The organism is Agrobacterium sp. CCNWLW155 (assembly GCF_036888815.1).
In the GTDB taxonomy this organism is placed as follows: Bacteria; Pseudomonadota; Alphaproteobacteria; order Rhizobiales; family Rhizobiaceae; genus Agrobacterium; species Agrobacterium radiobacter.
This window is the reverse complement of record NZ_JBAKFW010000008.1, coordinates 112,324-169,994: the sequence shown is the minus strand read 5'-3', so window position 1 is coordinate 169,994 and position 57,671 is coordinate 112,324. Positions and strand designations below refer to the sequence as shown.

Annotated in this window: 47 protein-coding genes and 5 pseudogenes (2 of these 52 only partly in view); 24 read left to right on the top strand and 28 right to left on the bottom strand. The window is 57.9% G+C overall.

Annotated elements, in window-relative coordinates; translation table 11 throughout:
* A protein-coding gene (locus tag V6S97_RS21665) for a hypothetical protein (protein WP_209948029.1) crosses the window boundary here: on the top strand, nucleotides 1-29 show its 3' portion. The gene continues 115 nt to the left of window position 1, outside the view; 29 of the gene's 144 nt are visible here — the last part of the coding sequence; its start codon lies beyond the left edge, outside the window; the stop codon is at nucleotides 27-29.
* A 13-nt stretch (nucleotides 30-42) separates the two neighbouring features.
* On the opposite strand, the gene V6S97_RS21660 is transcribed toward V6S97_RS21665, so the two are convergent.
* The gene (locus tag V6S97_RS21660; protein ID WP_334427712.1) at nucleotides 43-1,197 is read right to left on the bottom strand and encodes a PIN domain-containing protein; all 1,155 of its coding nucleotides are present in this window, start codon (nucleotides 1,195-1,197) and stop codon (nucleotides 43-45) included.
* A 301-nt stretch (nucleotides 1,198-1,498) separates the two neighbouring features.
* On the bottom strand, nucleotides 1,499-2,653 hold the full coding sequence (locus V6S97_RS21655) for an RHE_PE00001 family protein (protein ID WP_334427711.1): 1,155 nt from the start codon (nucleotides 2,651-2,653) through the stop codon (nucleotides 1,499-1,501).
* 190 nt (nucleotides 2,654-2,843) lie between these two features.
* On the opposite strand from V6S97_RS21655, the gene V6S97_RS21650 reads away from it, so the two are divergent.
* From V6S97_RS21650 to V6S97_RS21620, 6 genes and pseudogenes are all read left to right on the top strand, one after another.
* On the top strand, nucleotides 2,844-3,992 hold the full coding sequence (locus V6S97_RS21650; RefSeq protein ID WP_334427710.1) for a site-specific integrase: 1,149 nt from the start codon (nucleotides 2,844-2,846) through the stop codon (nucleotides 3,990-3,992).
* A gap of 334 nt (nucleotides 3,993-4,326) precedes the next feature.
* Nucleotides 4,327-4,593 (top strand): type II toxin-antitoxin system prevent-host-death family antitoxin, encoded by a 267-nt coding sequence (locus V6S97_RS21640; RefSeq protein ID WP_334427709.1) that lies wholly within the window; start codon nucleotides 4,327-4,329, stop codon nucleotides 4,591-4,593.
* Nucleotides 4,590-5,013, top strand: a pseudogene (locus V6S97_RS21635) (type II toxin-antitoxin system VapC family toxin). Before V6S97_RS21640 ends, V6S97_RS21635 begins: the two are co-directional and overlap by 4 nt.
* Nucleotides 5,014-5,049: 36 nt before the next feature.
* On the top strand, nucleotides 5,050-5,694 hold the full coding sequence (locus V6S97_RS21630) for a DUF6904 family protein (protein WP_334427708.1): 645 nt from the start codon (nucleotides 5,050-5,052) through the stop codon (nucleotides 5,692-5,694).
* Between the two features lie 430 nt (nucleotides 5,695-6,124).
* Nucleotides 6,125-6,397: pseudogene (locus V6S97_RS21625) on the top strand (recombinase family protein); the annotation flags it as partial.
* 560 nt (nucleotides 6,398-6,957) lie between these two features.
* Nucleotides 6,958-7,203 (top strand): DUF72 domain-containing protein, encoded by a 246-nt coding sequence (locus tag V6S97_RS21620; protein ID WP_334427707.1) that lies wholly within the window; start codon nucleotides 6,958-6,960, stop codon nucleotides 7,201-7,203.
* A gap of 382 nt (nucleotides 7,204-7,585) precedes the next feature.
* Here the strand turns inward: V6S97_RS21620 and V6S97_RS21615 are convergent.
* Both V6S97_RS21615 and V6S97_RS21610 read right to left on the bottom strand, forming a co-directional pair.
* Nucleotides 7,586-7,865 (bottom strand): annotated as a pseudogene (locus V6S97_RS21615) (hypothetical protein).
* A gap of 227 nt (nucleotides 7,866-8,092) precedes the next feature.
* Complete coding sequence (locus V6S97_RS21610; RefSeq protein ID WP_111785298.1) at nucleotides 8,093-9,157, bottom strand: LacI family DNA-binding transcriptional regulator; 1,065 nt, start codon at nucleotides 9,155-9,157, stop codon at nucleotides 8,093-8,095.
* A 228-nt stretch (nucleotides 9,158-9,385) separates the two neighbouring features.
* Here V6S97_RS21610 and V6S97_RS21605 point away from each other — a divergent pair, with 228 nt between their 5' ends.
* Genes V6S97_RS21605 through V6S97_RS21590 form a run of 4 tightly spaced genes read left to right on the top strand, consistent with a single transcriptional unit; the run spans nucleotide 9,386 to nucleotide 13,987 of the window.
* Complete coding sequence (locus V6S97_RS21605; protein ID WP_334427706.1) at nucleotides 9,386-10,219, top strand: ABC transporter substrate-binding protein; 834 nt, start codon at nucleotides 9,386-9,388, stop codon at nucleotides 10,217-10,219.
* A 60-nt stretch (nucleotides 10,220-10,279) separates the two neighbouring features.
* The gene (locus V6S97_RS21600) at nucleotides 10,280-11,788 is read left to right on the top strand and encodes an amino acid ABC transporter permease/ATP-binding protein (protein ID WP_099086661.1); all 1,509 of its coding nucleotides are present in this window, start codon (nucleotides 10,280-10,282) and stop codon (nucleotides 11,786-11,788) included.
* A gap of 19 nt (nucleotides 11,789-11,807) precedes the next feature.
* Nucleotides 11,808-12,815 carry a Gfo/Idh/MocA family protein gene (locus tag V6S97_RS21595; RefSeq protein WP_334427705.1) on the top strand — a complete coding sequence of 336 codons (1,008 nt, stop codon included), beginning with the start codon at nucleotides 11,808-11,810 and terminating at the stop codon, nucleotides 12,813-12,815.
* A 44-nt stretch (nucleotides 12,816-12,859) separates the two neighbouring features.
* Nucleotides 12,860-13,987 (top strand): NAD(P)/FAD-dependent oxidoreductase, encoded by a 1,128-nt coding sequence (locus V6S97_RS21590; protein ID WP_111817886.1) that lies wholly within the window; start codon nucleotides 12,860-12,862, stop codon nucleotides 13,985-13,987.
* Between the two features lie 967 nt (nucleotides 13,988-14,954).
* On the opposite strand, the gene repC is transcribed toward V6S97_RS21590, so the two are convergent.
* From repC to repA, 3 genes are all read right to left on the bottom strand, one after another.
* Nucleotides 14,955-16,169 (bottom strand): plasmid replication protein RepC, encoded by a 1,215-nt coding sequence (gene repC, locus V6S97_RS21585; RefSeq protein WP_111792150.1) that lies wholly within the window; start codon nucleotides 16,167-16,169, stop codon nucleotides 14,955-14,957.
* 197 nt (nucleotides 16,170-16,366) lie between these two features.
* Nucleotides 16,367-17,395, bottom strand: coding sequence for a plasmid partitioning protein RepB (gene repB, locus V6S97_RS21580; protein ID WP_111785294.1), 1,029 nt, complete (start codon nucleotides 17,393-17,395; stop codon nucleotides 16,367-16,369).
* The gene (gene repA, locus V6S97_RS21575) at nucleotides 17,392-18,615 is read right to left on the bottom strand and encodes a plasmid partitioning protein RepA (protein ID WP_162686299.1); all 1,224 of its coding nucleotides are present in this window, start codon (nucleotides 18,613-18,615) and stop codon (nucleotides 17,392-17,394) included. The genes repB and repA overlap by 4 nt, the downstream gene beginning before the upstream one ends.
* Before the next feature lie 373 nt (nucleotides 18,616-18,988).
* On the opposite strand from repA, the gene traI reads away from it, so the two are divergent.
* Complete coding sequence (gene traI, locus V6S97_RS21570; RefSeq protein WP_111785292.1) at nucleotides 18,989-19,687, top strand: acyl-homoserine-lactone synthase TraI; 699 nt, start codon at nucleotides 18,989-18,991, stop codon at nucleotides 19,685-19,687.
* Nucleotides 19,623-20,069, top strand: a pseudogene (locus V6S97_RS21565) (P-type conjugative transfer ATPase TrbB); the annotation flags it as partial. The gene traI and the pseudogene V6S97_RS21565, both read left to right, overlap by 65 nt.
* Nucleotides 20,070-20,198: 129 nt before the next feature.
* Here the strand turns inward: V6S97_RS21565 and V6S97_RS21560 are convergent.
* A complete protein-coding gene (locus V6S97_RS21560; protein ID WP_020808206.1) occupies nucleotides 20,199-20,606 on the bottom strand; it encodes a lysozyme inhibitor LprI family protein in 408 nt (135 codons plus the stop codon).
* A gap of 614 nt (nucleotides 20,607-21,220) precedes the next feature.
* Between V6S97_RS21560 and V6S97_RS21555 the strand changes: the two genes are divergently transcribed.
* A complete protein-coding gene (locus tag V6S97_RS21555) occupies nucleotides 21,221-21,715 on the top strand; it encodes a hypothetical protein (protein ID WP_162686298.1) in 495 nt (164 codons plus the stop codon).
* Here the strand turns inward: V6S97_RS21555 and V6S97_RS21550 are convergent.
* Together V6S97_RS21550 and V6S97_RS21545 are read right to left on the bottom strand one after the other, a co-directional pair.
* On the bottom strand, nucleotides 21,712-22,356 hold the full coding sequence (locus V6S97_RS21550; protein ID WP_080865335.1) for a response regulator: 645 nt from the start codon (nucleotides 22,354-22,356) through the stop codon (nucleotides 21,712-21,714). The genes V6S97_RS21555 and V6S97_RS21550 overlap by 4 nt on opposite strands.
* Nucleotides 22,353-23,786 (bottom strand): sensor histidine kinase, encoded by a 1,434-nt coding sequence (locus V6S97_RS21545; RefSeq protein ID WP_111785289.1) that lies wholly within the window; start codon nucleotides 23,784-23,786, stop codon nucleotides 22,353-22,355. Before V6S97_RS21545 ends, V6S97_RS21550 begins: the two co-directional genes overlap by 4 nt.
* Before the next feature lie 262 nt (nucleotides 23,787-24,048).
* Here V6S97_RS21545 and V6S97_RS21540 point away from each other — a divergent pair, with 262 nt between their 5' ends.
* Nucleotides 24,049-24,705, top strand: a complete 657-nt coding sequence (locus V6S97_RS21540; RefSeq protein WP_162686297.1) for a hypothetical protein — start codon at nucleotides 24,049-24,051, stop codon at nucleotides 24,703-24,705.
* 629 nt (nucleotides 24,706-25,334) lie between these two features.
* On the opposite strand, the gene V6S97_RS21535 is transcribed toward V6S97_RS21540, so the two are convergent.
* From V6S97_RS21535 to V6S97_RS21500, 8 genes are all read right to left on the bottom strand, one after another.
* Nucleotides 25,335-26,759: an amidase gene (locus tag V6S97_RS21535; RefSeq protein ID WP_111785287.1), complete on the bottom strand. Its 1,425-nt coding sequence runs from the start codon at nucleotides 26,757-26,759 to the stop codon at nucleotides 25,335-25,337.
* 10 nt (nucleotides 26,760-26,769) lie between these two features.
* A complete protein-coding gene (locus tag V6S97_RS21530) occupies nucleotides 26,770-27,900 on the bottom strand; it encodes a M20/M25/M40 family metallo-hydrolase (RefSeq protein ID WP_111785286.1) in 1,131 nt (376 codons plus the stop codon).
* 85 nt (nucleotides 27,901-27,985) lie between these two features.
* Nucleotides 27,986-29,146: a M20 aminoacylase family protein gene (locus V6S97_RS21525; RefSeq protein WP_080865340.1), complete on the bottom strand. Its 1,161-nt coding sequence runs from the start codon at nucleotides 29,144-29,146 to the stop codon at nucleotides 27,986-27,988.
* 33 nt (nucleotides 29,147-29,179) lie between these two features.
* Nucleotides 29,180-30,682: a M81 family metallopeptidase gene (locus tag V6S97_RS21520; RefSeq protein WP_080865341.1), complete on the bottom strand. Its 1,503-nt coding sequence runs from the start codon at nucleotides 30,680-30,682 to the stop codon at nucleotides 29,180-29,182.
* Nucleotides 30,683-30,700: 18 nt separating this feature from the next.
* Nucleotides 30,701-32,371 carry an ABC transporter ATP-binding protein gene (locus tag V6S97_RS21515; RefSeq protein WP_111785284.1) on the bottom strand — a complete coding sequence of 557 codons (1,671 nt, stop codon included), beginning with the start codon at nucleotides 32,369-32,371 and terminating at the stop codon, nucleotides 30,701-30,703.
* Nucleotides 32,368-33,225 carry an ABC transporter permease gene (locus V6S97_RS21510; protein WP_162686301.1) on the bottom strand — a complete coding sequence of 286 codons (858 nt, stop codon included), beginning with the start codon at nucleotides 33,223-33,225 and terminating at the stop codon, nucleotides 32,368-32,370. Before V6S97_RS21510 ends, V6S97_RS21515 begins: the two co-directional genes overlap by 4 nt.
* A 29-nt stretch (nucleotides 33,226-33,254) precedes the next feature.
* A complete protein-coding gene (locus tag V6S97_RS21505; protein ID WP_111785282.1) occupies nucleotides 33,255-34,196 on the bottom strand; it encodes an ABC transporter permease in 942 nt (313 codons plus the stop codon).
* 72 nt (nucleotides 34,197-34,268) lie between these two features.
* Nucleotides 34,269-35,879 (bottom strand): ABC transporter substrate-binding protein, encoded by a 1,611-nt coding sequence (locus V6S97_RS21500; RefSeq protein WP_111785281.1) that lies wholly within the window; start codon nucleotides 35,877-35,879, stop codon nucleotides 34,269-34,271.
* Nucleotides 35,880-36,163: 284 nt separating this feature from the next.
* Between V6S97_RS21500 and V6S97_RS21495 the strand changes: the two genes are divergently transcribed.
* A complete protein-coding gene (locus tag V6S97_RS21495; protein WP_111785280.1) occupies nucleotides 36,164-37,858 on the top strand; it encodes an IclR family transcriptional regulator in 1,695 nt (564 codons plus the stop codon).
* A 724-nt stretch (nucleotides 37,859-38,582) separates the two neighbouring features.
* Nucleotides 38,583-39,149 (top strand): ATP-binding protein, encoded by a 567-nt coding sequence (locus tag V6S97_RS21490; RefSeq protein ID WP_111785279.1) that lies wholly within the window; start codon nucleotides 38,583-38,585, stop codon nucleotides 39,147-39,149.
* A 178-nt stretch (nucleotides 39,150-39,327) separates the two neighbouring features.
* On the opposite strand, the gene V6S97_RS21485 is transcribed toward V6S97_RS21490, so the two are convergent.
* From V6S97_RS21485 to V6S97_RS21475, 3 genes are all read right to left on the bottom strand, one after another.
* Complete coding sequence (locus tag V6S97_RS21485) at nucleotides 39,328-40,149, bottom strand: alpha/beta hydrolase family protein (RefSeq protein ID WP_209687815.1); 822 nt, start codon at nucleotides 40,147-40,149, stop codon at nucleotides 39,328-39,330.
* Between the two features lie 667 nt (nucleotides 40,150-40,816).
* Nucleotides 40,817-42,112, bottom strand: a complete 1,296-nt coding sequence (locus tag V6S97_RS21480) for an FAD-dependent oxidoreductase (RefSeq protein ID WP_334427701.1) — start codon at nucleotides 42,110-42,112, stop codon at nucleotides 40,817-40,819.
* 56 nt (nucleotides 42,113-42,168) lie between these two features.
* Entirely contained in the window at nucleotides 42,169-42,498 is a 330-nt protein-coding gene (locus V6S97_RS21475; protein WP_111785278.1) for an ArsR/SmtB family transcription factor, read from the bottom strand.
* Nucleotides 42,499-42,944: 446 nt separating this feature from the next.
* Between V6S97_RS21475 and V6S97_RS21470 the strand changes: the two genes are divergently transcribed.
* A complete protein-coding gene (locus V6S97_RS21470; RefSeq protein ID WP_020808200.1) occupies nucleotides 42,945-43,301 on the top strand; it encodes a cupin domain-containing protein in 357 nt (118 codons plus the stop codon).
* A gap of 420 nt (nucleotides 43,302-43,721) precedes the next feature.
* Nucleotides 43,722-45,101, top strand: a complete 1,380-nt coding sequence (locus V6S97_RS21465) for an enoyl ACP reductase FabMG family protein (RefSeq protein WP_111792141.1) — start codon at nucleotides 43,722-43,724, stop codon at nucleotides 45,099-45,101.
* A gap of 180 nt (nucleotides 45,102-45,281) precedes the next feature.
* Here V6S97_RS21465 and V6S97_RS21460 read toward each other — a convergent pair whose 3' ends face one another.
* Complete coding sequence (locus V6S97_RS21460) at nucleotides 45,282-46,178, bottom strand: LysR family transcriptional regulator (RefSeq protein WP_111785276.1); 897 nt, start codon at nucleotides 46,176-46,178, stop codon at nucleotides 45,282-45,284.
* 131 nt (nucleotides 46,179-46,309) lie between these two features.
* Here V6S97_RS21460 and V6S97_RS21455 point away from each other — a divergent pair, with 131 nt between their 5' ends.
* Nucleotides 46,310-47,857, top strand: coding sequence for an MFS transporter (locus V6S97_RS21455; protein WP_423754490.1), 1,548 nt, complete (start codon nucleotides 46,310-46,312; stop codon nucleotides 47,855-47,857).
* Between the two features lie 160 nt (nucleotides 47,858-48,017).
* Here V6S97_RS21455 and V6S97_RS21450 read toward each other — a convergent pair whose 3' ends face one another.
* The 3 genes and pseudogenes from V6S97_RS21450 to V6S97_RS21440 form a co-directional block, all read right to left on the bottom strand.
* Nucleotides 48,018-48,410, bottom strand: a complete 393-nt coding sequence (locus V6S97_RS21450; RefSeq protein WP_111785275.1) for a response regulator — start codon at nucleotides 48,408-48,410, stop codon at nucleotides 48,018-48,020.
* A gap of 66 nt (nucleotides 48,411-48,476) precedes the next feature.
* A pseudogene (locus V6S97_RS21445) lies at nucleotides 48,477-49,528 on the bottom strand (sensor histidine kinase).
* Nucleotides 49,529-50,170: 642 nt separating this feature from the next.
* Nucleotides 50,171-50,815, bottom strand: coding sequence for a TetR/AcrR family transcriptional regulator (locus tag V6S97_RS21440; RefSeq protein ID WP_111785274.1), 645 nt, complete (start codon nucleotides 50,813-50,815; stop codon nucleotides 50,171-50,173).
* Nucleotides 50,816-50,904: 89 nt separating this feature from the next.
* Between V6S97_RS21440 and V6S97_RS21435 the strand changes: the two genes are divergently transcribed.
* Nucleotides 50,905-51,588 (top strand): DAPG hydrolase family protein, encoded by a 684-nt coding sequence (locus V6S97_RS21435; RefSeq protein ID WP_111785273.1) that lies wholly within the window; start codon nucleotides 50,905-50,907, stop codon nucleotides 51,586-51,588.
* Between the two features lie 176 nt (nucleotides 51,589-51,764).
* On the opposite strand, the gene V6S97_RS21430 is transcribed toward V6S97_RS21435, so the two are convergent.
* The 3 genes from V6S97_RS21430 to V6S97_RS21420 all read right to left on the bottom strand — a co-directional run bounded on the left by V6S97_RS21430 (nucleotide 51,765) and on the right by V6S97_RS21420 (nucleotide 54,671).
* Nucleotides 51,765-52,160, bottom strand: coding sequence for a YybH family protein (locus V6S97_RS21430; RefSeq protein ID WP_111785272.1), 396 nt, complete (start codon nucleotides 52,158-52,160; stop codon nucleotides 51,765-51,767).
* Between the two features lie 239 nt (nucleotides 52,161-52,399).
* Nucleotides 52,400-53,937, bottom strand: a protein-coding gene (locus tag V6S97_RS21425) for an IS3 family transposase (protein ID WP_111817888.1) whose coding sequence is annotated in 2 segments (ribosomal slippage) — nucleotides 52,400-53,301 and nucleotides 53,301-53,937 — 1,539 coding nt in all. Because the reading frame shifts where the segments join, the coding sequence is not laid out codon by codon here.
* 152 nt (nucleotides 53,938-54,089) lie between these two features.
* Nucleotides 54,090-54,671 (bottom strand): TetR/AcrR family transcriptional regulator, encoded by a 582-nt coding sequence (locus V6S97_RS21420; protein ID WP_111785270.1) that lies wholly within the window; start codon nucleotides 54,669-54,671, stop codon nucleotides 54,090-54,092.
* 63 nt (nucleotides 54,672-54,734) lie between these two features.
* On the opposite strand from V6S97_RS21420, the gene V6S97_RS21415 reads away from it, so the two are divergent.
* The 3 genes from V6S97_RS21415 to V6S97_RS21405 all read left to right on the top strand — a co-directional run.
* Complete coding sequence (locus tag V6S97_RS21415; protein ID WP_209687816.1) at nucleotides 54,735-55,661, top strand: DMT family transporter; 927 nt, start codon at nucleotides 54,735-54,737, stop codon at nucleotides 55,659-55,661.
* A 219-nt stretch (nucleotides 55,662-55,880) separates the two neighbouring features.
* Entirely contained in the window at nucleotides 55,881-56,300 is a 420-nt protein-coding gene (locus tag V6S97_RS21410; protein ID WP_334427700.1) for a DUF736 domain-containing protein, read from the top strand.
* A gap of 487 nt (nucleotides 56,301-56,787) precedes the next feature.
* On the top strand, nucleotides 56,788-57,671 hold the 5' portion of the coding sequence (locus V6S97_RS21405; protein ID WP_236760611.1) for an ABC transporter substrate-binding protein. 679 nt of this gene lie beyond the right edge of the window; only the first 884 of its 1,563 coding nucleotides appear in the window; the start codon lies at nucleotides 56,788-56,790; the stop codon falls past the right edge of the window.

Sequence of the window (57,671 nt, the reverse complement as noted above, 5' to 3'; positions counted from 1 at the left end):
TTCCAGGGCGTGAAGCCCGATCTTTGTGAGCTGAAAACGCGTTTAGTACTTCTCGTGAGTAGGATCATCGTCCGGAAACGGGTCGACATAGCCGAAGTCCGCAGAAACTTTTGTCGACGTGACCGTTGTCTCCAGAACCTCGATCACGCCGCCGTCGATTTCCCTCGATACTGTCAGGGTCACATCGAACGTGAGGTCGTCTTCGGTATATGGCGTTCGTGATCCCAGAGAGACGTTATCCCCATCGATCGAGTCGTGCGCGTAGAAGCTAAATTCGGCCTCGAACCCCACCTTAGCAACCACCTTGACGGAAAAAGTCACCTGGTCGTCGTCCTCGGCGATAACTGCGGGCGACCCAATCTTATCCTTGTAGATGTGCTGCAGCACCGCGCTCATTGGCTCGACATCATAGTCGAGCGGCGCATCAGCGTTGACGCCGAAGTCGATGCCATCGAGGTAATATTCGAAACCCCGGTCGATTTCGACTTCAATGTCTTTCGCCTCGCCCTTTGTCCAGATCGCAACGATCTTTTCCGCAAAGTGCCTGCCAGGATCGTTGAACCACGACAAAAGCAGGTCGAGCTCTGGAACAACGACCAAATGGTCCGACTGTGCGGCAAACGCGGCCCAGCCCTTGTCGGGGCTCACGCATACGATCAGTGTCTTGCGCGCGGAAGCCACCTGTTCGAGAGCGAGCAGAGCGAACGCATCCGGAAATTCGTGCTTCTTGGCTTCCCTCGCCTCAAAGGGAGTTAAGACCTCAAAGTAACGGCGCAACACTTCCGCCGCGAGGTTTCCGTCGCCCTCTCCCGGAATAACTTCTGCGCCAACGGAGTCGAGATATTCGGTCACTTGTTCAGTAGCGGCGACATCAGGATCAACGTTGAGCTGGAATTCGGCCTTTAGGGTCGCGAGATCCTTACTCAGGCCCCACCTGCGATCGTGCCGCTTCAGAGCAGCGTTCAGTTCGCGTTGGGTCTCGGCCGCGGCGCGAGCAATGTGGTTGATGACCTCTTTGACGACAATCTCGGACAGCATGACATTCACCCCGCCTTTCTTGAACTGATCAAGGCGCGCGAGCACCGCGTGGGTGAGATTGCATCCATATTTGTCGAAGATGGCGGTATCTATCGAGATCGATGAGATCGTCCCATCCGCTATGTAGGCCTTGACGTCGCTTTGCTGCAATTTTGGCATCCCCGCCCTCCTTATTACTTACCGATATCCAAAACGTCTTGCTCGCGGACAGCGGGCAAGATCCGGTCCTGAGCGCGAAATGTTTACTTCCACTCTCCCTTACAATCCTCGCGGCCTGGCCGAAGCGAAGTCTCTGGGCGCGCGCCGGCAATCGGAAACTCAACGAACTGAATCGTGCCCATTATGACGACCCCCGGCGTTATCATGACAAATCGTAAGCGATGCCGACGACGGATAAGCGCATTGTTGCACGCTTAGATACGGGAACAAGCAATGCGTAGGGGTCCAAACCTTTGGCTCGCTATACAACTCCCCACGCACGAAACCTCCCCCTCCCCGTCATCTCCCGCAAGCCCAGTTCCAAAACGATCCGCCGTGCCGCCTGCGGCGTCACGTTGAGGGCCTTCGCCACCATGCCCGCCGACGCCAACGGCTTTGCCATCACCAGCTCAACCAGTTCCGGTAGTTTTGACGACGCCCGTCGCCCCATCAATTTGCGTTCCATCATCTGGCGAGCAAGCACTAGTCGGTCATGTTCTTTCATCCCGATCTCAGCGGCCGCCAAAAAACCGTGGGCGATGGCGAGTAACCGAGTCTCCCGATCGCGATTCCGCCGGCGATCCACGGGAATGGTTTTGAGGCCGAGATTGATGGCCGCGAGATGGGCGCCGGTGGTAACGCCGGCCTGGCGCAGGATCGACGCGGCCAACAACCGGCCAAGCCATGGCGCGTGCTGCAGGACGGATAGTTCGTTCCAGGCATCGAGGGCAATGATCGCCTGCAGCACCGCCGGCAACTCGTTGGCCCGGTGCAGCACGCCACGCCATTCGTCGAGCCGCGCATCCTCGTCCCAGTCGAGATCATAGACGAGAGTATCTCGCTCGCGGGTGTCGATCGCAGGCCGGTCGGGGCGTTTTGCGTGTTCGATCGCGGCGTCAGATCGGGCTAGCAGGGCATCGATGGCCACGAGGTCCACGCCCGGGAGATCTTTGTCGTCGCCATCATCATCATCCCCCTCCCCTTCCCGCTCTACCACTTGTGCAGGCTGAATACTGCGGTCGTTCGCAGCGTTGTCAGGACCGTCTGATGGTCCAGCCCACGCCTGGGTTTGTCGCAACGTTCGGATACCCTCTGCGGACAACGCCCAATCCGGCGACTGCCCAGAAATGCGCCGACGGGTGCGGAGCACGTCACGAGCGATGGTGAGTTCGTGGGTTGGCGTGCGGGTATCGCGAAACGCGTCGTGGAGGACGAGGTCTTCGAGATGGACAAGTTCGCCATCGATCCACAGCGAGGCACAGGCATCGCCGAAATTCTGACGCTCGAGGAAGCCAGCGCCGACCGGGGATCGGGCAATGCGCTCGTCGAGACGGGTCAGCGCGACACCGGCGTCAAAAGCCGGCCGCACCAGGGCTGTCGTGCTGATTTTCGCGAGATCGTAAGCCATTGAAATCATGGTAAATGATTTATCAAAGAAACTCTATCTGAATATTGGAGTTCCTCACATGGTATGATCGTCGGTTGGTGCTCTAACCATCGATAAGTAGCTCTTATCGATGGTAGTTGATTTCGCGGCGCAAATCGAGGAAAATCGGGGCAAATCACGGTGCCAGCGGCCGCCGAAACCCGCGATTCCGGAGCCTATCGTGACGAAAGCGAAGACATCACAGACCTCCGTCGAGCGGCGCGCCGAAGAGCTCGATACCATCGCGTCCGTTTTGCCGCTCGAACGCCGCGACGAGCTTGCCGAGCTGTTGACCGATGATGACATCGAGACGCTGCGGCATCTCGTCAATCAGGGCATGGGCGACAATACGCTCCGGGCCCTGACGTCTGATCTTGCCTATCTCGAGGCCTGGGGTCTCGCTGCCACCGGACAGTCCCTGCCCTGGCCGGCGCCCGAGGCGTTGCTGCTCAAATTCGTCGCCCATCATCTGTGGGATCCGGAAAAGCGCGCCAGCGACCCCAACCACGGCATGCCTGATGATGTCGACGAGAATCTAAGGCGTCAGGGTTTCCTGAAATCCGTCGGCCCGCACGCGCCTGACACGGTGCGACGCCGGCTGGCCAGCTGGTCAACATTGACTAAGTGGCGCGGCCTTTCGGGTGCCTTCGCCTCCCCTGCCCTTAAATCAGCCATTCGTCTGGCCGTGCGCGCCGTTCCGCGAACCCGTGCGCGCAAGAGCGCAAAGGCCGTCACTGGCGACGTTCTGGCAAAGCTGCTGGCGACGTGCGAGGCAGACAGCCTGCGCGATCTACGCGACAAGGCAATCCTGATGGTCGCCTTTGCTTCCGGCGGCCGTCGACGCAGCGAGATCGCCGGGCTACGCGTCGAGCAGCTGACAGTCGAGCCACCGATCGAGGTGACCGACGGTCCTCCCCTCCCCTCACTTGCCATCCATCTTGGTCGAACCAAAACGACGACCGGCGAGCAGGACGACGTCGTTTATCTCACCGGGCGGCCGGTCGAGGCGTTGAATGCCTGGCTGGCGGCGGCCAGGATCGACAAGGGTAGCGTCTTCAGGGGAATCGGGCGCTGGGGTACTGTGTCCCGGCGGGCGCTCGATCCGCAATCGGTCAATGCGATCCTCAAGCAGCGGGCGGAGATGGCGGGGTTGGACAGTGGGGAGTTTTCGGCGCACGGATTGCGCTCTGGATATTTGACAGAGGCCGCCAACCGCGGCATCCCTCTGCCCGAAGCGATGGAACAATCCTGCCACCGGTCGATGCAGCAGGCTTCGAGCTACTATAATAACGCTACACGGCGAAGCGGGCGTGCGGCACGCATTCTGTAGCGGCGCTCATGAGCAGCATCAGACGCGCCGGCTTGTGCGATCTGGTCGCAAATTCAGCCGGTCTCCTTGGCGACCTCGGCGAGGTCGGAAAGCCCGATTCTCTGACCGTTCTCCGCAGACTGGCCTAACCTCCTCTGCCGAAGTCGATGATCGATACGTGCAGAAGCAGGGCAGGCTTCAGCCGAGACGACCGAAGATATCAGCGACGGCGCGATCGCTTGCGCGTAAATCTGACCAAAGCTTACGGGCATTACCGTGCAACCGTTGCTGACCAAGTACTTTCACGAAGGCCGTTGACGCATTATAGTCATTTCTTCCGGTTATAGGTGAGACGATGCGAGCATCAACGCTCGATGATATGAACTGGACGGTCGCTGGCGCGAAGGCAAACCTTTCGGAAGTCGTTGAGCGCGCCCAGTTGATGCCTCAGACAATACCCCGCAATGAAAAACCGAGCGTGGTTGTTGTTTCTGCAGAAGAGTGGCAGAAGAAAATTGCCCGAAGGGGATCGCTTGCAGAATTTCTGTTGGCATCGCCTCTACGCGGCGCCGACGTGGATACTGAGAGACAACACGACGAGCCCCGTGACCTGTCCTTATGAGACTACTTCTCGATACGAATGTTCTGTCGGAAGTTACAAAGCCTCGACTCGATGAAGGGGGTCTAACGTGGCTTCACGGGCTGGACGAGGATCAAACCTTCATCAGCATCGTCTCCAGTGCTGAAATTCGTCGCGGTGTCGCGCTGATGGATAGCGGGCGAAAGCGCGACGCCTTGGACGAATGGCTCACGCATGATCTCCCTCAACGCTCCGAATACAGGACTATTCCGGTGGCAGGTCCAGTCGCCTTCGCCTGGGGCAATCTCATGGCGCTTGCCAAGTGAAGTGGTCGCGGGCTAGCCTTGATGGATGGCTTGATTTGCTGCTACAGCCGTCGCTCACCAATTGACCCTTGCGACGCGTGGCACCAAGGATTTCGAAGGCTTTGGAATAGACATCATTGACCCATGGGTGGACTGATCTGGCGGTTGTTGTCGATTGAAAGGATCGTTCTGAATGCTCTCCCACAACTTGCTCAAGAATCACGCCGGAATCCTTCTCATCGGGGACTACACGTCCCTGACCTGGCTGCATGAAGTCGTCCATCACGTGAATGAGCGCTCCCCGATTGTGAAAGACAAGGAAGGCTCGTTCCTTGGCTTGGCCTACGATGTACGCAAAGCATATGAGCGACAGCGTGAAATTATTCAACCGCCAAAACATTTTGAAGAAATCGGCATCCGATATGGTGTCCAGATCCTCTGGCCTGTCCTTATGCTGCAGCATAGGCTGTTGAGGCAATCTCTCGCGTTTCTCGACCATACAGCTAAGACCCAAGCTATCACTTATGCGCTGGAGGCCGTCATTGATGATGCGTTGCGCGAGGACTTTGGCACACAGGCGGGGCATATTATCGATCTCTGGCAGCGTCTTAATCCAGCACAGCCTGCAGTGTTTGAGATGATCGACAGCCGAGGGGGGATATTTTGTTCATGGACGAAAGCGCAACGGAAGGCCGGCTTTGCGCAGCTCCTTTCGAGTTTCGATCCGATGTATGACCACTTCTACCCTATGCGATTGAAGAACGGCGAAAAGAACCTGATATCTCCAAGAGAATTCGCTGCGTGGGAAAACGCGGAATGGCCGGATCCTCGATGGTAAATCACGGGCCGTATCAATGGTGGTATCAACCGGATAGGCGCCCCCTCTCCTGCTCTTTTGTGGAAACCGCAGGCTGAAAAATCAAGGGCAGAACTTTCCATGTAGCGCTTCAATCGAAATCGGGAGCGGAAATCCACAAACGGCCTCTGCTTTCGTGACCGCCCTCCTCTGCCGACAGGTACAGATTTCTCTGTTGTCATTCCGGATAAGTAGGCTTTCCTCGGCCCTCGCCCCTCCGATTTCGTGAGGCATTTCCGCCATGGATCCCGCCAGAGCGGGTTTCGCGACGGTTATGGTATGTTGGCCTATCTGAAACCGCTTTTCGAGCTTGGCGGCACTCTGTTTTGGCCATGAAACACGCTTGCAAGGGGGCATTTTCTCACGCGTTCCTTTTTTGTACAAAAGCACCTGACAAACGCGTGAAAAAATCATGGCAAAACGGCAAGCCGCCAATCCATCGCCAGCCCTAAAACGTCTTATTGGCTATGCCCGCGTCTCGACCGACGATCAAGTCCATGACGCGCAGATAGACGAGTTGCGTGCCGCCGGCTGTGAGCGGATTTTTCAGGAGCACGGCTCCGCTGCATCACGGACCAGACCGGTTCTGACGAGACCTCTCGGCGAGCTCGCCGCTGGCGACGTGCTCGTCGTTGTCCGGCTGGATCGCCTCGCCCCTTCGGTCCGTCATCTGTTGCGGGTGATCGGGCGGCGCGCCGGTCTGCCCTGACGCCGTGCCATAGACGGTTGCAGTCACGGATCACATGCGCCAGAAGGCGCAGCACCCAAACCTTGTCAGCTGACAAGGTTTTCCCCGGATCGAAGCATCCGCCGATTCGTAGTGACGCGATATTTTGATAATCCACCTGACCTAGGGACCAGATTACCGCGGTGGAACCTTGTCAGCTGACAAGGTTTCCAGGCGAAAATAGCTGAAACTGATTTTCGAACTGAGCCTAGGCTCCTCCCCAGTTGAACTGCACCCGGCAACGCAAGGCAAAGAAGACGCGATTTGCCGACAATTGCCACGGCAGCCTGGTTCATACCCAGGAAGGCGACGGAAAAGTTCCCGGGGGGAGGGGGGTAGCTCTTCAACGGTCCGCGTCCAACCTTGACGGAGTCGAAATCAGCTCCACTTTCTACCGTCCGTACAAAGCGTCGACTTTAGCCCGACGGGCTGACGCCGTGCCCGGACCTTTCGATCCTCCGCAAAGGTGCCCAGAGAGATTTCGCATCTGCCCGTAATGAAGGACATCTCAGAACCGTTTGAGACTCTCACAGACGACCCTCGGCTACCAGGCCAAAAGCGCGGACCCGCTCTTGTATCAACTTCCGCCATCGTTGACTTTCCATGTCCGAACGTTGGATCACGCACTCAGGACAATGCTTGTGGCCGATAAAGGCAAGATTATCATTGAAGCTCAACACCGAAGCTGGTCGTCGCAAGAGGCAGTTGATCTGCTGGAGACACACAAGATTGACCACGTTTTCGCCGATCCCGCGCCCGTGTAGCCTGCTGAAACCTTCAGCGAGCCCCCACGATGTGTTCGTCTACACGGAAATCCTGAAAGCTACTATTACGCCTATGGTGACGATGAGATCAGATTCTTTTCCAAACTCGTGGCGCCTGAGGGCTGGTGCGTCTCCGACAACACTGCCTCGAGTGCGGCGATCGAAAATGCTCTAACGATGAAATGCATGCCCGCAGGCCATCCTGTGCGAAAGACACCGGGATGAGGCAGACACACTTGCGATGCCGTTTCCGCGGAAGAGGGGAGGGGAGGGGAGGGGCGACCTCACGTGCTTGATCATTAAGTACAGAGTTTCCGCAAATCCGTTGCAATGCGAAGCATCACTTCCCGGCACCAAAAAGCTCGCGGTCATCCTCCCGCTCTCACGGGGAGCCAGCCGAGGGCCCAAGCGCGGCAGCCGCCGGTAATGGCAACCTTCAACTCCGGTTTCGCGTATTCGATTATCTGGCCTGGTGAAGAGATCGAAGCTCACCAGCCGTCTGTTCCAAGCGGTTCGCCATCGGTCCAATATATGAGCTCCGACTGTGCTGGACCCTCCTCCAAGGGGCGGCTCGTCACCAGGACCCGGGTATTGTCTTCCGGGGCACTTGCCGTATGACGCCACGGCTGGCCCGTTCTCTTTTTCCCTTTCGACTGCCTCAAGTTTGGCCTCGCCTTGAAAAGCGGTCTTTTTCAAACTTTTGAGATTCCCAACACGGAGCGCTTCGCTTCCAATCCCCGCTGTGATGCGGCGCTCAAGTCTCTCCAGGAAACGAAACAGGACGCAGTTTAAGCTGCCGATCCCGGATGGACCCGACACGACGAACTTGATGGAGCTCCCAAGGGGGAGGGGCACGGCGGATAGCAAAAAACGGTCCAGGCAGCGAATATTAAACGGCCTGTATTGAGGCGCGCTCAACGACTTCGGTTTTCAGGACAACTTTGCGGGCAGCTTGATCTCCGCCATTCAACCGATCCACAAGAAGTTTGGCCGCACTCGCTCCCAGTTCATACACGGGCTGCCTAACAACGGTTATCGGAGGCGTGGTTACGGATGTCCAGTCTGCATCGTGGAACGACACCAATGACACATCGCCCGGAATATTTACTCCCAAATCGCGATGAGCCTTGAATACCTCGATACCGATGATGCTGTCTGATGCGATAATCGCGGTCGGACGGTTTGGCGATTGGAGCATTTCGGTGACTATCCCGTGTGTGCGTTCCGGCGTCACAGCGCCAACCTTCACCCATTTCTCCATGCCCGGGAGGCCCGCCTTACGGCAGGCATCAAGATATCCCTCGATACGACGCCGGACTGAGCCGGTGTTGATGTCCTTTGACGTGTGAAAGCAATGATCCGGCGTGTCGCAGGCGGTGATATAGGCAATGCGCCGGTGGCCAAGCCCGATCAGTCGGCGAGTGACGTTCTCTGCAGCATGACGGTCATCTGCAAGGACCGTGTCCACTTCGAGGGTGTCACTCCCACGATCAAGCAGGGCTAGCGGCAATCCTGAACGAATAACCTCGTGCAGGTGCTCGACATCATTTTCCTTAGCTGGAGAAACGATGAAGCCGTCTACACGCCTGGCAAGCAAGTTACGGATGGCCGCTTTTTCGACCAAAACATCTTCACCCGAATTGATGAGGATGACAGTAAATCCCGCTTGTCGGGCGACATCCGTGATACCGCGAACGCCAAGGCTGAAGAACGGGTTTTCGATATCGCCCACCACGACACCAATTGTGCCGGAGCGGCCCGTCGTCATGCTGCGGGCAAGCTCATTGGGACGATAATCCAGGAAAGCTGCGGCGGCTGTGACGGCCTCACGCACCCGGTCGCTAACGGTTCCGTAGCCGCCGAGCACACGTGCTGCGGTGGCCTTTGAGACGCCCGCGCTGCGCGCAACGTCAGCCACGGTCACGGAAGGAGTTTTTGATAGGCTCTTGTCCATAAACGATAGGCTTACAAGAGAACTTGACGACTGGCAAACGCGAAGATAACAATTGTCAAAATCAAAAGAGACCGGTCTCATATCCAATTGAGACCGGTCTCATTTAAAGAAAAAGACTTCCGACATGCGAACTGCATGGGCCGGGCGGGTGAGGTCATGCCGCCGTCCGGATGGGACCCGTGCGCCTTGAATACATCGCAGACAACGACACCAGAGGAGACGAAACCAATGCGATTTACCGAAGCCTTCACTTCCCCCTTTGCCAAAATCCGCGCTACCGCCATCGCGGCCACGCTCGGTGTCCTCGCAGGCGCGGCGACGCCGGCGCTTGCCGACAATCCGCTTGGCCTCATCGATCCCGCCACCATAAGTGTCGGTACGATGGGCGATGCCAAGCCCTATGCCTTCACCACCGCCGACGGTAACTTTACCGGTTTCGACATCGAACTTTTCCTCAATGTCGCCGGACGCCTTGGCTTCAAGAAGGAGCAGGTCGTCTTCACCGGCCAGGAATTCTCGGCGCTGATGCCCTCGGTCGCCAACGGCCGCTTCGATGTTGCAGCCGCCGCAATCGGCACGACGGCCAAGCGCAAGGAGACCGTTGATTTCTCCGACGGTTATCTAGCAGGTTTCCTGAGCGTCCTTACTTCGGAGGCCGGCATCACCGATGCAGCGGGCCTCAAGGGCAAGCGTCTCGGTGTCGTGCAGGGCACGCTGCAGGAAATCTATGCCGAAAAGAACTTTGCCGGCACCGATCTCGTGAAGTTCCCGGACAACAACTCTGCCGTTTCCGCACTTAACAACGGCACGGTCGATGCCCATTTCCTCGATTTCGAGGCGGCAAAGGACTATTCCGCCCGTTACCCGGCGCTGAAGGTCGCGGTCAATATTCCGAGCTTCGATGCACCGGCCGGTTTTGTCATCCGCAAGGGTAACGATGCATTGCGCGAGGCGCTCAACAAGGGCCTGAAAGAGGCCATGCAGGACGGCACCTGGAAAAAGCTGCACGAAAAATGGTTCCCCGGCACGCCGATGCCGCAGGCATATCTTCCCAAGCAGTGATGCCGCCTTCCGGTCCGGCCTTGACCGGTCGGACCGGCCTTTCTTTCAAGGGATATCCTGATGAACTGGCTTGAAAACCTGCGCCGCAGCTTCCTCGACTGGAATGCCATGGCCGAAGTGCTGCCGACCATGATCACGGTCGGTCTGAAGAATACGCTGATCCTGGCTGCGACCTCGACGGTGCTTGGCGTCGCCATCGGCATGATGCTCGCCATCATGGGCATTTCCCGCTCGCCCTGGCTGCGCATCCCCGCCCGCCTTTATACCGATATTTTTCGCGGCCTGCCGGCCATCGTTACAATCCTCCTGATCGGTCAGGGCTTTGCCCGCATCGGCCGCGAACTCTTCGGCCCGTCGCCTTATCCTCTCGGCATTCTGGCGCTCAGCCTGATTGCCGGCGCCTATATTGGCGAAATTTTCCGCTCTGGTATCCAGAGCGTCGACCGTGGCCAGATGGAGGCCTGCCGGGCGCTGTCGATGAGCTACGGCCAGGGCATGCGCCTTATCGTCGTGCCGCAGGGCGTGCGCCGCGTGCTGCCGGCCCTCGTCAACCAGTTCATCGGCAACGTCAAGGATTCGAGCCTTGTTTATTTCCTTGGGCTTCTGGCCTCCGAGCGTGAGATCTTTCGCGTAGGGCAGGACCAGGCGGTGGTGACGGGCAATCTTTCACCGCTGCTGCTGGCGGGCGTATTTTATCTCATCGTCACCGTACCGCTCACCCATGTCGTCAATGCGATCGACAATCGCCTGCGGATTGGCAAGCAGCGCCCCTCGACCATCACCAGTGGGTTGGAGGAGGTTAGTGAACTCGATAGTGCAGCCCGCGCCACCGGTGTCTCTTTCAAGGGCGGCAGCCTCGATGTGCGCCGTCTCGGCATGGCCTATGGCGATCTCGACGTGCTGAAGGGTGTCGACCTCTCGGTAAAACCGGGCAGCGTCACCTGCATCATCGGCCCGTCCGGTTCCGGCAAGTCGACCCTGTTGCGTGGGCTCAACCGTCTGGTCGAGCCGAAGAGCGGCGATATTCTCATCGATGGTGAAAGCATTCTCGCCATGAAGCCGGAAACGCTGCGCCGCCGCGTCGGCATGGTCTTCCAGCATTTCAACCTCTTTCCGGATCACACGGCGCTGGAAAACGTCATGCTGTCGCTGACGAAGATCAAGGGCCTGCCGGCAGCCGAGGCCGAGCGCATTGCCAAGGCAAGGCTTGCCGACGTTGGTCTTGCGAGCCGCCAGCATCACCGTCCGGGCGGTCTTTCCGGCGGGCAGCAGCAGCGCGTCGCCATTGCCCGTGCGCTTGCGATGGAACCGGAAGTCATCCTTTTCGATGAGGTAACGAGTGCGCTCGATCCGGAATTGGTCAAGGGCGTGCTCAACCTCATGGCCGAACTCGGCACGCGCGGCATGACCATGGTCGTCGTCACGCATGAAATGGGCTTCGCCCGCCGGGTCGCCGATCAGGTTGTCTTCATGGACGAGGGGCGCGTGGTGGAAGCCGGCACGCCAGAGGCGATATTCGACAATCCGCAGAGCCCGCGTCTTCAGCGCTTCCTTGCGGAAGTGCTCTGAGCGTCGAGAGGAGAAAAAGATGACACGAACGATACGATGGGGCGTGCTCGGTTGCGCGGGCATCGCCGCCAAGGCGGTCATTCCCGCCATCCAGTCCAGCCGCCTGGGACACGTTGCGGCGATCGCCTCGCGCGATGCCGCCAAGGCGAAGGAAATGGCGGCCCGCTTCGGCATCGCCAAATCCTATGGCAGCTACGAGGATCTGCTTGCCGATCCGGAAATAGACGCAATCTACAACCCTTTGCCCAATCACCTGCATGTGCCCCTGACGATCAAGGCGCTGGCACAGGGCAAACCCGTCCTCTGCGAGAAGCCGATCGCTCTTGATGCTGCGCAGGCGATGGAACTGGCGGCCGCACAAAAAGTGGCGGGCCTGCCGGTCGCGGAAGCCTTTATGGTGCGCCACCATCCGCAATGGAAGAAGGTGCGCGCGATGATCGCCGAGGGGCGCCTCGGCGAGGTCAGAGCCATCCAGACGATCTTTTCCTATTATCTCGATGACCCCGGAAATGTGCGCAATCAGGTGGATATTGGCGGCGGCGGTCTGTTCGATGTCGGTTGTTATGCCATCAATACGGCCCGTTTCCTGTTCGACGCGGAACCGGTGCGGGCGATCGCGCTCATGGAGCGCGATCCCGTCTTCGGCACCGACCGGCTGACGAGCGGGCTGCTGGCGTTTCCGGAGGGAAGGCAGCTTGCCTTCACCTGTTCCACGCAACTCTCCCTCACGCAGAAGGTTACGGTGCTTGGAACGCGCGGGCGTCTGGAAATCTCCATTCCCTTCAATGCACCGGCCGATGAGCCGACCATCCTCATCTTCGACGATGGCCGCGATCTGGCCGGCGGTGGGCGCGAGGAAATTACGATAGGGCCGGTCGATCAGTATCGCGAACAGGTCGATGCATTTGCCGAGGCCGTTCTCTCCGGCAAGCCACTCGAGACAGGGCTTGGCGATGCGATCGCGAACATGAAGGCGATCGACGCACTTTTCCGCTCCACCACCAGCGGCCACTGGGAAGAACCCTGATCGCTTCACCCAATCCGTATGACAATTGATTGAAAGCCAACCCCATGACCGACAACACCATCTCTTCGGCCGTCATCATCGGTGCCGGTATCTTCGGCGTTTCCACCGGCGTGCAGCTTGCGCGGCGCGGCATCCAGGTCACGATCCTCAATGATGGCCCGCCCGCCAACGGTGCTTCCGGCCGCTCGCTCTCCTGGCTGAACTCGGCGCGCATGCGCTCTGAACCCTATCATCGGCTGCGTATGGCCGGCATCGACCGTTATCGCACGCTCGCGGCACAGAACCCGGATGCGGAATGGCTGCGCTTCGATGGCGGCCTGACCTGGGATGCGGATGACGAGCGCAACGAGATCGACGCGGCCTATCGCCACGAGGTTTCACTCGCCTATGACGCGCAGCGGCTTTCCGCAGCCGAAGTCGCCCGTGTCGCGCCGGGTCTCGACGCAGGCGCAATCACCCCGCAGGGTGCGATCTTCAATGCCGGGGAGGGCTGGGTCGATCTGCCGACACTGATCGGTGTGCTTCTCAAGGAATTTTCCGAGCTCGGGGGCGTTCTGGTGACGGACCAGGGGGCTGCGCGGGTCGTGATCGAGGGTGGTCGTGCCGTTGGCGCCGAAACCGCAAAAGGTTACCTCCATCGGGCGGACGCTGTCGTGCTCGCCACCGGGCCGGCCGTGCCAAAGATGGCTGCAGAAAGCGGACAGACCATCGGGGACGGGACCCCGATCGCCCTTCTCGTGCAGACCAAGCCGATCGCCCATCCCCTGCGTGCTGTCCTCAACACGCCACGTGTCGCTATCCGACCAGCGCCGGGCGGTACTTTTTCGCTGGATGCTGACTGGGCAGCAGAGGAGGGCGTGACAGTGCGCGCCGACGGCACTTGTGAGATCGATGACGAAATTGTTGCCGAACTTCTGACGGAGGCTGCCAAGGTGTTGGAGGGCAATCCGCGACTCGAAGTCGCTTCGATCAGCGTCGGTGGAAAACCGATTCCGGGAGACGGCGAGCCAGTAATTGGAGCCATCGGAGCCATCCCCGGTTATTATGTCGCGTTCAGCCACAGCGGTGCAACGCTTGGCCTGATCGTGGGCGAGTTGCTTGCTTTCGAGATTGCCACTGGAACCGAACATCCCATGCTCGCGACCTTCCGACCGGAGCGTTTCTCGAAATAACCAGCATCGGGAAAACCTATGGAAGGTAAGCCCGTCCGATCGTGGCGGGCATACTTTGCCGCAAGGCGCTGCAGAATTGTGTTTCGGAAGGTAAGGGAGCAAGCCACTTACCAGTTATCGGCCGGACGAGGACTGGTTATGACGTCGAAATAAAAGGATGAAAGTAACTTGGCAAGATAACTGAACTCAGAGTGGCAGTACATCATGAGTCCAAGCCCGATCTCGTCTGGCATCTGTGTCCCTTCTCGGTGGTATACAGACCGAGTGCGAACCTGCTGCGCAAAACCAGCCCGTCAAGCGTATCTCTGCCACATGCATCGTTCGGCCCGAGACCAGCACACCATCGGAATCCTGAACCACGTTGTCGCCTCGGGGATTCTCCGAGCGCTCCGATGTAGCTGTTGCCCATTTTCCCGTTTCGTTCCAGCCGGGATGGCGTTTGCGATCGTTTGGATGCCACCAGAGCAAATGCTCCCCGGTTTCCAAATACTTGAAAGCACCAGTCAAGCATGACGCCATTGTAGCCCGGCGTGACGGTTCGGCAAGTGACGACGAAGATAACCGGCACAGCCCGAGCAGTCCTTGCCTCGCTGATTGGGTGAGTCTCTGCGGCGCTGCTCTGGGCCTCGAAGTCCCTTACGAATTCCCAGACAAGGAAGTGTATCGACGAGTCGACGACTGTATCAGGCTTTTCGCGCCGATCTTGAATGGCGCAACGTCGACCGGATGACGACCCAGATGCAACCAGCCGATCTTCAATCTTCGCGCTGGGTTCAGAAGAGGTTCAGTGTTGACGGACCATGGTGGCCATATCTCATCATTCGCAAGGTCGGGCAAACGGACGTAGCGGCAATCCACGGCAGGGTAGGGCGGCGGCTTTTACCGTGTAAACGCCTCGCCACTTTGGTCAACGTTACCAACCACTAGCTAAGAGCGCCCTGGAGGTATCACCTGTGCGAGCCCAATATCACCCAGCGGCTTTGACGTTGTGGCCGCCGGCACGCAGCAGAGCCATAAGGACCGGACCAAGTGAAAATTCACCGCGCTTCGCCTTGCTTGTCAAATCCCGCAGATATCCGCCCGCTGAGTTGATGTGACCGCCGCGCTCAAGAATGCAAGCGATGGTCACCGCCGCATTTTCCGGACCCATCACCTCACAGGCCTCCTGATATGCCGACGGGCTGACACCCAACATTGATCGAACCGCCACGGCAGCCGTCATAAGCTCCCGCCAGTTTCTGATCTCCCCTCCAGGCCCATAGTTCGAAATTTCCGGGCAAGCACGCAAGACAAGTCCAATCGGGAAAGCCTTTATCGGCACATGCACGGCCCGCCCATTTTCACTCGGCTTCGCTTCCAGCTCGTTTCGAGAGCTTGGTTCAAGTTCATTAAGAGGGTTGGTATTTGAATTCTGTATGTGCCGCTCAATTTGGGCATCACTGGTGTTCATTTTTGATGAAAGGTCTCCGGAATTCAGGAGTTTGACGATATCCTCACGCAAACTGCTCATCCTGACTCCGAGATCGCCAAGTTCAGCCAGGCTGGGGCTGCGCGGGATTTCTCTCACGAGAGCAATATAGCGTTCCTCGATTTCGTCCCAATCGCCTGCAGCCCCTTCTTCAACAGCTGCCGTGATGAGCTTGCGGATATCACGCCGGCAGATTGTCAGGTTTTCCTTTGCCCGTCTAAAGGCAATTCGATCGGCCGCAACCTGCTGGGCGAGGCATGCAAGCTCCTCAGCGCGCATAAGAAGCGGCGATATGTCGAAACCGAAGGCGTGTTCGATCGATCCATCGTTATCTTTTCTGGCATAGCGTTTACCGTTGGCGCTATCCTTGCGGATGATCAAGCCGGCCTCGACGAGGAGCGCAAGATGCCGACGCAAGGTAGCGCCCGCAATGCCATGTGCACGAATTGACAGCTGAATGTTCGAGGGAAAGACGATGAGTTGCGCGTCCTGGCGCAGTTCGTTCTCAGGATAGAAGCTCAAGAGCGCGTCGAGAACCGCGAGGCTGCGATCCTGCAGACCAAGCACCTCCCGAGCTTCCGATGCGTCGCGGAAAACCTTCCACTTGTTTGCCGATTTACCTTCCTCGATCCTGCTGGTGGCGATCTGCCGCCTCACAAGCGCAAGGGTAACCTGTCGTCGCCCAAAGGGCGTCGTCACTTGTCCACCTTCCATGTCTTCGCCTCTCAAAAAGGCAAAAGAAGAACGCTCACCGAAACGGCGCCAAAGACTCTTGACTAGGTTTCATGGAAATGCGATTCTCAAGCTCTCACACAACGAGAAGGGCTTCCATGACGGCAACGTTTCGGGGGCCTTTTTCTTTTGCGCGCTTTCCTTCCTTAATTCGTGCCAAAATCCGCTTGCGGTTTCGATCAGTTCTTCGATTTCTCACGACTGAAGCGCTCGGCCAGCGCTGGCAACTCTGATTCAATAAAGCTCAGGAATTCCACCGAGGCCGGCGTGTACGCTGAAATACGAACCTCCTTGGCCGTACGCACAAGCCTGCCCAGTTGCTCGCCTGCGGGGCCAGCAATGACTTTGCCAGTCTCCTTCAAGGGAGCTTTCGGTTTCAGAGCATTAAATGCTGCCAGAAACTTCTGGTCTGATCCCAGGCGCTTTTCGGCGCTGACGGATAAAGCCTTGCTCACTGCATCGTGCAGATCCGGCCTTTCGGAAAAAGCCTTTGCAAAGTCGGCCCATCTCGGACGGCCAACCTTCGCCGCCCGCCCGATTGCTTCGATGATTCCGGACGGGACGGCGCGGTAAACGGACCGCATGCGTGCCAGTTCAGGATCGTCGATGGACAGGGCAGCCTTGATATCGCGAGGCTTCACATTGGCATCGTCCATACGGCGGGCAAACAGGGCGCGCTCAATCCAGGTCAGATCCTGGCGATCGGCGTTTTCAATGCCCTGTGCGATGACCAGTTCAACGTCCGAAATCTCTACCTCGATCGCCTTAACCGGAATTCCGAGGTCCCGGGCGGCCTGGAGCCGGCGGTGGCCGTAGATCACCTGATAGCGGTCAGGTGAGGACGGTGATTTTCGGACCTGGATGGGAACCTTTTGGCCTTCGGAGCGGATTGAATTCCTGAACGCCTCGAAATCAGAGGCATCATCGTCAGGAAGACGATCGGGAAAGGGCGAGGGATCGATTTTGGACGTATCGAGTTCACGGATGGCGCCTCCGCCGGCCTCGACCAGCGCCTTCAGGCGATCGCGTTCCGATTTGATGTCGTCGATCGCCCGGTGCGCCGCACCAATCACGCCCGCACCGACACGAGCGGATGGACCGGGTTGGGGAGCGGCGGCAGGGTTCTCCGTCGACAGCCGGTTTTCCAGTTCCGCAGAGAGCAGCCCAAAATTTGCTACGATGGATTTACGCGATGACTTGCTGGTCATGTGCGCCCCCAACTGGTGTTGATCAGTTTCACAATGGCTTCATTGACGGCGTCGACCGCCTCGCGGGCTCGCTTGTGTGTGTCACGGCCGATCTGGCCCATTTCGAGTTCGTAGATGGAGCGTTTTGCAAGTCCCGCTGCCTCGACGGCTGTGCTTTCGATCAGGGTTGGAAGAAGCACATCGGTACCAAACAGATGGCGCATCATGGCGACAACCTGAGACTGGGGCGCATCGTTGGGATCATGACGGGTGACGAGATAGCGAATGAAATCCTGATCGAGTTGCGCGCCGTTTTCATTCAGCACGCTGATCAGGTCTCCCATCATCAACAGGAACTGGCTCATGGAAGCCACGTCAAGCATCGCCGGATGGACGGTGATGATCATGCTTGTGGCAGCGTAGATTGCGCTGAGCGTCAGGAATCCGAGGGACGGCGGCGTATCGAGGATAACCACGTCATAATCCCGATCGACCTCGGCCAGCGCCAGCTTCAGTCGCTCGAAGAAAATTGCCCCAGAACCGGATTTCTGCGCCAGTACCCTTGGCGTCTCGTGCTCATATTCCATGAGCTCGAGGTTGCCCGGGATCAGGTCGATGCCGTCGAAATAGGTCTTGCGAATAATGTCGCGGATCGATCGACGCTCGGCGTCGTCATAGCGCAACGCCGCATAGATGGTCTCGTTGGCGCCGACGTCAAACTCGGGCTGCGCACCGAAAAGAGCAGAAAGCGAGGCCTGCGGATCGAGATCAAGTGCAAGGACACGATAGCCCTGCAAGGCGAGATAGTGTGCAAGGTGAACACAGGTCGTGGTCTTGGCACTGCCACCCTTGAAGTTGGCAATGGCCACGACCTGGAGGTGTTCTCCCTCGCGGCGCCTCGGTAGGAATCTCAACGCGTCTGCCGGCTTCTGGCTAGCGAAGAGTTCCCGCAACTCGTTGATCTGGGCCAGGGTGTAGACCCGATGATTGTTTTCCAGACGTCCGGGATTCGGGCCACGCCCTTCACTCGACAAGAGTTTCAGGGTGGAATCAGGTATGGACGTCAGCTTTGAAACTTCATTGGTCAGGAAGGGGCGCAGGCTTTTCTCCGACTTCGGCGGATACATGCGTGTGCGCAGTTCCTGCAACTGCTGCGACAAAAGGCTTGCATGGCGGGCAATCTTGCCGCCTGCATCTTCCTTCCGAGCAATTGTTGCTTCAATCTTGTTCGCTATCGCCATATCGCCCCCTTGGCGGACAAAGTTCGGTTTGCCGCCCAAAGCCCGCCAAAGGTACAACACGATTCTCGCGTCGCGTCCAGAGATTAAAAGTTAATGAACTCTTAACGTAACCACGTACGTCCTGAACAAAGGCGGCGCTGCTATTACGTTATTTTATTGGCTTTCCAATGCCTTAACACTTTAATACGGGCAGCTTTGATTGTCGTTCGGCCCAGGGTCAACTATGCAAGCGCCCGCCGTTTGGAACCGGTCCGGGATCTCTGTACAGCCTCCCAGGGCCGCGATGTGAAAGAACCCGGATTTGTAGAATTCACCAACTGCCGCCCGATTCCCGAATGTGCTGATTTCCATCCAAAGAAAAACGGGGAACTTCATGCACATCATGGCTATCGCCGCACCTCGCAACGAAGGCGAGAAAAAACTGCTGGAAGAGCACCATAAACTTCGTGCGCGGGTATTTTCAGGACGCCTGGGATGGGACGTACACGTCCACGGCGGACACGAACGCGACGCTTTTGACGATCTGGGACCGACATACATACTCGCCGTCTCCGAGGGCGATCACGTGCTCGGCTGCGCGCGCCTTCTTCCGGCAGTTGGCCCCACGATGGTTGGCGATGTTTTCTCATCGCTCCTTCCCGACGGTAATCTCCACCCCCACGATGCCATGATCGAAAGTTCGCGCTTCTGCGTAGACACCTCTCACGAAGTGGCCGGGCGATCAAACAGGGCTCACGAGACGACGCTCGCCATGTTTGCGGGGATCGTCGAGTGGTCCTTACTCGCCGGCTATACCGAGATTGTAACCGTGACCGATTTGCGCTTCGAACGCATGCTCTCCCGTGTCGAATGGCCACTGCGGCGCATAGGTCCCGTCAAGAAAATAGGCACCACAACAGCTGTCGCGGGGATTCTCCCGGTCTCCTCATTGATCTTCGAAAAACTTCAGCCGGCAAATTACTGCTCAATGATGGAATTTCGTCCCAACACGTCCAAAGGAGCGGCTTGTGGCTCATCCCTCGTCCCATGCCAGGCTTGCCTCGTCCCATGCCAGGCTTGTCAGAAAGCTTAAGGAGGCGCTCGGCGACCAGCTTTGCTCGGCCCTTGATGACGGCGCGGTGGTCGAAGTGATGCTCAATCCCGACGGCAGACTGTTCATCGAGTATATCGGTCGGGGTATTGCGGCGGCCGGGGAGATGTCGGCGTCGGCAGCAGAAATGTTGATCGGGACCGTTGCGCACGCTCTTCGCTCGGAAGTCGGCATGAACCAACCAGTCATCTCGGGCGAGTTGCCCATCGGCGGTCATCGATTTGAAGGCCTGCTTCCACCGGTCGTCGCAAATCCAGCCTTTTCGATCCGCCGGCGGACTTCGCGTCTCATAGCGCTCGACGAAGTGGCAGAGCTTGACACTTACAGGACGCTGGCTGCCGCGTCGGCAATGTCGCAGACCCTGCCAACCTGCCATCTCCGATGGCGTAGCGATACAAGTTGGCCATGGCCAGCTTTTGCTACGCGCTTCGGGGTGTTTTAAGCATAAGGCCCGACCAACCTGAGTTGAGCGGGCGGTGTGGATTTCAGATGTTCAGTTTGCTGCCGGGACCGGGCAGTCCAAATCGCCCTCGGTGCACTGCAGGTAACCTTTGAGGTCTTCTGTGCGGCTTTGGGTGAGACCTTCGTGGCATGAGCTGTTGACGAACGGATATACGGTCCCAGTACGAACGTTTGAGGTTTGAAAATTGCATTCGGCATCGCGAAACGCGATCCATGCCCTCTGTGTTGCAACGAGTAGCTTGGTAGTATCGGCATCGTCCTTCAGTCGCCCTTCGATCTCCTTGTAGACCTTGTTCATTTCTGCATCCGATTTCTTCAGCGATTCAGATGCGCAGACGTTCATTTCAGTCTGGTTGGTTTTGTCGCCACAACTTTCATCCGCAAACGCGAAGGTTGACGCCGCCAGAACAAATGTGACGGACAGCAGCAAAGCTTTCATGGTGAACCTCTCTCCCTTTAGATGTGCGTTCGAATACCATACGCCGAGACGGAGCTTATCCTATTGGTTGTTTTTTGCGACCACCGGTTCTCATGGTCGATCTTTTCGATAGATTGGCAAGCTCTTCGTTATCTAAGCAGGGCAGCACAGGCGAAGGCGCCGTCAGGGGTCAGAACAAGATCAGGGTGAAATCGTACGCCAAGCAAATTTGTCCATATTCCCAGCAGTTTGCCATCTATTCAGATTTCCAACAAAGTGTTCCTCAGGAACCTGAAGAAACTGTCTCGGCTTTGCCGAAGTTGACAAGGTCGCAGTTCGTGAAGGTGCTGTCGCCGGGCCTTGAAGTTCCATAGCATTACAGCGTCGATTTCGATTTCCCGCTCGTTTCCGTTGCCTGGCAGCGCGCTTTTTGACTTCAGTCTGTCTCGCCTGCGACGTTGGTCTGAGATTTTTGAAGACAAAGGGTTGCTCAAGCGATTGCTTAAGTCGTAACCGTTCGATTGGGCTTGACCACTCAAGGCGTAGTGACGACTTGTATGAAATTGAGTAATTGCCAACTGGCGTCTGCTATAAATCGCATGCTGCCGTCAAATTCAAACGTCAGGAGACAAGAGGTGTTATTGCGTCGCAAGCTGATCGCCATCTTCCCTTGCCTGGTGCTAACCCTCTTCAACACGGCTGCTCCCTACACAATAAAAGTTCACGGTGTCTCGGCGACCGTTGCTGAACAGGTGGCCGATGCCAAGGATGGCAACGGGAATGGTGGCGGTGGAGGCAGCGGAGGCGGAGGCAGCGGAGGAGGTAGCGGGAACGGAGGAAGTAGCGGCAACAGTGGCGGCAATGGTAACAGTGGCAGCAACGGCAATTCGGGCGGCAAGGGAAGCAATAACGGCCAATCGTCGGGCACCGGAAATGCTGCGAAAAGCCAAACCGATGTTAATGACGCGGCGAATTCAGGTCGCGGTGCCCTGACTGTTCGCCATAGGGATGGCATCAGCGAAAGTGTCCAGCGCGGACGATACGTGATGAAGGACGCGAAAGGCCGAACAATCGTCAACCGCGATGCAACGACCGCAGACGAGCAGCGGCTCAGATCGTTCCTTCGTTAACGGCGTCTGTCAATCTCGTCGCGAAACGCCATCGCGGCTTCCGTCCGGTTGCTCACGCCAAGCTTGGTGAAGATCTGCGTCATATGGTGTTTGATCGTCTTTTCGTGCAGGTCCAGCTTGAGACCGATATGCTTGTTGCTTAATCCGGCAGATGCAAGCGCCAGTACCTCCTGCTCCCGATCCGTCAACGCGGTAAAGGGATTGGCCCCTGCGCCTGATCCGCTTTCCGAAATCAGGCGTGCAGACAGGGTCGGCGCAACGTAGCTGTCGCCTGCCGCGACGCTTCGAATGATATCAGCAAGTGCACGTGACCCAACCCCTTTCAGGACGTAGCCCTTCGCTCCACTCTTCACCGCTGCCATGACGTCATCGCCTGCCTCGGAAACCGTCAGCATCACGATCTTCTGGCCGGGCACCTGGTCAAGTATAAGCGGGATAGCCTCGAGCCCGCCTCCAGGCATGGAGATATCGAGCAGCAGGACATCCGGTCGGTGCTCTGCCGCTATGCGTAGCGCGTCTTCCTTGCTGCCTCCTTCTCCGACGACGTTGAACCCGTCCATTTCCATCAGGCTTCGGATGACACCTTCCCTGAAGAGGGGGTGATCATCCACAACTGCCAGGCTGATTTGCTGCGCCGTCATGCCTGCTCCATTTCCTCGATATTAAGGGACATTCGCACGGTGGTCCCACGCTCGGATGAAAAAAGATGGAAGACGCCACCCAGGCTTTCAACACGATCCCTCAGGCCGGCAAGGCCGAGTTTCTGGGGTGAAACATCGCTCACGCGGAAGCCCTGTCCTTTATCGATAACTTCGATGATAATCAGTCCGTCTTCAGATGTTTGCGCAACCTTTTGCCCGAGGCCGCCGGCATGGCGATATCCGTTGTTCAGTGCCTCCTGTACAAAGCGATAGATGCATATCTTTGCCGAGGTCGAGAGGCTTGCAGGCGTCTTGTTCATCGAGAGTTCGGCAGAAGCGCCCGTGCGCTGCCCGTGCGCGAGGATCGCACGTTTCAGCAGGTCAGCAAGGCTATCCGTTTCTATGTGGGGCAACATCAGCCCGCTGCAAATACCACGGATTTCCGCCATAGCGTCATCGAGGCTTGTCTTGATGTTCGTCAAGGATGCTTCGCGATCTTCGGCAGGAGTGCAAGGATCGGTGAGCATCGGGCTGTCAAGGCGTAACGAGGCATAGGCGACCAATTGTGCGGGACCGTCATGCAGGTCAGCACCGATGCGGCGCAGATAGCTCTCGTTAAGCGAGGTGGCCCTTTGCGTGGCGCGCTGAACACGTGCACGTAAAGCTTCGTTCTGCCGCAGCAGGGCGGACAGTTCAGCGACGCGATCACTGAGCGCCTTGCGCTGGCTGTCAATAGTACGGCTTCCACGCAAGACGATAATCGACAGGAGGACAAAAAATGTCATCGTAAATGCAGCAACCATGAACCAGCTCAACAGCCGAGCCTGATTGAGGCTCCACTCGAAATCATGGGCTACCTCGAAAAATTCAGAGACGGCGACGACTTTGCCAGACCAGGGCTGCAGGACAGGATTGTAGATTTGCAGAAGTGGATTTTCACTGTCGCGTTCGGCCTCGCTCTCGATGTCACCGATCCGATTGAACCTTGCTGCCATTCGGCCGGAAAAGGCCGTTCTGAGGTCATCAGAAAGCGGGAACTGCTTGCCGGAAAGATTCTTGTCGCTGGAATAGAGAATTGTTCCATCGCTGCGCCAGAGCCGGAATGAAAAAAGGCGCTTTCCAAGTGCGCCCTGACCAAGTGTCTCATCCAGGGCCCGCGTTATCGAATCGTCCAGAGCATGGGTGGTTTGCATATCAGGCAGAAGAGGGGCGATCACGCTGTCGACATAAAGCGCTGTCGTCGCTGCGGAGTTACGCGTCACGGCGTTTTCGATCAGGCTGGCAACGAAGTAACCCACGATAACCATCGCACAGACCGCGACAAAACCACCCGCAAGCAGGAATTGCCTAGCAAGGGATTGAGAATTCCAGCGTGCGACGAGATTTGTCAGAGGCACTTTGTATTTACGGCCTGTCGGCAGAACACGCATTATCAGCACTCATCTCCCAACCTTTATAGCTATCCTGGCAAAGCGGATTGTCAACCGTTGCCTCGGGGAGGCGCGGGTTTGCCCCGAAGATGAGCCCGTTCTCACTCCATACAATCAGGGACCATCGGGCGCGATCAATCGGACTATGGTCCGAATGCCCAAGGCATAGGTCCGAGCGGAGTAGAAACCTGAAATTTCGGCAATATTGTAGTGCGCAACAACTGCTGGCACCGCGGCTCGAACTGAAGCGGCGGCAAATTTTATGAAGGACGTTCTCATGAAAATCCGCTCTGTGATCGGTACCGCAAGCCTTGGCCTTGTCCTCGCCGTTGCCCCCATGGCAGGAAATACCGTCGGCCTCATGCATGCTGCTTTTGCCAAGGACGGAAACGGCGGTGGTAGTGGCGGCGGCAATGGTGGTGGCAATGGCGGCGGAAACGGCAGTGGCAACGGGGGAGGCCATGGTGGAGGCAAATCCGGCGCCGGCGAAAGCCGGGCTTCCTCGAACTCATCCGCGCACAAGGGCTCTTCGACATCATTGAAATCGCATGATTCAAACAAGCCCTCAAAAAACCACGGCGAGAAATCGAAAACGCACAGCGCAAAGCCCGGCACTGGCAGCCTTAATTCGATGAAGAGAAATTACCATGCCTATCTGAATTCCAAGGATCCCAAGATGGCAGCGCTTGCCGCCTACGTGAAGGCATATGCGGAATTCGAAATTCAGTACGGGGTGACGGCCGTGCCCACGGATCCCGCGCTTAGCGAGACTGCGCTGGTTTCGGCGCTGGAACAGTTGGCAAACAGGCCGGTGACCGACGAGGAGCTTGCCGAGGCGAAGAGCATTCTGGGCGCCGGAACAGACACAGGGAAAATTGCAGAAGTTCGCGATGCTCTCGAACAAGAAGCCGGAAACTGAGAGACAGCCGGAGAGGGAACGGCGACGCCAGGACGAGGCCCGGTCGGCGGCGAGTTTTCTGCCAGGCCCCTGGGGAATTCGGCGTCGACCAATGCTATTGAATTGCCGGAGCAATAACCGGCATTATCGCCGGATCAAGCCGCCCGCCGCGGGCTTGATCCGGCGATATCATGTGGGCGAGACGCATGTCGTGTGCGTGAGTGGGAGGCGGATACCTCCCAATCAATTGCCTGCAGAACCGATTATGTCGAGCCCGAATGGACCGGCTGTATCCCGGAAAGTGGCTGCGGCTACTAACCTCCGTCCGTCGTTATGCCGCGCACTTGCCGACACTCAAACCAATGTCGATCGCGCCGTGTACCCGAAAGCGGCAAACGCCCGGCGTCGGGCGAGTAACGACCGCCACGGCAGTCCTGCATTTATCAACGCCTTCAAACTCCGTTTCCCGGGAATAGAAAGTTGGAGAAACGGCCCGCAGCTTTCCAAGGCGCCATTAGGCGGCTGCGGCGCCTTGACTGCGAGCTTCCCGACTCATCGCGACGAAAATAATCGAAGCCTGGATCTGGTGTTTCGCCAGTTTCTTCAGACCGGCTCACGTTTCAAAAGACGGCCTGGAGCGTGCCAGACCTTCAGGCGACTGCATCGCCTGTCCGGATTTCAGCGGACTGTTCATACGCCAGCGCAAATTCCAGCGTTTCCCGGTCACGGCGTGGTGGTCCCACCAACTGTATACCAGTAGGCAGGCCATTCACCCCGAAACCCGCAGGAACGGCTGCCACGGGAAGTCCAGCCAGCGTGGGACCGATCACCACCTCCATCCAGCGATGATAGGAGTCCATGGATTTGCCGTCGATTTCGGTCGGCCAAGAGAGGTCGATATCGAAAGGGAATACCTGTGCGCTCGGCATCAAAATGAAATCATACTGTTCAAACAGTTTGCAGAGATACTGGTACCAGGCCGTCCGGACGACGGACGCATTGAAGATATCGGTGGCACTGCAGGAAAGCGCGATGTCGAATTCAAACATCTGTTGCCGATTAAGAAGCAACCTTGTTTCTGCCTGGTCATAGAAGGTGCGCAGACCGTGGGTCACGTTGAAGCTGCGCAATATCATCCACGCTTCCCACAGCTTCGGCAGTTCAAAATCCGGCACAAGTTCATCGATATCGCAACCCATGTTCGCCAGAACGGCGAGAGCCTTGCGATCAACATCCAGAACGCCGGCTTCAAAGGGAAGATATCCGCCGAAATCACCGAACCAGGCGACTTTCATTCCCTGGGTTATTGCAGGACTGCGGATTGCCAGGCTTTCGTCCGCCAGGGAAAGAGGGTCGCGCCGGTCATAACCCGCCTGCGTTGCGAGAAGCAGGGCGGCATCCTCCACCGTCTTGCCCATTGCGCCAGAAGTGGCAAGCTGGCCGAGAAAGAGCTCGTTCCCTTTTGCGCCTGGCACTCTACCGAAGCTCGGCCGGAAGCCGATTACGTTGTTGAAGGCAGCAGGATTGCGCAGCGAGCCCATCATGTCAGAGCCATCTGCGACCGGCAGCATTCGGCAGGCGAGCGCCGCCGCCGCGCCACCCGAAGAACCGCCGGCGCTTCTGGTCGCGTCATAAGGATTTCGGGTTGGGCCGTGAACGGGGTTGGTCGTATGGGACCCGAGGCCAAATTCGGGAGTGTTGGTCTTGCCGATGAAAATCGCGCCTGCGGCGCGGACGCGTTCCACATGGAGACTGTCTGCGCTGGAAACGAAATTATCAAAGAGCGGGGACCCCCAAGAACATGGCAGGCCCTGAACTTCGGAGAGATCTTTTATCGCCTGGGGGAACCCGTGCATCCAGCCCCGCGAGCGCCCCTCCCCAAGTTCCCGGTCACAGGCGCGCGCTTCGTCCAGCAACTCTGTGCTTGATCGACGAAAGACGATCGCGTTCACGGCCGGATTGAGAGTATCGATGCGATCGAGGTAGGCTTCCATTACGGAAAGGCAGGAAACCTGCCGCGAGTGGATTGCCCTGGAAAGCGCAGCTGCGGAAAGCCGGGTGATGTCGCCTGTCATCAATCTGTCCTCAATCCAGTGTCGCCAGAAGGCCGGCCATCAGCCTGCCGCGATCGACCAGGCTGTCAATTTCGATGTGCTCTTCGAGAGTGTGATAACCTGCGCCACGCAGCCCCAGACCACAAAGCGTGGCAATGCCAAGCGCGCCCGTAAAATTGCCATCGGAACCGCCGCCTGAACTGCCGTGGGGAAGGCAAACGCCAAGACTGTCGGCAAGCATACGAGCTTTTTCGTACAGCGCCATGGTTTCAGGTCGAGCCGGCGGCCAGACCGGTCTGGTGACGCCGCAGGTGACCGAGAACTCCACCTCGTTTTCGATCCCTGACAAATTGAGCATTCGGGCGATCCCGGACGCAAGATCGTCATCGGTTTTCGCCATAGACAACGCTTCGGCCGTGCACAGCGAAGAGACGCAATTGACCCATTGCCCGCCATGAATGACGCCGACGGAAAAAGTGCAGTCGTCGTCGCTCATTGCATCTATCTCAATTACTTTGCGGGCCATTTCGCGAATTGCGGACCGGCCAGATTTCGGCGATACGCCGGCATGCGAGGGTCTGCCACGCGCCACCAGGTTGTAGCGGGCAATGGCATAGCGACCGGTGACCACCCCGTTCTCCTCGCGAGCGGGTTCGGGTACCAGCACGTATTTGTTACGCCGGGCCTCAGCCTCGATCAGATCGCGGGTTGAGGGTGTGCCGATCTCTTCGTCGGGAGTCAGCAACACAGTGACGGGGAGGCGGGTGCCGATGCCCGTGTGCAGAAGCTGCCTCATTGCTTCGAATACCAGAAAATTTCCACCCTTCATGTCGAGTATGCCCGGGCCATAGGCACGTTTGTCATCGATGCGAAAGGGCAGTGCGTTCAGGGTGCCAACCGGGTGAACCGTATCAAGATGTCCGGAGACAAGAATTCCCGGGGTGGTGTGCGTGTCGCCAAAACGTGCACGCAGACTGCCGCCAAGCCCCATACGGCCGGGAATTCGTTCTATTGTGGCACCAACCGTTGCGAAATCGGTGGCAGCAAGATCCATCATGCGATCCACGGCAGCAGCATCGAAAGTCGGGCTTTCGCATTCTATCCAGGGCTTCAGACGCTTCAGCATCGCGTCTGCTTCAAAGGGAAGTTGGGTGAAATCCATGGTACGCGGTCTCGTTTCGTCGTAACGGGACGTCCAACCCTCAAGGGAGGAAGCAATCCCGATCTCGTGGCAGGGCAGGGGGGAATCAGGCAGCGAGACGTTTTTCGACGACACGCGCCAGAAGGCTCGCCCCAACCGGCAGAATGTTGTCATCCAGAACAAAACCTGGATTGTGCAACTGTACCGATCCGGCATGGCCAACCGTGCAGTAGACGCCAGGAACCTTGTAGAGCATATCGGCAAAGTCCTCGCTGCCCATGACGGGCTCGTCCTTTGTATAGACAAGGTCTGCACCCACGATGTCGCGGGCGGCATCAGCGAACCCCTCTACGAGTTCTTCCGTATTGATGAGGACGTCGAAGACATTGCGAATGTCCGTTACAATCTCGACATCGAAAGACGCGGCAAGGCCGGCTGCGATGGTGCGCATGCGCTCACGGATCTGTTCATTCACCTCGCGGTCGAGATAACGCACTGTGCCAGAGACTGTCGCTTCTTCCGGAACAACATTATATGCGGAACCGGCATGAATCTGCGTGACCGACAGCACGGCCGCCCGAAGTGGAGAAATGTTGCGCGACACAATCGATTGCAGGGCCGAGACCAGATGAGTTGCGACAATGACGGGATCCTTGGAACCTTCCGGACGGGCACCGTGGCTGCCGCGTCCCCTGATGTGGAAATCGAAGAAATCCGCACCCGCCATGGCGGTGCCCGGTTTAATGCCGATCTTGTTTGGCTCCTCGTTCGGCATATTGTGCAACCCGTAGAGTTCATCACAGGGGAAACGTTCGAACAGGCCGTCTGCCAGCATGGCGCGGGCTCCACCGCAGCCTTCTTCGCCAGGCTGAAAGATGAATACGGCCGTGCCGGCAAAATTGCGGGTTTCGGCAAGGTAACGTGCCGCACCAAGTAACATTGTCGTGTGACCGTCGTGGCCGCAGCCGTGGAAGCGGTTCGTGATTTTCGACGCGTAAGGCAGGTTGGTGCGCTCCTCCATCGGCAGCGCGTCCATGTCGGCCCGCAGGCCGATGGTACGCCCGTTCCCCTTCGCTCCCTTGAGGACGCCAACAACGCCGGTCTTGCCGATGCCGCGATGCACCTCGATGCCGTAGCTCGCAAGCTTCTCGGCAACGATGCCGGAAGTGCGTATCTCTTCGAAACCGATTTCCGGATTAGCGTGGATGTCATGGCGAAGGGCGGTCATTTCATCGTGCCAGGAGGCAATTTTCTCAATAACGGGCATTGCTGATATCCTTGAGATCAAAAAAGCGACGGATCAGGAGAGGGCGGTAGAGAGGGGGGAAAGACGGATGCCCGGGCGAAGCCTCCTCCACGGGAGGGCCGCCGGGTCCACGGCCATTGGACCGGGTGCGGCACAAACAAGAATTGTCTCGGCAAACGGTTCGAAATCTGCGCGGAAATGCACCGAGCTCTTGTTGACGAGAATGCTCGACGTTTCCGGCTCGATGCCGAGATAGCGGAACAGGCCACGGTCGGCCATCTGCACCTTGTGCGAGGCAACGGCTACGCGAACGCCACCGATCCTGAGGCACGCCGAAGGTCCCAGCCGCATCAGGGTGTCGCCGTAGTAGGGACCGGTGACGCGCGTCAATCCGTCGGACAATGCTTCAACGACGAATTCGGCCTCAAGCGGCTCATCACCGGGGATGCCGGATTTTCCACCGAGCGCGATGCGGATTGTTGCGCCGACGCCCGCTGCCTGTGCTGCCTGGGCAGCCTCAGGGTCGTAAAGCAGGCCAAGCGCCGCGTTCTGTGCACCGTTGTCGATGAGAGCCCGCAACATTCCGGTCGTATCGGAATCCCCACCGGCCCCGGGATTATCCTGCGTATCCGCAAGCACGACCGGCTTTACAGCGGTTGCGGCAAGACGCATTGCCTCCTTCACGCCCTCATCGGCACTATAGACGCGGCCGGCAAAGGCGGGCTCACTGGCATCGATCAGGACCTTTAGCTCATCGGCGGCAAGGTCTGCTGCTTCCTGCGTCGTTCCATAGGAGAGAACAGTCGCGCCGCAATCGCTGAAATCGGCAGCCGGGAAGCCGGGAAAGAAGGAGAGCGAGACAATTGTTTGCTCTTCTTCCAGTCCTGCGAGCCGGGCGTAGATCGATTGCGCCGGCTCCATCTCCGTACATTGCCACGATATCGGGATCAGGTAGTCGATCTGACGATAGGATTTCGCAAAACGCTCACCGTCCATCAGACGGTCAAGCAAACCTGCGGCCCGTTTGCCGGTCAGGGCCATGTCCACATGCGGATAGGTTCGGTAGCCGATCATGACATCGGCGTCGCGCACTGATTGCCGGGTTATGTTACCGTGCAGGTCGAGACTGACAGCGACAGGTATGTCGTTGCCGACTGCGCTTTTGATGCGGGCGAGAAGTTCGCCCTCACCATCGTCCAGATGTTCACAGACCATTGCCCCATGAAGATCGAGATAGATGCCGTCGAGGGGCAGCGCTGCCACGATGCCCGCAACGATCTCACAGGCAATACGCTCAAAGGCATCCTCGGTAACGTGAGCAGAAGGAACGGCGCTGGCCCGCAGTACCGGAACCACCTCCCATTTCGCTTGCCGGGCATAATCGAGCGCGCCCTCGATACCGGTATTGGCGCCCCTGACGAGAGCGATCATCTCCCCTCCACGGCAGAGCGGCAGATGGCCGGACCCCTTTAGAAAGGCATCATAAGTGGCTTTGGTTGGGGCAAATGTATTGGTCTCATGAATGAAACCGGCAAAGGCGACACGCCGGGATGTCATCAATCATTCTCCTGGTAATTATGCAGCTTCGGGGGCGAGTGGCCGGAAATTGGCGAAATCCCAATGCCGCCCCGGGGCGGCATCGATAAGCTGACGGGTGTATGCATGAACCGGATTGGTCAGCACCTCGTAGCCGCTGGCATATTCCACGATGCGGCCTTTCTGCATCACGATCACGTCGTCACATATCTGGGCGGCAACGCGCAGATCATGGGTGATGAACAGGATGGAAATACCGAGCCTTTCCTGCAAGCCCGCAAGGAGGTCGAGTACCTGTGCCTGAACCGACACGTCGAGTGCCGACACTGCCTCGTCGGCCACGAGAACCTTGGGGTTCATGGCCACGGCACGGGCGATCGCGATGCGCTGGCGCTGGCCGCCTGAGAACTGGTGAGGATAGCGGCTCACCGCATCCGGGGGCAGACCGACGATTGCAAGAAGTTCGCGCGCCCGCTTCAGGGCCTCCGCCTTGGGCGTACCGTAGTTTATTGGCCCTTCGGTAATACTTTCCCCCACCGTGATGCGCGGGTTGAGCGAGCGATAAGGATCCTGGAACACCATCTGGATATGCTGGCGATACGGCTGCAGGGTACGGCGGGAGAAATCGGCAATTTCCTGGCCGGAAATGCGGATCGAGCCGGAGGTGGGATCGATCAGCCGCATGATGCAGCGGGCGACGGTCGACTTGCCCGAGCCGCTTTCACCGACGATACCGAGCGTACGACCCTTCTTCAGTGTGAAGGATACATCCGTCGCTGCCTTTGTTCCTGCCGGGGTTTTGCCGAAAAAGCCTTTCTTGCCATACACCTTCTCAAGTTCCGAGGCCGAGAGCACTACCTCTTCCGAAAGAGCCGGGCGCGGCGCGCGTGGTACAAGGCTTGGCACGGAGGAAAGAAGCGCGCGGGTATAGTCCATTTCCGGCGCGCTCAAAATCCTGTCGACCGGACCATTCTCGACCAGGTTGCCTCGGTTCATGACATAGACGGTGTCAGCAATCTCCGCCACTACCCCCATGTCGTGGGTGATAAAGAGAACGGCGGTGCCCTGCTTTTCCTGAAGTTCATCGATGAGCTTGAGGATCTGCTTCTGGGTCGTCACATCAAGTGCAGTGGTCGGCTCGTCGGCGATCAGCAATTTGGGTTTCAGGATCAGTGCCATGGCGATCATGATACGCTGGCGCTGACCGCCCGAGAGCTGGTGGGGATACGCTGCGAAGATGCGCTCGACATCAGGCAGATGCACTTCCCGCATCATGTCAAGAACGGCCATCTTCTGTTCCCTAGCTGAAAGCATCGTGTGCTCCTGAAGCACCTCGCAAATCTGCCGGCCAACCGTCAGCACCGGATTGAGTGCTGTCATCGGTTCCTGAAAGATCATGGCAATGCTTTTCGAGCGCAGTGCCCGCATGCGGCCGGCGTCGGCCTTGAGCAGGTCCTCACCTTCGAACAGGATCGCACCGCTCACAGGTTCAAGTGAATTTCGCGGCAGGAGCCCCATTGTAGCGAGCGAGGTCACCGATTTGCCTGAACCGCTCTCTCCCACGAGGCAAACTGTTTCGCCAGCGCGAATGGTGACTGAAATGCCGTTGAGGACCGGGGCGCTGTCGTCGTCTCCGCTCAGGCGGACGACGAGGTTATCGACGCGCAATACTTCGGACGCGGTAGCAGGATCGAACGCAACAGCCGTCATTTCGTGGCCTCCCTTTTCTTCATGCGCGGATCGAGCAGATCGCGCGCCGTATCGCCGAGAAGGTTGATGGAGAGAATGCAGAGCGAGAGCACCAGGCCTGGCCAGAAGATCAATTGCGGATTGATCTGGAAATAGGCACGTCCCTCGGCCATGATATTTCCCCAGGTCGGGATTTCGGTGGAGACACCCGCCCCGAGGAAAGACAGGATCGCTTCTGTAAGAATGGCCGAGGCGCAGACATAGGTGGCCTGCACGATGAGCGGTGCCAGGGTATTCGGCATCAGATGCCGCCAGAGGATTTTCGGCAGGCCGGAGCCGGCAGCGATCGCGGCTTCGACGTAGGGCTCTTCGCGCGCAGTCAGCACCACCGAGCGAACGAGACGCACGACGCGAGGAATTTCCGGGACGGTAATGGCGAACATCACGGTCCAGATATTAGCCCCGGTCAGCGAAACCACGGCGATGGCGAGCAGCAGGCTCGGAATTGCCATCAGTGCGTCCATGATGCGCATGACCACGGCATCGAGGAGCCGGAAGAAACCGGAGACGAGGCCGACTCCAAGGCCGACAGCCACCGAGATGACAGTCGCTCCGATACCAATAAAAAGGGAGATGCGAGCCCCGTACAGGACACGCGACAGCAGATCCCGTCCGTAGGCATCGGAACCGAGCGGATAGATCTCGCCCGCGGGCTTGAGGCGGGCAGAAGGCGTCATGGCCACGGGGTCGTGCGGAGCAAGCCATGGCGCGAGAACAGCCATGAGAATGATCAGGATGAGGATGGCAAGCGCGATGGCCGGAACGACGATAACTTGTCCGCGTTTTTTCCTGCTGGCGAAGACGGGCAGCCGCATGGCGGCGCCAAAAAGCGTGGAATTGGCCATCAGTACCGTATCCTCGGATCGAAGAAGGAGTAGGAGAGGTCGATAAGGAGATTGACCAGCACATAGATACCGCTTGTCAGCAGGATCATGCCCTGAATGACGGGGTAATCGCGGGCAAGAATAGCATCGACAGTGAGCCGGCCAATACCGGGAATGTTGAATACGCTTTCCGTCACCACCACACCGGACACAAGCAATGCAAAACCGGTCCCGATAATGGTCAGCACAGGAACTGCGGCATTGCGCAGCGCGTGGCGGAAAAGGACGGTGTTTTCCTTCAGCCCTTTGGCGCGGGCGGTTCGCACATAATCCTCGCCCAGTACTTCGAGCACGGAGGCGCGCGTCATGCGGGCGATCAGCGCGATATAAATGGAAGCAAGTGTGAGGGCGGGCAGAATGGCACGTTCCGCAAAAGGACCGACGCCCTTCGTGATGCTCCGGAAGCCCTGCACCGGAAACCATTTGAGATCGATGGCGAAGACCTGGATGAGGATATAGCCGATCACGAAAACCGGGACAGAGAAGCCGACGACCGAAATCGTCATGACGGCATAATCGATCCATGTGCCGTGGCGCCACGCAGCAATGACCCCGAGTGGAACGGCGATCAGCACTGACAGGACGATCGTGACGAGCGCGAGGCTCACAGTCGGTTCGATGTGCTTGCCGATCATCGCGGTAACCGGTGTGTTGGAAATCAGCGACACGCCAAGGTCACCCTGGAGAAGCAGCCAGAACCATGAGAGGAACTGCACGACGATCGGTTTGTCGAGGCCGAGGGCTGCGCGAATTTTCTCAAGCTGCTCGGGCGTGGCCATGTCGCCGGCGATGATGGCGGCCGGATCGCCGGGCGTCAGTCGCAGCAGAAGGAAAACGAAAACGGCAACCGTGATCATCACCGGAACGGAGGCCAGAATTCGGCGGAACGTATAGGCGAGCATAAGCATCCTCACGTCGGTTGGGCAGGCAGGGAAGCGGCATCTGCAGGATGCCGCCATGTTCCTCCACGGGGCTCAGTCTTCCGTTTTCTCGATGTTCCAGAACACGGGAACCGGTGATTCCAGGAACCCGGAGAGCTGGTTGCGCCACACGGAGGGGTTCTTGTACTGGCCAAGCGGGATGTAGCTGACCTCGTCCATGGCGTGGGCCTGGAGCTCGGCGGCTGCAGTCTTCTGCTCGCCTGGTGTCGCTGCGGCGATGTATTTGGCGCGCAACGCTTCCAGCTTCTCGTCTGTCTGCCAGCCAAAAAACCCCTTGGCGCCGCGACCGTTCAACATCGGGTTGTTAAGCGGCGTCATGATTTCCGGCACAATCCAGTTGGTGAAGAACATGTTCCAGCCACCCTCAGCCACCGGCTTCTGCGAGGCGCGACGAGTGACGAGCGTCTGCCAGTCCATGGGCTGAAGTTCGACGTTGAAGCCCGCGGCCCTCAGTGCAGCCGCGGCCACGACCGGCTGGGCTTTAACGGTCACGACGTCGGTAGGCTGGAGGATGACAACCGGAGTTCCGTCGTACCCGGCCTCCTTGAGGAGTGCCTTGGCGCTTTCCATGTCGCCCGCGCCGGTCAGGGTTTCAGAACCGGCCAGTGCTTCAAGGGGCGTACCGCAGCCGAAGACGGAACCACAAATGGTGTAGTAGTCCGGATTGCCGATCAGCGCGTCGAGAACATCCTTCTGGTTCATCGCTTTAAGAGCGGCCTGGCGGATCTTCTTGTTGTCAAACGGCGGGTACAGGAAATTCATGCGGCCCATGGTCTGCGAGCCAAGCGTGTTAAGCGTCTTGACGGTCAGTTCGTCATTGCTCTCGACAAGCGGCAGAAGATCAACTGGCGGAGCTTCGATATAGTCGATCTCCCCGGACTGGATAGCGTTGATTGCCGTCTGGGCATCGGGCATGCTCAGCCATTCCACACGGTCAACCTTGACCACCTTGCCGCCGGCCAGCCAGCTGGCAGGCTCACTGCGCGGCACGTAATCGGCAAATTTTTCATAGACCGACTTGACGCCCGGCTGGTACTCAGCCGTGACGAACCTGAAGGGGCCGGAACCGATGAATTCGGTAATTGCGGTATCAGCCGGGGTAGCGGCAATGCGCTTCGGCATCATAAACGGCACAACCGACGATGGTTTAGCCAGAACGTCGGGCAAAAAGCCGAAGGGTTCTTTCAGCTTGAAAACAAAGGTCTTGTCATCCGTGGCCGTCAGGCTTTCGGTCTTGTCGAAGAGGATCTGACCGGAAGTATCCCGCTTGCCCCAGCGCTGAAGCGAGGCTATGCAGTCTTCCGCTGTCACAGGCGTGCCGTCATGCCATTTCAGACCGTCGCGCAGCGTGAATGTATAGGACAGCTTGTCATCTGAAACGGTGTAGTCAGCCATCTGGGGCTGCGGCTTGAAATCGGCATCAAGCGCCAGCAGCGTGTCATAGATCATGTAGCCATGATTGCGCACGATGTGAGCGGTCGTGATGATGGGATCGAGAATACGCAAGCCCGAATGCGGTACGGCCATCATTGTTGTGGCTGAGGCATTCGCTGCAAAGCCCGTGACACAGGCTGAAAGGGCAATGATTGCTGCAACGAGCCGGCTTTTTGCCCGGTTTGCTTTTCTGATCAACGGTGCTTGCATGATTTCGCTGTTCCCTTTTCTGGTTGGCAGGTGGCGACCGGAAGGCGCATGCGGTGGCCCGCACGCAAGCGCACGGCACCCGTCTTGTCCGGACCGTTTCTGATAATGTCGCCGCGATCACCTGAAAGTTTGCGCAGCGGAGGGCACTTGTGCCGCCGCAAAGGTACGGCGAAACATACGACCGCCATACCTTCCGCAACTGCGGCTGAAAAACCGCAACGGGACAGGCCGGCAAGGTACAGCGGTGCCGTCACATGGCGGGCATGTGGGCATAGCTGACTATAATGTCATTCCGATTGAAGCATGGTGTGCAAGGCGTTCCCCTTAGGATTATTTTACCGCGATGCGATTGCTATTCTCGACCATCGATTATAGGGTCGTTGAAAGCCTTGTCAACGATCTTGCTGCGTCGCAAAATGAATTTTACCGAACCTCCAGAGGTGACCGATCACCGGGCCCGCATTGCCGCGCTGGAAAAGGCGTTTGCCGTGCTTGAGATGTTCGGGCCGGATACGCCTGAACTGAGAATTGCCGATGTTGCGAGGCGAGGCGCGATGAACCGCTCCAGCGCCCAGCGTCTGGTTCATACACTTGTTAAATCCCGCTGGCTTGAACGCGACGCACAAAGCGGCGTCCTTTCTCTCGGGCACCGGGCGTGTTATCCCGCTCATGTCTATCTTTACAGCAACCAGTTGATCGATCTTGTGATGCCGCTGGTCGTGGAATTGAATGCACGCACCGGCCTCAGTACCGATCTCTGGCTCCTCGACGGGAAAACCGCAGTGACGCTGGCCCGGGTCCCGTCACCCGCCGCTTCCCTGGCACTTGCCCCGGTAGGCAGCCGCCTCGCACTTGCGGAGACCGCGCCGGGCCGGGCGCTGTTATCTCTTATGGATGAGGCAACACTCGATACATTTCTGGCAACATGGACAGGTGACGCGGAATCGTTGCGCGAGGGCATAGCCTCTGAGCGCAGCGTGGGGTTTTCCTTTGACAGTACCGGCGAAGGCGGATCCCGCCATGTCATTGCGACCGCTTTTCGCGACGCATCCGGCCAACCGCTCGCTGCGGTCTCACTTTCCGGTCTTGTAAACAGGGAGGCGGCGGACACGGTAACCGGGCAACTTTGCGAGACAGTGTCACGCATGGGGGAGTTGATGGTGACACGGGCGGTACGCCCGGCCAACCTCGAGCCAAACCCGCGCACGCTTTGGCCGCTGGTCGACGACGAGAATGATCCGCTCGCGGTAACCGCAGTTTCCAAAAGCCTGCATTTATTGCAGTTTTTCCATCCGCAAACGCCGCTGCTTACCCTGACCCAACTTTCACAGCTAACGGGCTTTCCGGTGCCGACCGTCCAGCGCATTACAGATACGCTGACAGGCCTGGGCTATCTGAAGAAAGACCGGCCCAAGCGCGCTTTCCATGTCTCCGAACGAGCGCTTGATCTTCTTTATCGTTTCCAGATGGGAAACGCGTTGCTCCGGTCTGTATGGCCTCGGCTTATCAGGCTACGGGAAGAGTGCGGGCTGCGTTGTTCCTTCTGCATTCTGGACGGCACGGAAATCATCCACCTGCTGCATGTTCAAAGCCGACCGCAACCGGCTTTCAGAACCGCCTATCCCGGCAGACGCCTTCCGGCCGTATCATCCTCCGGTGGTCGGGCGATCCTGTCATGGCTGCCACCGGAAGAGATTGAGGGAGTTCTTTCGGAAAGCCCCATCCAGCCCGGTACGCCCTTTACCGTTACGAACAAGGAGGAAATCCGGAAGGAGATTCTGGAAGCGAGCGTTCGAGGTGTGGCTTTCACGGATCGCCAGTCGATTCGCGACGAGGTGAATGTTGCCGCGGCGGTACCAGGACCAGACGGTCGTCCGGCAGGAGCCATCGTCGTATCCGCTCCTGTGCACAGTTGGTCTGTGGAGCGGCTTGAGCGCGAAGTTGTGCCTTTGCTGGTGTCCCACGCCCGCGGCGGATAAGATTGTGTCGCCCGATGCGTCGCGTCGAGGACGACCGCACGTGGTCGCGCAGGCTCCGAAACTGCTTTCGCGCCGCAGGGCCGTTCGTGCGCAGTTTGCGAGCACCCATCTGCCGTCGTGAACCTTGAGCAAACTCGCTGCGAGGATGACTGCTTCAACCGAAAATAGAGGAACCGGCAGGACGGCAGCAGTGATTGCCGATTTGTCTCTGACTGACCGGAGTAACTGAAAGGCCATCAACGTCGTTACGACCATCGCCCGGTTACAGAAATCCCGGAAGCAGGAACCCGGGGCCACCTCAAACGAAGGGCGAAGCGAGCAAGGTATCGGCGACAGGGACCATACGCCAGAAATGAGATACTGTTGCAGGTTCTGGACCGATGCTCAACCCGCCACACGCGACGATACGGCCGTCTAGCGTGAGAACGAGATAGGCACATCGAGGTACCCACCTCATCGAGGAATTTGGCAAACTCGACACGCTCTTCCGAGGCAAAGAACCTTGGCAGGTTGCCATCGAAGATGGCCAAGCATGCGTTGGCATCCTTTTTTTCGATAGGGGCGTGTGGCGATCTGGTCCATGTTTAAGGTATAGCACCCACGAGTGGTTTGTTCACCTGCGGTCGCTTCGAGCCAGGGGCGTCTGCCGCCGAGCGCCAAAACCTTTCATTGAGCATTGCGGCACAACACGATAAAGGCGGCTCTTATTGGTGGAGGGAACCGCATGACATATCAGCCGCGAGTATACCTAACGGGCGCGTCCTGCTCAGGCGTTTCCACACTTGGCAGAGTGTTGTCCAGGCGCTTCGGCGTTCCACAACTGGATGTCGACGACTTCTACTGGATGCCGACTGAGCCCCCGTACAGCATAAAGCGTCCACCTGAAGAACGTGTCCGCTTGATCAAGGTCCGACAAAGCGAAACCGAAGGCTGGATCCTGACGGGGTCCTTCATCGGCTGGGGCGAACCTCTGATCCAGAAAGTTGATCTGATCGTATTTCTTCAAACACCTACGATCATCCGGCTCCAACGTCTTGATCAGCGCGAGGCCGCCCGATACGGCGCGCGCATTTTGCCGGGCGGCGACATGCACGAGGCGCATCTGGCGTTCCGGGATTGGGCCTCGTGCTATGATGACCCGTTGTTCACGGGACGTAATCTGGCGCAGCATGAGAGTTGGTTGAGCAATCAATCCGCTCCAGTTCTTCGTCTTCAAGGCCAGCAATCCACTGCGGAACTGATGCACCGTGTGGCGGAAGAACTTTTACGTCTTTCACCCTGTGGAGCCTGATCGGCAGGATGTTGCCAATGCCCGGCAACGCCGACGGCCGTCATGGCCGCAGAAGCGCCAATAGCAGACATGATTGCATAACTCGATGTCAGCATTTTCCGACCTCATTCTGGACGTTCAAACGCTGAGTGTTGAACTCCAATAGCTGACATAGGGGTCCAGCAGTGCACATGCGTAATTATACTTTGTTATGGCGTTTGAGGTAGCTGACGGTAGCGTCAATTAGTCTGCTCAAGGTTTCCACACCAGAGGAGGTGTTAAACGCATGATCCATGGCAGCCTCCCAAACAATGTGCTCGCCTCGATGAGCTGCGGCGAACTTTTTCGCCGTACCATGTGGTATGACGTCGTCAACCGTACCCTCTGCAATAAAAGCGGGTCCGGCATATTGAGACAGCTCTGTAAGAGGATCGAAACCCGACACTTCTAAGAAGAATCGCTGCCCCAAAGTCACGGACGCTCCCCAAGGCAAGGTCAGCGTCGTTGGTTCCGGGCTGTTCAGGCCATAGAGATAGGCATTTTTGCCGACCAAACCGGGGAAAGACACCTTAGGTTCTCCCACGGCGGCCCAAAGTGCCACCCCTGATGGCCGGTTAGTTCGACCAGCAGCGGCTGCTGCAACCAGTCCGCCCTGGCTCCAGCCGAGTAGGATGACCTCGCCATTTCCAAGATCGGGCTGGGTGGCGATAAAATCCATCGCAGCCAAACAATCATCAATCTGCGTGGAATAGCTAGATTCTTCGATGGAACCATCACTGTCTCCCCAGCCATGAAAGTCTATTCGAAGCGAAGAGTGGCCGAGATCAGCCAACCTGGCAGCGACGTATTCAAATATCCCCATTCCTAGAGAGGGGATCGCGAGTTCATTTCGAGTACCGCCGAAACCGTGAAGGAGCAAAAACGTTGAGTTTTTGTGGCCTTTCGCATCACGAACTGTTCCAACGATGGTATGCGCACCAGATTTGAATGAAACTATTTTCTCTACTGCCACTGGATTCATCCTCGGTAATCTGAGTGAGGAACAGGCTAGAGAACCCCGCAGCAACTAGGCGGGGTGTTGGTGAGCGAACTAACTACTGCTTATCACAACTACACCACCCGAAGGCAGTGCGAACAATGCACTGAACAAATGCTTTCTCATCCATACAAGCAACTTCCATTTTGAAGGCTCAAGAGTCAATAAGCCTCGGCCTGAGATGTCTTCCTTATTTGTCCGCGAGACGAAAGTCGTCGTTCGGCTGCCACCCCATCGCGGAGACTTGCAAAGCGGTCTTGACAATCAGCTTCGGGCCGAGAGACGTCTGCCGCTCAGCGCCAGAAGCAGACATCGGGACCAGGTTGGGCATCATTCGTGACCCAGTGCCAACTCGTGGACGTTCTGCCGCCGCTGGGTTACAGAGATGGCCGCGAACGCCGCAGCCCCCGCAAGCCCGGCCGCCACCACCACCCAGAGTGACGCGGGCACTCCCATCCCCGTCATCGACATCGACATGGCGAACGGAGCCAAAGCTAACGTCACCTCTGGGTCGCACCCAGTCCGGCAGCGCCCATGCGGGCAGCTTCGCCTCCGGCATCGTTACACGCTTTCTGCAATCTTTTCAGGTGCCGCCTTTACGTTACAGCCGCATCCGGACTTGTCCTTGGCGTCGGCGACACAGCAGGCGTCGTCATGCGTCGAGGACGGCCCGGCAGCATTCCGGCGACGCTTTGGACGTGCTGGTGATCGAGCAGACCCCGGTCTCCGGCAGCACCAGTTCGACACGCCGCGCCGCGACATGGTCTCCGGCAATCTCGGCGACGACCGAGCGCACCTGCTCGTATCCGGTCTTCATCAGGAAGGTCGGCGCACGGCCATAGGATTTCATGCCGACGATGTAGAAGTCCTTTTCGGGATGCGACAGCTCCTCGACGCCGTGCGGTGGCACGGTGCCGCAGGAATGCAGGTTCGGATCGATGAGCGGCGCGAGCGCGGGCGGAGCCTCGACGATCGGATCGACCTTGACGCGAAGCTCGCGCAGGAAAGAAAAGTCGGGTCGGAAGCCGGTCGTGACCACGATCTGGTCGACTGATAGATGGATGGGCCCTCCATTCGCTTCCGCGAGCACCAACGGTCCGTCGGTGGTCAAGATTGACTCCGCAGAGAACGAGGTGAGCATGTTCAGGCGGCCGTCGTCCATCGCCTTCTTGGCTGCAAGGCCGAGCGCGCCGCGTTCCGGCAACTGGTCGTTCAAACCGCCGCCGAGCAGGCGGTCGACGCCGTTATGCCTGAGCGCCCAGAAGATTTCAGTGGCGGAATCGGCGTCCTGGAGTTCCATCAGCGCAATCGCAACATAGATGGCGGAATGACCGCTGCCGACGACCAGCGTCCGTTTGCCGATGAAGTCGTTCCGGCGTGTGCCGACGACGTCAGGGATGCCGTAGGACAGGTAGCTGGACGGCACCTCGCCGGGGATCGGCAGACCATTGACACCAAGCGGGTTTGGCTGGCCCCAGGTTCCGGAGGCGTCAATGACGGCCCGGACGAAGACGTCCTGTTCGATACCGTCCAATACGAAGCGGACGAGGAAGGGAGCGGCGTCGCGCCCCTTGGAGCCAACTTTGCTGAGACCCTTACGGGTAATTGCCGTCACGGTCGCGCCGAGCTTGAGGCCCTTGGCGACGCCCGGAACCTTGGAGAGCGGAGCGAGATAGGAGGCCACGATTTCGCGTCCGTTGGGGTGATAGTCAGGATCGGGTTCCGACCATCCCGTTTCTTCGAGCAGCACCCGGGCCGCGTCATCGATGTTGTATTTCCAGGGAGAGAAGACCCTCACGTGGCCCCATTCGAGGAGCGCCGATCCCACGAACGTGCCCCTCTCGAACACGAGTGGCTCAATGCCGCGCTCAATCAGGCGCGCAGCCGCGGCGAGACCGACGGGCCCAGCCCCTATGACGGCGACAGGAAGCTCTGCATTCTGTGTCACTTCATTTCCTTTCGTATTTCCAGAAATATCGAATTATAAGATGAAAAAAAGTGGCTTCAGGCCGCAGCTTCTCCGTCTTCGTCGTTCGCCGCCACGCATTCCTCCTCAGCGCAACACTCGTCGGCGAGGAAGCCGATCAGCGACTGCATGCTCGGATAGTCCGCCCGACAAATCAGCGTCGTCGACTGCCTTTCCTGTGAAGCCAACCCAGTTTCGACGAGCTTCTTGAGGTGGTGCGATAGCGTCGACGACGGGATGCCGACGCGCTCCTGGAGCTGGCCAACCGGAATTCCCTTCCGGCCTGCTCTAACCAGCACGCGGTAAATCTTGAGTCGGGAAGCATTGCCGAGCGCTTCAAGTTGTGTTGCTGCTTTTTCGATAATCATGGAAATAAGCTATGCATTTCACAACTTTCTGTCAATCCATATTTCGACAATATTAGAAATACGATCGTGTGGCCGTCTTGAAGTTCACCCGCGACTGCAGCTTCGCGGCGCTTTCCTTCCGCTCACTGTAGTGGCCGGTGGGATAAGAGGAGGCATCGCCGGCGAGCCAGGTGGGCTCGCCAGTTACTAGCAAACGTCGATTGTCCAGCGGGTAAATGATGATGTCCGCAACGGGCCGCAAGCGGACCGTAGCTGTGTCAGCCGCATCAGGCGTATGTTTCGCTTGAAAGGAAGGCTTCGACCCGCTGGATAACTTGCCAAGGCAGAGCGGAACAGGTCACCCGTGCACGATCGTTCAAGACGCGGCGTCATCTGCTGTGTCACAACAATTTCGCGGCTGCCGTAATTTCGCTTCTTCTTCGCGGTCGAACAATGAGGAATCACTGATGAAATCAATCAATCTCGCTGAGAAACTCAACCAGTTTTCGAGCCACTGGGACCCTCACGTCATCGCGGACTACAACGAAAATGACGTGATGGTTGTCCGGTTTATTGGTGAATATCCTTTCCACAAGCATGACACGACTGATGACTTCTTCTACGTCCTCGAGGGTGAAATGGAAATGGATATTGAAGGAGAGCCGCCTCGCACCGTCAAAGCTGGCGAATTGTTTATCGTTCCTAAAGGTGTTGTGCATCGTCCTCGGGCCAGAAATGAAGTCAAAGTGCTCCTGATCGAACCGAAAGGCGAACCAAATTCGGGTGACTCAGATCGTGAACCAGGTCCCAAGCCGCGCATCTGACAGGTCTGCTTTGAGCCAACAGCGGAAAACGTTTCCGCTCTGTACTTCCATACCGGTCGTTCACGCCACCCGCAGTCGCTCCTGAAAGTTGCCGGTCTGGTGTTCGAGCGGTCACGCCCGGACCGCGAGGATTGGTGACTTCGGCATGATATAACGCCAATCCTTGCGCCTTGGGAAAAGCCAATTGCCTCGCAAGCATCCGTGGGACGAGCGTTTCGCACCAGTCGTTTTGGCATCGGTGCGCCTGTCCCCATCGACTTCCGCATTTCGCAGCAGTGTAATGACGACAGGTGGTTCACTTCACGTTTTGAAATGAGCGGTCACCGAAAATGAGTTCCCATCAGGCGACTATGCGGTCATGTCTTCGTTCAGATCGTATGAGCCATTGCTCGACGATACGCGAAGCAAAGAGTTGACAGTATGGAAAATCCGGTTGCACTGAATCGCCTTTCCGAAAACACGGTCTTCCGTGAGGGCGATGTTTTTGTACTCTTCGGCGAACTGTTCGGTCGCGGATATGCCACCGGCTTGCTAGACGAAGCCAGACGGGCTGGAATGGAGATTGTGGGGATCACCGTCGGGCGGCGCGACGAGAATAACGCGCTGCGGCCACTCGACACCGAGGAACTGTCTTTGGCGGAGGCCCGGCTGGGCGGCAGGATCATCAACATCCCTCTTATGGCGGGATTCGATCTCGATGCGCCCGCAGGCGGCCCAACTCCCACCGATCTCCTGGCAACAATGACGCTTGAGAGCTGGCAACATGACAAGCTCGACTGGGATTATGTCGGGCAATGCCGCGACATCGCCACTGAACGTTTCAAGGCGTCGCTTTCGAAGGTCATGACCGTTCTTGACGGAATGATCGCAGATGGCCGCAATGTTTTCTTCGCGCACACAATGGCTGGCGGCATTCCGAAGACGAAGGCATTCCTGGTCGTCGCCAATCGCATCTACAAGGGAACCGGCACTCGCCACATGTCGTCGCAGACCCTGCTCGACAGCGACATGGGAAAACTCATTCTGCAGAATTTTGAAGACGTCTCCGCAAACACCTTTCGCCATCTCATTGATTTCAGCACGGCGATCCGCGAGCGCGTCGAAGCCTCGGGCGGACAAGTGCGATATACGGCCTATGGTTATCACGGATCGGCGGTCCTGATCGACGGGAGCTATCGTTGGCAGACCTATACCAACTACACCCAGGGATATGCGAAGATGCGGCTTGAGGGTATCGCGGAGGAAGCTTGGGCGACAGGGATCAAGGCAACTGTCTATAACTGTCCCGAAATCCGGACCAACTCGTCCGATGTGTTCACGGGTATCGAGCTGCCCCTCATACCGCTGCTGCTTGCGTTGAAGAAAGAAAACGGTGGCCAATGGGCAGACGAACAGTGGCAGGCCTGCCAGCAGCTTCTGGCCGATGGCTTAACCATGAAGGATGTTTTCAGGAAGATCACCGACATGCAGGCCAGCGAGGTCATGCGTCCGTTCTATGACTTTTCGGCGTGGCCCATGGCAAACAGCCAGGCACAGGCCGATCTGACCATTGGCACGTCAAACGAGATCACCCGGATGCATCGGGATGGCAAGGTGATGATCAGTGACCTTCTCAGCAGTCTCGTTGTGACGGCGACAGGGGAGCTGATCTTTGGTGAATCGTCGGAACCCGCGGGTCCCGTACTGTGGCTCAACCACGATATTGTGGCCCGGCGACTGAACGCTTCACATCCGCCTTCAAGATCTTCTGCGCCGCTTGTCGCGCAGGGGAAGGAATCCTCACACCTTGAGACGGCGTGACGGCTTCCAAGCCTGGCTTCGAAGCCGGTTGTTTTGGCCACGGAGCGACAAAATCCTGTTACAGGAACTGACCTCCAGTGAGGTCATGTGAGCGAAAGCGCCCCATATCGGAGAGCGGATGTGGCTTGCGGCGAGGCCCCCCGTCGCCTGTGCGCCGACAGGAGACATGGTGGCTGCCGCTCATGGGTCAGCTTCCGCAAACAGCCTCTCAGTCAGGAAATCGATGAAGACGCGTAGCCTCGGCGCAACGAACCGCGCCGATGGCCAAAGTATCGAGAAATGGCCAGGTGCCGCCAGGCTCTCGCTCAGCACCGTTTCCAGCAGACCATCGCGAATGGCGTCGGCAGCCAGGAATTCGGGCATATATGCGAGCCCCATGCCATCAATCGCGGCGGCTCTGATCGCCTCCATGTTTCCACATGTGAGCGCAACCGACATGTTTTGCAGGCGATCGCTTCCGTCTTTGAGACGCCATTCCTGGAACTTGCCCGATGTCGGAAACCGAAAACGTAACGCCTCGTGCTTTCGCAGATCGTCGGAATGTGAAGGTTTTCCCATTCGCCTGAAGTAATCCGGCGATCCGCAGACCAGGAAGCGAAATGGCCCCAGTCGTCTGGCCATCAGGCTGGAGTCGCTCAGGTCACCGCTGCGAATGGCCACATCAAATCCACCTTCGATCAGATTGACCTGCCTGTCATTGAAATCGAGCTCAAGATCGATACGTGGATAGCGTTTGCGAAATTCGGGGAGAATAGGAAGGAGAAAGCGGTAGCCGATTGTTGGCAGTGTCACATACAAACTGCCACTTGGCGAATCGCGATCAGCCTTGACCGCCTCATGCGTGTCGCGCAGGTCAGCCAGTATGGCTCGATAACGCTCGAACAACATCGCGCCTTCTTCCGTCAGCGAGACTTGCCGTGTTGTTCTCTGAAAAAGCCGTACATTCAGGGAGGCTTCCAGTCGACCAACGCTTTTTCCAACCGCAGACGGGGATAGCCCGAGACTCTGGCCAGCCTTGGCAAAGTTCAGGCGTTCCGCCACCCGGACGAAAGCCTCGATTTCGCTCAATTTATCCATTCACGCAGATTAGAGAATTTTGGTCCGCAATGAAACGACAGAAAGAGGAATTATCGACCCATACGCTTTTGCTGCAAGCTTGGCCAACACGGTGCCCGATCACCGGCGGCATTTTTTGCACTGGAGCTTCCATGACCGATATATCCCGAAAAACACCGACCTCCCGCCACTCGGTACTGGCGGCAGTTTGTCTGGCAGCGTTGACGTTGCCTCTCAGCTTCTCCGCTGGCGCAGTCGCAACACCCGCAATCGCGCAAGACCTCGGCGGCTCGCCTGAGGCTTTGACCTGGATAACGAACGCTTTCATGCTGACGTTCGGCAGTCTGCTCATGGCTGCAGGCGCTCTGGCCGACAAATTTGGAAGACGTCGTGTCTTTTTGACCGGCTTGTTGGTCTTCGTCGGATTTTCATGCGCCCTTGGGTTGGCGAATGCGGTCTGGCTCATAGACACTCTCCGCGCGTGTCAGGGTGTGGGAGCAGCCGCAGCCCTGGCAGGCGGGACTGCCGCCCTTGCCCAGGAGTTCGACGGCCACGCCAGAACACGAGCCTTTGGCCTGCTTGGAACAACGTTCGGCGTCGGTCTTGCATTGGGTCCACTCGTCACGGGTGTCTTGATCGAGACCGTAGGATGGCGCTCGATATTTCTCGCCGGAGGACTGATCGGTCTCCTGGCACTTGTCCTCGGACCGCCGCGTATGCGCGAAACGGTCGACCCCGAAGCGGCATCCCTCGACTGGATGGGCACGGCCTGCTTTACCCTGATGCTGACGCTGTTCACCGTCGCGATGATAGAATTGCCTTCCCTCGACGCGGCCGAACTTGCGATCTTCAGCTTGGGATTCGTCATCTCGCTTGCAGCGTTTATTCTAGTTGAAATCCGGGCCCCTCGGCCGATGCTGGACTTGTCCCTCTTCCGGTATCCGCGTTTTATCGGTGTGCAACTGTTGCCCGTAGCCACCTGCGCCTGTTTCGTTGTTCTGCTGGTGATTATTCCGCTGCGCCTGATCGGCATTGAAAAGTACGACGTGATCACGGCAGGCGTCCTGATGCTTGGCTTGTCAGCCCCGATGTTGATTATGCCTTTCATGGCAACAATATTGGCTCGCCAGATATCGCCTGGCATCCTTTCTGCCGCCGGTCTCCTGATCGCCGCCGCTGGCCTTGTCTGGCTTGCCCACATCGCCGGAAACGACGGAAGTCTGCTTGTTCTGCCAATGATTATGATCGGCATCGGTGCTGGACTGCCATGGGGACTGATGGATGGCTTGTCAGTCAGTGTCGTGCCCGTGGAGCGCGCAGGAATGGCAACCGGCATATTCAGCACCGTGCGGGTTGCCGGAGAGGGTGTCGCTCTCGCGATTGTTAGCGCGACGTTGTCCGGGCTCATCGCGACAGAGCTTGGTCGAGCGACGGGTCTGTCGTCCGAGGTTTTGAAAGATATAGGACAGCGGTTAGCCATCGGCGACCTTGTTTCGGCAGGCGCTTTATCTCCGGAAATACGGACGAGCACTCTGCAGAATGCTTATCAGGCCGCATTCACGACGCTGTGCTGGTGGCTTGCCGCCATAACATCGATTTGTGCCATCACGATCGCTGTTCTATTGCCCAGACGTCCCGGTATCACGGGTAATGCGGTCCAACAGGAGGCGGCAAGGTTTGAAGGCGGTTTGTCGAAGTAGGCTATCTTGTCCTGAACGGACTACAGCGGAAAGGATGTCCACTTCGCGCCTTTATTTCTGTCATCCATCTTGCTGCCACCCCTAATCAGAAGCGGACATCCGTTAGAGCAAGCTGATCAGTTCCGGTGGAGGCGAAAAATGGATCGTAACTGTTTCTGCCTCAGATCGTGCTGGCCTTCGGGTTGTCGCTCGCAAGCAGGCGTGCCATCGCGTCGGTGATGGTGAGGTCGTCATAGGGCTTCGAAAAGTAGCGGCTTCCAACCGGCAACATGCTTTCTTCGACAATGGCCGCACCGGATGCGACGATCAGCTTCAGTGGTGGCCATCGGTCGCGGATGTAGTGGGACAGCTTGATACCGTCCATCGTTCCTGGCATCTGGACATCGGTAAACACGAGATCGATGTCATCTCGTGCTTCAAGGATGCGGACCGCCTCGTCGGCGTCGCCAGCTTCCAGCGCTTGATAACCCGCCGACAGGACGAGATCGACTGCGCTCATACGTATTAGTGGATTGTCTTCCACGATCAGGACGACCGGTTTGCCGTTCTTCATTATTCACTCCCTGTATGAGTATGGCTGCAAAAACGCGCCGCAGGGCTTCGGGGGCCGGTTCGTTTCTTAAGCCGCCGGCGAAACTTCGGTCAGCAGACCGGGCGTTTGCCTGCGGGTGACCGTCACCACCGTACCCGGGTCAGCGTCAGTCAGCGTGATCTCGCCTTCGAGGTTCTTCACGAGTGCTTCCACGATGCCGGTGCCCAAGCCTGCCTTAGGCGCGTCGCTGCCGACTGGCATTCCAATTCCATTATCCGTAATTGAAAGCGTCCAGTCTTGACCCGAGGATTGATAGTCGATCTCGATCAACCCGGTTCGCTCATCGGTAAAGGCGTGCTTGAGGGCATTGATCACGAGTTCTGTGACGATGAGACCCAAGCTGATGGACACATCTGCAGGGACCGAGCTGTCATCCACCGTCACCCGGATCGATAACCTCTCGGGGTCCGCGATCATCGATGCACCGAGACTTTGGCAGAGCTGCGTAAGATAGGTACGCAGCTCGACGTTTCCGCCGGCAGATGTTGAAAGTTGTCGTTGCAGCGCTGCGATCGACATGATGCGGTGGCGGGCGTCATGCAGATGCCCACGTGCCTCTTCCGATTGAACGCGGCGGGCGCTTTGCATCAGCACGCTGGCAATGATCTGCAGGCTGTTGGCAACCCGGTGTTGGACCTCCTGCAGAAGGATGGCCTTGTCGCGAACCAGGTCGTCTTTCAGACGAGCCTCCGCGCGCATGTCGGTGACGTCGGTTATGGCGACAAGCAGGCGAATATGCTCGAGGTCGCCGTCGTCGAGCGTTCGCGCGTTGATAATCAACTGTCGCGTTTTCTGGTCCGGTCGCTTCAGGTCGATCTCATAGGCATCGATGTTGGCACTGTCGGTGACGGTCGCCGTCAACAGGGACTCGAGCTTGGCCATTGCCCATTCGCCGTGCCCGAGTTCTGCGAGACGCTTGCCTCTTACGGAGGCCGGGGGATCTCGAATGCCCGGCAGAAGGATGCACTCGCTGCGATGATCTTCAGATCATCGGACAGGAATAGCAACGGTTCGTTGGATGACATCACCATGGCAAGTGTGCTTGGCGCTTCGAAATGCACGATCGGTGTCTGTGACATAATGAGGCCCTCATGGGCCGAAGACTCACGGCGCAAGTCATGACTCGGCAGGAGTGTGGGACAAGGCGCTGAAAGCCATGTCCGACATAAGCACTGTAACAGATATCATTCGTGGAGCTGCATTAATTCTGCCGGGCGGGTCTGATCGCGTTTATCTGAATTTGCAATGACTCATTGGGGCGCTTACTGCGCGGACACTGTTATGAGTCAGGATCTCCGATCGATGACGGACTTCGGGAGGCCTTGCTGCCACAACCACTTTTGCCTAAGGCGTCCGCAAAAGCCGCTAGTCACCACACGGCCCCGTTGCGGAAACTATTTCCGCTTTGCGCCCGCGTTTTGGTCGGAGGGCCCCCGATAGCGCCTTCCCGAAAGCGGAGCTAAGCTTCGACGGCATCAATACGCCATGGGCAGCCATCGGCTAGACCGCTCAAACTTCGGCAAGTCGCTGTGTCGCGTATTTGTCATCCCAAGAGGCGGCTGCTGCCCATGCGGTCGATGCTGCGCGGCGATGTCATACGCCCCGGCTTCCAGACCGGCAGCGTTATGGGGCAAGACGAGGTCAAGGTCGTGCCCGTCGATATCGACTCATCCCAGTCGATCGGAGACGAAACTTTATCACCAGATGCGCTACGATGGCCGCTATGGTGGCGTGCCCGACTCTTTGAACAATACACGTGCGTAGAAATCCACGCATTCTCCAACCCGTACGGTGACCTCCTCATCGCTATCGTTCCATGGTGTTTCAAGGCCAATAGCGGCCCTGCGCAAGGGCTCAGCAACAAGAGCGGCAAGGATCATCCGGGCAGATCGGTTGACATCCAATGATGGAACATCGGCTTGGTACTCGCGCAGCCAGGTCGCCACGGCCAGCACCCCTCGCTCGACCCCGTTTCGATTATAAATTTCTGCGAGCCGTTCTCGACCGTCCTTGTCAGCACAAATGAGACGGAAAAGGGCTACAGCTTCCTTGGACAGGGCGATCCGGTAAATCCTGCCCAATAGCGCCCTCAGGCTCCCCGGATCACGACGCGCCTCGCCTGGCCGGTGATCTCCACTGGTTTGGAGTTGCTCAGTCCAGGACGCTACGATTTTCCCGACCAGTTCCTCACGATTGGCCGCCATAGCGTAAACAGTCTTTTTGGCAACTCCTGCGTTACGCGACACCGCATCGATGCTGAACTTGGCAAATCCCTGGTCAAAGAGAAGCTGTGTTGAGGCTTGGAGAATTTTGCGTTCCACCTCAAGCCGATTACTGGCCGGACGCCCTCTCGCTCGCTTTACCAACTCTTGATCTCCTTGACTAACGTCGTACGAACGGTGTACCGACTATATTTAGGAAACGCAATGCGTTTCCTAAATATAGGAGATTGAAAATGCAATATGATTTGGAAGCAGCAATTCCTGTCGCACTGCTGCACGCCGACCCAATTAGACTGGAGATGGGGATCGAGCGCTTGGGCTCCGGCACCCTCACGGTCGCCTGCAGAACGATAATGCCAGGGTGCAATGGAGCGATGCTGGAATGGTGGTTTAAGTATTTTGAAACCGACGAACATCTTCGCTGGTGGCATCCGATTGATCACAAGCGCCATTTCGGTTGGGACGAGCTTTGGAAAAAAGGTGAGAACTACATCGGCGCGACAATCAGGGCGACGGAGTCGCTAGGAGAGGTTCCTGCGGTCAATGCAACCATCAAATTCCTAAGCCCAGCCGCATATTTCAGTGCCACGGACATCGATGCGGCAAAGCAAGCCGGCGGCGTATCCGCACTTTTCTACGCCGGCATTGGCTTTGGCGATGATGTTGAGATTGACGAGCATGGAATTCCAATAGGCGGCCGGATGATGCACGTCACACGGGACACGCCCGGTGGCCTCGTTCTGCGAAGCAGATTCGTTCTGGGTCTCGATAGCGACAAGGGCGGCCACGCTGTCCCGGACGAGATCGGACTGGGGCTGATGCGCCATTGCCATTCGGAGTTCTCGTTCCTCGCGAAGGCACTTCCGTCTGCATATTACGGTGATCTCGCAAATTCTAGACCTGCCGACAACTGGTAGCTTCGCCCGACTGGAATAACACAAGATACCTGACCAGCACGGTGACCGCCATTGTCAACGGTCACAAGCAAAGCCGGATTAAAGAACTCCTATCGTGGAAGTATGCGGCGACGTAATCTGCGCCAATCGGAATGCTGTCCCCCGACCCAATATGGGCATTGGGCCGGGGAGCCTTGTCAACTATCGAGGAGAGCCGTGCCGTAGGAATTGTCTACAGCGCATAACCAGTTCCCAGACGAGTCTCTACGAAACACATAGGTGGCACGTCGTACCGTCGATGTCGCAATGCCGCTTTCGTCGACTGCATCCAACCAGGTTTCCATGATGACCAACGCTGTGTCCCCGCCCTCGATCACCTCGATCCTCCCTTGGCGGACTTCCAATTTACCTTGGAAATAGGCAGAGATTGCTTCGAACGCTTTCCTGATCTGGTCTTTGCCTTTGGCGTACATGCCTGCGTTGACCACCAAGGTGGCATCATCAGTGTAAAATTGCATCAAGCCGTCGAAGTCTTTGGCCGATATGGAGCGGTCTGCAGACTCGATGAGGGCTTTCAAGGGATGGCCGGACATTCTGGACTCCAAAATGGCCGCGAGCGGAAAAACAAAACCCGCCTCGCGGCGGGTTGCTTTGTCTGGAAAGTTGACGTGCTTAACCCACCACTCGATGAATGGTGCTAATAATCAAAGTGAAAGCGCGAACAAATTCCATAGCGCGTCTTTATCACCAGCGTCGGCGACTGGCAAATGATCACTGTTGGTTTCCGCGCGGAACTGAGCCGGTGGGGGTGCGGATAAAAAGTTGGACTGCTCTATAAGTTCAGGCCGAGGCTCTTACGATATTCGACTGGGCTTAGCGATCCCAGCGATATCTTGATACGCTTCTCGTTGTACCAGCGAATATAAGCATCTACCTCAGCGACGAACTGTTCGACTGTGATGGTCTTCCAGTCTCGTGGATAAAAGAGTTCCGTTTTCAACCGGCCGAAGAAGCCTTCGCACGCGGCATTATCTTGCGAGCACCCCTTTCGGGACATCGAGCGAACCAGTTTGGCTTCACTGATCCGGGTAAGCCAGCCAAGCCAGCGATAATGAGCTCCGCGATCGGAATGGACGATTGGCCGTTCCTCGTCGTCGGTCACCGTTTCGATGGCGGCGTCCAGCATTGTATTGACTAGCCCCGCATCTGGTTGCGTTCCAATCGACCAACTGATGACCATGCCGTCGAAGCAGTCGATGATAGGCGAAAGGTACACCTTCCCGGCTGGGATCTGGAACTCGGTGATATCTGTCAGCCATTTCACATTCGGCGCCTCAGCATGGAAGTCGCGATTGATCAGGTTCTCGGGTGCCGGACTGATTTCTCCCAGATATGATCCAAAACGCCGTCGACGCGGTCTGGCGACGACTAACTGCTCCTGCTTCATCAACCGCTGCACAACCTTTTCCGAGATTGTCACACTCTGCCTGGCCAGCGACGCCTGTAGTCTGCGATAACCATAGCAACGACGGTTCGCCTCAAAGATTTCCGCAAGGCTGTGGCGGACGGCGGCATACTTGTCTGCCAGACACAAGCGGGCGCGGTGGTAGAAGTAGGAGCTTCGGGCTATTCGCATCTGGGTGAGCAGTTCCGGCAAGCAATAGGTGTCCTTAAGGGCGTCAATCAGTTGTGTCTTCTCCCGATTACTCAGGATCTGCAGATCGACGCCCAGGTCTTTTTTATGAGTTCATTGGCCTTCTTCAGGAGATCATGTTCGAGTTGTAACTGGCGGACATCACGCTGAAGGGCTTCAAGTTGTCGCTCGAGCTCTTCACGTTCAGGCACCTTGGGATGGGCTTTGCGGCGTTTCATGGATGACGGGGCCTCATGACCGAGAAGCTGATCTTTCCAAGCGTACAATGTCGGCCTTGAGACGCCTAGCCGGTCAGCCACCTGTTGAGCGCTTTCATCTCCACCGCATAGTCCGATAACGCCCGTCTTCCGGATCTCCTCGCAATAACCAGGGTGCCACGATCGACCGACCATCGATGTTCGCGTTTCTGGAAAGGCCTCCCGGACCCAGGCGGTCAGAGTCCCTCGTCCAGGATAGCCAAGTGCCCGCATCGTCGCAGAGATGCAACGATCATGGGTACGAAAGTGCTCAAGTGCCGCCTGCTTTTCAGCCTCGGAATATTTTGGCGCTCGGGCAGCCGACTGAACACGCAGGTCGAGATGCTGTAAGTACTCACGGTACCAGCCCCTCAGCGCATTCTTGGTGGGATAACCCAACTGGCGAATGGTCGCGTTAAGCCGCTTGCCAAGGCGGATATAAAGCTCAACGGCTCGAAGTCTGTCTGCGTAGGAATACATGAACTACCTCCTGGTGGCCCAAGTTTTCGTCCGCATCCCCTTACGCGCCTAACCGGCTCAGTTCCGCGCGGAAACCAACATATTCCATGTGATTGGAGTGTTTTTGTTGTACGCGGACGCTCTCACAATGCGCGGCGAAGCAGTACCGTCACCTATCGGAACAACCGCCGCAGGCCATATTCTTTGAACCTGTCATAAGGTGCAAAGCTGTCCTCCGCCTTCATGCGGACCAGGGCACCTTCGTAGGCTTCGATCAGGAAGGCAGCGGCCGCATCAGCCGTGACACCAGGAGCCAGCGCATCGGCATCCTCGGCCTCGCGAAGAACTCCGCGCAGGCTGGACTCCCAAAGTGCAAAGCATTTTTGCAGTGCCATGCGAAGCGCCGGGCTGCGGGTGGCAAGGGTCTGCGCCACAACGCCATAGAGGCAGCCACCGAGCGGCTGCTCGCGACGCAACTCCTGCTCCAGCGTGGCGAAGTAAGTTTCCAACCGCTGCAGAGGGCGTTGCGTCTGATCAGTCAGAAGGATAACCAGAGTCTGGCGATAGTGTTCGGAATAGGCGTCCAGCACGGCACAGGCGAATGCCTCCTTGCTGGGGAAGAAATGATAAAAGGACCCCTTGGGCACGCCGGCCTCGGCCAGGATCGGACCGATACCTACACCATCGTAGCCGTTCGCTAGCAGGGCTTTTAGCCCCACCTTGATCAGCTCTTTACGCGTTTCGTTTTCTACCATACAGTTCAGAGTAGACCGGTCGTCTAGCGCGGTCAAGACCGGACTGGATGACAGGAGAGCAACATGGACGCCAGTGTAAGTGAGGACCGAATGGATGCGGGCGAAGGCCCTCTACGGCACAAGGAACGATGGCTGTACGGGGCGCTGCTCATCACCGCCTCGACTCTGATGTGGAGCAGCGCCGGCTTCTTTGTCCGGGCGCTTGACCTCGACGTCTGGACCATGGTGGCCTGGCGCTCGCTGTTCGCCTGCCTCTCCCTGGTGCCACTGGCTTTCATGCTGCGCGGGAGAGCGCTTCTCCAATTGCGCCGGAGCGTCGGAACCGGCGGGGCGGTAGCGATGCCCGTCATGGCCGTGGCCATGTTCAGCTACGTCGCAGCACTGAAGCTGACCAGCGTCGCCAACGTCATGGTCGTCTATGCCACCGTGCCCTTCCTTGCAGCCGGTCTGGCCTTCCTGCTGCTAAGCGAACGGCCCGGCCTGCGTGCGCTCTGCGCCGCCGGCGTGGCCTTTCTCGGGGTGATCATCATGGCTGGCTCGGCCACCGCCGCGACGGATATTGCCGGCAACGGCTTTGCGCTGTTGATGACGATGGGGTTTGCTGCCTCCGTCGTTATCGCCCGGCGCTGGACCAGCTACGACGCGACATTGGTGACGGGGCTGGCCAGCGGGCTCTGTGCGCTGGCCTGCTTCGCAGTAGCATTCGCCTTATTGCCGACGTTGCCCGTTCCGAGCCTGCCACAATTCGGCATTCTCTTCCTGTTCAGTCTGGCTACGCAGAGCCTCAGCTATCTGTTCTTCCTGTTGGGCAGCCGCCATGTGCCGTCAGCGGAAGCGGGGCTGATAGCTTTGCTCGACGTCGTTCTAGGGCCGCTTTGGGTGTGGCTGGTCTTCGCCGAAGCACCTGGCACGCCGGCCCTGATCGGTGGCGCGCTCGTGCTGCTGGCCGTGGTGGGCTACCTCACGCTGCCGCGCCTACTGCGAGCCTAGTGGAGACGCGTATGAGGTCGGCCCCCTCCCTGTGACCGAGGCGCTCATAAGGTGTCTGCTGCCATCCGCTCACCGACGACAATGCCGGTGAAGCACCCACGCGGCCTCTCCTCCGGGCTGGTCTGACGCCGGGCCGGCCTTCGCCTGCAACGGCTTCGCCGACCTTCTTCCCCTTGCTCGCAAGGGGCGGCTTCGGACAAACAGTCAGGAGATACCAGAATGGCTCAGATCGGCACCTTCACCCGCGACGAAAACGGCAACTTCGCCGGGACCATCCGAACCCTCGCACTCAGCGTCAAGGCCACCATCAAGCCCTGCGACCGCGACAACGACAAGGCACCCGACTACCGCGTCAGCGCGAAGCGGCCGGGTTCCTCGCAAAACCCGGCCTGTGGTTCCGCCGCATCTCTGGCGTTGCCATTCGTGTCATCTAACAAACAGTTTCAAGCGTCAACCCACTCAGGGCGCAAACACGGGGGCAACACGCTTTGCGCTGTCGAAGTCGGCACAATCGGCGATGGCTTCACACCCGCCTTCTCTAAAGTGTCCATAAATTGTGAAGAACGAAGCGTCGTTGCGAGAATATCCATCCTCAGCAATCGACGCTGCGATTGCTCCGAGCGCATTGCGGATGGTTGACAGGCGGGGGCCATTGAAACTTCCATGCGGCTTCGTCAAAGAATATCCGCTATCTCCGTCTATGCGACATTGACAAGCGCGCGCGCCATCCGACCCCGGCAACGATCGTGCGGCCAGCACGCAAGTGATGTCTCCACTGTGATCCCGCGTGGCCAGCACGTTCGAAGCAGACGCCTTGTGTCGATCTCGAAGCGGCGGGTCGTCCTCACCCGGATGCACGATTGCAACGGGTAGCCCGGAAATTTTGCACTGCATTTGTTCGGTCTCTCACGGCTCGCGGCACTACGCTCTTTCATGGGACTGATAACAAAGTGAAATTCCAGTTTCACGGAAACTGGCATGAAATCTGCTTCTTCTTTTTTGCCGGGCAGAGACCTGGCGGCAAACAAGAAGAGGGAACAGCATGATGCAGATATCCGGGAAGACGCCTCCGATGCTCAAAGGCCTGCGGATAGCAACGCTGGCGGGCGTCGCCATAGTCTCGCTGATGGCGGGGAATGCGTCAGAAGCCCTGGCAGTCGGGACGCTTCGTATCGGCATGACCGCCTCCGATATACCGCTCACCACAGGTCAAACGGATCAGGGTGGCGAAGGCCAGCGTTTCATGGGCTATACGCTTTACAATGCATTGATCGAATGGGACCTCTCGAGCGCAGACAAACCCTCGGCACTGATCCCGGCGCTTGCGACCTCCTGGGAGGTCGATCCCGCCGACAAGACAAAGTGGACGTTCAAACTGCGTGATGGCGTCAAATTCCATGACGGCAGCACATTCGATGCCGCCGCAGTGGTCTGGAACCTCGACAAGTTGCTGGTGAGCGATGCACCGCAGTTCGACAAGCGCCAGTCGGCACAGGGCAAGTCGCGCATTCCGGCAGTTGCCTCCTACAAGGTCATCGATCCGTTGACGGTAGAGATCGTCACCAAGACCCCCGACGCTACACTTCCCTACCAGTTGAGCTGGGTTCTGATGTCCTCCCCGGCGAATTGGGAAGCGCAAGGCAAGAACTGGGATGCAGTTGCCCAGAAGCCTTCCGGCACAGGCCCATGGAAAATGGAAAGCGGTTTTACACCGCGTGAACGGGCTGAGCTGACGGCCAACAAGGACTATTGGGACAAGGCGCGGGTGCCGAAGCTCGACAAGCTGGTTCTTGTGCCGCTTCCCGAACCCAATACACGCGTGGCAGCCCTGCGGTCCGGTCAGGTGGACTGGATCGAGGCACCGGCGCCGGATTCGGTCAAGTCTTTGAAGGATGCCGGTTTCAGTATCGTCACCAATTCCTATCCGCATAACTGGACGTGGCATCTGTCGCGCGTCGAAGGCTCACCGTGGAACGATATCCGCGTTCGCAAGGCTGCCAACCTTGCGGT

Coding starts and splice junctions, on each gene's coding strand:
- V6S97_RS21660 (WP_334427712.1), bottom strand. CDS start 1,197: ATGCCAAAATTGCAGCAAAGCGACGTCAAGGCCTACATAGCGGATGGG.
- V6S97_RS21655 (WP_334427711.1), bottom strand. CDS start 2,653: ATGATTTCAATGGCTTACGATCTCGCGAAAATCAGCACGACAGCCCTG.
- V6S97_RS21640 (WP_334427709.1), top strand. CDS start 4,327: ATGCGAGCATCAACGCTCGATGATATGAACTGGACGGTCGCTGGCGCG.
- V6S97_RS21630 (WP_334427708.1), top strand. CDS start 5,050: ATGCTCTCCCACAACTTGCTCAAGAATCACGCCGGAATCCTTCTCATC.
- V6S97_RS21610 (WP_111785298.1), bottom strand. CDS start 9,157: ATGGACAAGAGCCTATCAAAAACTCCTTCCGTGACCGTGGCTGACGTT.
- V6S97_RS21605 (WP_334427706.1), top strand. CDS start 9,386: ATGCGATTTACCGAAGCCTTCACTTCCCCCTTTGCCAAAATCCGCGCT.
- V6S97_RS21600 (WP_099086661.1), top strand. CDS start 10,280: ATGAACTGGCTTGAAAACCTGCGCCGCAGCTTCCTCGACTGGAATGCC.
- V6S97_RS21595 (WP_334427705.1), top strand. CDS start 11,808: ATGACACGAACGATACGATGGGGCGTGCTCGGTTGCGCGGGCATCGCC.
- V6S97_RS21590 (WP_111817886.1), top strand. CDS start 12,860: ATGACCGACAACACCATCTCTTCGGCCGTCATCATCGGTGCCGGTATC.
- repC (WP_111792150.1), bottom strand. CDS start 16,169: ATGGAAGGTGGACAAGTGACGACGCCCTTTGGGCGACGACAGGTTACC.
- repB (WP_111785294.1), bottom strand. CDS start 17,395: ATGACCAGCAAGTCATCGCGTAAATCCATCGTAGCAAATTTTGGGCTG.
- repA (WP_162686299.1), bottom strand. CDS start 18,615: ATGGCGATAGCGAACAAGATTGAAGCAACAATTGCTCGGAAGGAAGAT.
- traI (WP_111785292.1), top strand. CDS start 18,989: ATGCACATCATGGCTATCGCCGCACCTCGCAACGAAGGCGAGAAAAAA.
- V6S97_RS21560 (WP_020808206.1), bottom strand. CDS start 20,606: ATGAAAGCTTTGCTGCTGTCCGTCACATTTGTTCTGGCGGCGTCAACC.
- V6S97_RS21550 (WP_080865335.1), bottom strand. CDS start 22,356: ATGACGGCGCAGCAAATCAGCCTGGCAGTTGTGGATGATCACCCCCTC.
- V6S97_RS21545 (WP_111785289.1), bottom strand. CDS start 23,786: ATGCGTGTTCTGCCGACAGGCCGTAAATACAAAGTGCCTCTGACAAAT.
- V6S97_RS21540 (WP_162686297.1), top strand. CDS start 24,049: ATGAAGGACGTTCTCATGAAAATCCGCTCTGTGATCGGTACCGCAAGC.
- V6S97_RS21535 (WP_111785287.1), bottom strand. CDS start 26,759: ATGACAGGCGACATCACCCGGCTTTCCGCAGCTGCGCTTTCCAGGGCA.
- V6S97_RS21530 (WP_111785286.1), bottom strand. CDS start 27,900: ATGGATTTCACCCAACTTCCCTTTGAAGCAGACGCGATGCTGAAGCGT.
- V6S97_RS21525 (WP_080865340.1), bottom strand. CDS start 29,146: ATGCCCGTTATTGAGAAAATTGCCTCCTGGCACGATGAAATGACCGCC.
- V6S97_RS21520 (WP_080865341.1), bottom strand. CDS start 30,682: ATGACATCCCGGCGTGTCGCCTTTGCCGGTTTCATTCATGAGACCAAT.
- V6S97_RS21515 (WP_111785284.1), bottom strand. CDS start 32,371: ATGACGGCTGTTGCGTTCGATCCTGCTACCGCGTCCGAAGTATTGCGC.
- V6S97_RS21510 (WP_162686301.1), bottom strand. CDS start 33,225: ATGCGGCTGCCCGTCTTCGCCAGCAGGAAAAAACGCGGACAAGTTATC.
- V6S97_RS21505 (WP_111785282.1), bottom strand. CDS start 34,196: ATGCTCGCCTATACGTTCCGCCGAATTCTGGCCTCCGTTCCGGTGATG.
- V6S97_RS21500 (WP_111785281.1), bottom strand. CDS start 35,879: ATGCAAGCACCGTTGATCAGAAAAGCAAACCGGGCAAAAAGCCGGCTC.
- V6S97_RS21495 (WP_111785280.1), top strand. CDS start 36,164: ATGTCATTCCGATTGAAGCATGGTGTGCAAGGCGTTCCCCTTAGGATT.
- V6S97_RS21490 (WP_111785279.1), top strand. CDS start 38,583: ATGACATATCAGCCGCGAGTATACCTAACGGGCGCGTCCTGCTCAGGC.
- V6S97_RS21485 (WP_209687815.1), bottom strand. CDS start 40,149: ATGAATCCAGTGGCAGTAGAGAAAATAGTTTCATTCAAATCTGGTGCG.
- V6S97_RS21475 (WP_111785278.1), bottom strand. CDS start 42,498: ATGATTATCGAAAAAGCAGCAACACAACTTGAAGCGCTCGGCAATGCT.
- V6S97_RS21470 (WP_020808200.1), top strand. CDS start 42,945: ATGAAATCAATCAATCTCGCTGAGAAACTCAACCAGTTTTCGAGCCAC.
- V6S97_RS21465 (WP_111792141.1), top strand. CDS start 43,722: ATGGAAAATCCGGTTGCACTGAATCGCCTTTCCGAAAACACGGTCTTC.
- V6S97_RS21460 (WP_111785276.1), bottom strand. CDS start 46,178: ATGGATAAATTGAGCGAAATCGAGGCTTTCGTCCGGGTGGCGGAACGC.
- V6S97_RS21455 (WP_423754490.1), top strand. CDS start 46,310: ATGACCGATATATCCCGAAAAACACCGACCTCCCGCCACTCGGTACTG.
- V6S97_RS21450 (WP_111785275.1), bottom strand. CDS start 48,410: ATGAAGAACGGCAAACCGGTCGTCCTGATCGTGGAAGACAATCCACTA.
- V6S97_RS21435 (WP_111785273.1), top strand. CDS start 50,905: ATGCAATATGATTTGGAAGCAGCAATTCCTGTCGCACTGCTGCACGCC.
- V6S97_RS21430 (WP_111785272.1), bottom strand. CDS start 52,160: ATGTCCGGCCATCCCTTGAAAGCCCTCATCGAGTCTGCAGACCGCTCC.
- V6S97_RS21420 (WP_111785270.1), bottom strand. CDS start 54,671: ATGGTAGAAAACGAAACGCGTAAAGAGCTGATCAAGGTGGGGCTAAAA.
- V6S97_RS21415 (WP_209687816.1), top strand. CDS start 54,735: ATGGACGCCAGTGTAAGTGAGGACCGAATGGATGCGGGCGAAGGCCCT.
- V6S97_RS21410 (WP_334427700.1), top strand. CDS start 55,881: ATGGCTCAGATCGGCACCTTCACCCGCGACGAAAACGGCAACTTCGCC.